A 57,671-nucleotide genomic window follows, 5' to 3' on the forward strand; every position below is an offset into this window, starting at 1 on the left:
CACGCACCGGCCATGGCTTGGCGAAGAAGCGCTTGTACACCTCGTTGAATGCGGCGCGGTCGGCCATGTCGGTGAGGTAGATGGTCAGGTGCAGCACGCGGTCCATGGAGCTGCCAGCGCGCTCCAGAGACTCTTTGAGCAACTGCAGGGTGCGCTCGCTCTGGGTTTCGATATCGCCCAGCTCCAGCTCGCCATCGGTGCGCAGCGGAATCTGCGTGGTGACCAGCAGGCCGTTGTATTCGGCCACATCCGAGGAAATGGAGTCGGCGTCCGGGTCGGGGGTGAAGTGGATGTCTGCGTGAGCCATGGAAAATGCTGCCTTGCTACGGAAGGAAAGGCGCAAGCCTACGCGAGCCGTCAGCAGGGGTCGAGCTACGCGCCTGTCAGCCGCGCATTGAAATGCCCGGGCCAGGCGGTCAGAATCGCCGCCGTTTCTCATGCAAGGGGTTGGCGTTGAACGAACAGACACTGTCGATGCGCCTGGAGCGGGTGGCGGCGCATATTGCGCCGGGCGCGCGCCTGGCCGACATCGGCTCGGACCACGGCTACCTGCCCGTGGCGCTGATGCTGCGCGGTGTGCTCGAGGCCGCAGTGGCCGGGGAGGCGGCGCAGACGCCGTTCGAGTCGGCGCGGCGCAAGGTGCGAAAAAACGGCCTGGAGCAACGCATCACTGTACGCCTGGCCAACGGCCTGGCGGCCATCGAGCCCGGCGACCGGGTCACCGTCATCAGCCTGTGTGGCATGGGCGGGGAAACCATTCGCGACATTCTCGAGCAAGGCAAGCAACGCCTGGCCGGCAGCGAGCGCCTGGTGCTGCAACCCAACGGTGGCGAGCGTGAGTTACGCCAATGGCTGATGGAGAACGGCTACCGCATCGTGCATGAGGAAGTGCTGCGGGAAAACCGCTTCGACTACGAAATCATTGTCGCCGAGCCGGGGCAAGCGGTGGCCTACAGCGCCGAGCAGCTGTACTTCGGCCCCTTGCTGATGCAGGAGAAAAGCCCGGCGTTCCTGGTCAAGTGGCGGCGCATGCTGCGTCAGAAACAGCAGACCCTGGCGCATTTCGAACGGGCACGGGAGGTGCCGCAGGACAAGGCAGAGGCCTTCGCCATCCAGGTGGCGTGGATCCACCAGATACTGGCCTGAAGCTTTACAGCGAGCAGTCGCCCATTTGCTCATAGGCGATCTCGTGGGTCTGGCCCTGGTGGTCGACATACACCATGTGCGCGGTACCCACTTCGCACCGGTCGGCATTGCTGGCTGGCGTGAGGGAAATCACTTCGGCGATGTCCAGCGGCGTGCCGTAGGCATATTTCTGCACGTTGGCAGGTTGCTCGGCGGCGAAGGCGCTGAAGGAGGCGAGGGCGCCGCAGAGGGCGAGCAGGGGTAGGGAAGTGTTCATGGCAGTCTCCAAGTGAGGATGTATCTAATGATGTATTCATCAGGCATCCACAATAAATGTGGTAAAGCGTGATAGATTCCTGCCTCTAGCGTACGAATAGAAGGTGGATCGACATGGACATACTGCATGCCATGCGTACCTTCACCCGCGTGGTGGAGTGCGGCAGCTTCGCCGCGGCGGCCAACGCCCTCGATATTTCCGCCGCACAGGTGTCGCGGATCATCGCCGAGCTGGAAAACCAGCTGCAAACCCGTCTGTTGCACCGCACGACTCGCCGCCTGCGCATGAGCGAGGCGGGCGAGCGCTTTCTGGAGCGGTCCCGGCAGATCCTGTTGATGACCGACGAAGCCATGGACGAAGCCCGCGGCGCCCACCTCACGCCCCGGGGGCACCTGCGTTTCCACTGTCCTTATGGCCTGGGCCTGCTATTGATGCCGCTGGTGGCACGCTACAACGCCAGCTGCCCGGAAGTGGTGATGGAACTGACCCTGTCGCAGCGCAACCCCGACCCGCTGGCCGAAGGGCACGACGTGGTGATCACCGTTGGCCAGGGCCTGCCGGATTCGCAGCTGATCGCCATTCCCCTGGGCAGTATCTATAGCGTTTTCTGCGCCTCGCCCCAGTATCTGGAGCGCCAGGGCGTGCCGTCATGCCCCGAAGACCTGCAACAGCACACCTGCCTGCGACTGGCCGACCCGATGTTCGAGGAGCACTGGTCGTTCGGTGATGGGCCGGAGGCGTTCAGCATGGTGCCCAAGGACACCTTCCTCACCAATGTCGCCGACGCCATGTTGCGTGCCACGGAGCTTGGCATGGGGGTTGGCCTGGTGCCGTTCTACTCGGCCAGCCAGGCCCTTGCCGAAGGGCGACTGTGCCGCGTGCTGGGCGAGCACCGCCTGCGCGAGCGTGCGGTTTATGCGGTGTACCCGTCGCGGCATTACCTGGATGCCAAGGTGCGTACCTGGCTGGACCTGATCCGCGAACAGCTGTCGCTGCTGTTCGCGGTGCACGAGCAGGTCGTGGGCGACCGCCGCTACTGGCGCTGAATCAGCGGGCGTCCTGGTCTTCGGCCTTGCCGCCGCTGGCACCCGCACCGCTGCCGGTGGCCTCGCCGGTGCTGTTGGAGCCACCCGCTGCACCATCGGCGGCATCGGAGTTGGTACCGGTGTCGCTGGCGTCGTTATCCTTGGTGCCGCCAGGGGTGTTGACGCTACTGCCTTCGCCAGCGGTCTTGCCTTTGGTGGGCGCGTCGCTGGTGGAGTGCCCAGCGTGGGGCTGGGTGTCGTTCATGTTGGTGGCGGCGAAGGCCGCGCCACAGGTGAGGCTCAGGGCAAGGGCGAGGGGAAGTGGACGAATGCGCATCATGTGAAATCTCCTGGGGAGGTGATGGTCATTCGTTGGGCCACAGGCCATCGCCCAGGGTGCCCGATAACCGACGGACGGTTAGGTTCAGGCCGCCTCGGTGCGCGCTACCGGTTGCTCGCCCGTCAGTGCATCGACAATCGGCGGGTGCTCCTGCGCCGCCTGCATCAAGGCCTCGGTCACCCGTAGCTCGGCACCGGTAGGGGAGAACGTCGCGCTGGCTTCGAATGGCGCCGGATGCTGCGCCGCCGGGCGCTTGCCACGGCGCCACAGGAAGCAGCCGACCATCGCCAGGTTGACCACGGCGAATGCCCAGAACAGCCCGGCCTCGCCATAGGAAGTCATCACCGGCGAGATCGCCAGCGGGCTGAGCGCCGAGCCCAGGGAGTTGATCAGCAGCAGGCCCTGGATCATCGGCACCAGGGCATCGGCCGGGGCGCGGTCGGCGGCATGGCTGACCGCCACCGGATACACCGCGAACACGCCACCGCCCAGCAGGAACAGCACCAACGGCAACCAGCCCGAGGTCGGTGGCAGCATCAGGATCACCAGCGACAGCAGCACGCACAGCGCACCCAAGGTGATCAGCACGTCCTGGCGGTCCTTGCGGTCCGACCAGCGCCCCACCGGGTATTGCAGCAGCATCGCGCCCAGGATCACCCACGCCATCATGCTACCGACTTCCCCGACATCCAGGCCGATACGTTGCAGGTACAGCGGCAGCAGCGCATACACTGCGGCGATCGCCACCCCGGAGCCGAAGCAGCCAACCAGGCCGCTGGGGGTCACGCCCAGCAACTGCCGGGGCTTGAGCGGCTCGACCTGCTCGAGCAGTGGCGACACCTGCGGCAGGATCACGATCGGCAGCACCGACAGCGCCGCGAGCATGCCGGCGACCATGAACGGCGCGGTATCGCCCATGCCCACCAGGCTGCCGAGCATCGCCTGGCCCAGTACGCCCGCGCCGTACAGGGCGATCATGTACAACGCCAGCAGGCGCCCGCGCACCTTGGCGTCACCGGCCAACAGCAACCAGCTCTCGATGACCAGAAACACGCCGACCGTGGCCCAGCCGTTGATCAGCCGCAGGACGAACCAGCCCCAGGTATCGACGAACAGCCCTTGCAGCAGGATGGTCGCGGCAATCAACGAGGCGAAGCTGCTGTAGGCGCGAATATGGCCGATACGCAGGATCAGCCGGTCGTTGAACAGCGCGCCCAGGGTCAGGCCGATGAAGAAGGCCGCCGAGACCACGCCGATCATCGTCGCCGATTCGCCGGCAGCGCCCAGGCGCAAGGTGGTCAGGGAGTACAGTAGGCCGTTGCCCAGGGCAACGATGAACAACCCGAGCAATGGCGCCAGCGCCATGCCCAGCAAACGCGAAGACATACGAACCTCAAGAGATGGAGTAGAACGCAGATGCCTTTCGCGGGTGCACGCCAAACCTGGCCGCAAGGGGCCGGTGCTGCACGAAAATGCGGGGGATGGGGCGAAAGGGCGCGGCATTCTACGCCCTGGCGCGACGTTGCCAAAGCGAATTCTGGTGCGACCACTGACCGCAGGTCGCAATAAGCTGGGGTAGCTGTGTACGCCACGGTCACATTCAGACCATTCCTACACAGTGCGCGTATTTCTCGCATAATGTCCCCCCAAACCGCCCCAAGGAACGCACATGCTGTCTTCACTGTTCGCTGTCCTGGCCCCGGTGTTCATCGTCGCGGGTATCGGTTATGCCTGGGCACGCAACGGCATGGACTACCCGACCGAATTCATCGCGCGCCTGGTGATGACCGTCGGTACCCCTTCGCTGGTGCTGTCTACCCTCAGCCGCACCAGCCTGGAGCCGACGGCCTTCGCCAGCATGGCGCTGGCCTGCATGCTGTGCCTGGTCGGCATGGCCCTTTGCGGGTGGCTGGTGTGCTTGGCCTCGGGGCAACACTGGCGGGTATTGATGCCCGCATTCATGTTCCCCAACACCGGCAACATGGGCCTGCCGATCAGCCTGTATGCCTTTGGCGAACACGGCCTGGCCTTGGCCGTGGCGTTCTTTCTTACCCTGGCGATCTTCCAGTTCACCCTGGGCCTGGCCATGTCCGGCAGCAGCGCCTCGTTCAAGGCGCTGCTGCGCAACCCCATCGTCATCAGCCTGTGCGCCGCGTTGCCGCTGATCTTCTTCGACCTCACGCTGCCCGCCTGGTTGGCCAACACCGTCAACCTGCTGGGCGGCATGACCATTCCGCTGATGCTGCTGACCTTGGGCGTGTCCCTGGCCAGCATCCGCCCCCAGCACGTCGGCAGCGGCATACTGCTCGGCGGCCTGCGGATCGTGCTGGGTGGCGCCGTGGGCTGGGCCGTCGGCGCGCTGCTGGGGCTCGACCCGCTGGCCCATGCGGTGCTGGTGACCCAATCGTCGATGCCGGTGGCCGTGTTCAATTACCTGATGGCCGTGCGCGCCAAACGCGCCCCCGAGCAGGTGGCCAACCTGGTGATGTGCTCCACAGTGCTGTCGCTGGCCTGGTTGCCGGTCGTGCTGGCGCTGTGGCTGTAGCGGCTCGTCATTCTTTTGTAATGACGGCGTCATGCCGCCGTTTCTCCCGGCTTTCTACAGTGGCAGCCAGCCCTTCAGCCAAGCCGGGAGAACCCCATGAAACTTAGCTCGATCGTCCTCGCCCTGTCCCTTGCCGCCGGTGCCCTCGGTACCTCGTCGACCTGGGCCGCCAGCCCCGCCAACGCCCCCCAGGAGGTGAAGAACATCGTGCTGGTGCACGGCCTGTTCGCCGATGCCTCCAGCTGGGCCAAGGTGATTCCCCTGCTGCAAGCCAAAGGCCTGCACGTGACTGCCGTGCAGAACCCCACCACCTCGCTGGATGACGATGTCGCTGCGGTAAAGCGCGCACTGGCCCACCAGGATGGCCCGGTGATCCTGGTCGGCCACTCCTATGGCGGCATGGTGATAAGCCAGGCCGGTACGGCGCCCGAGGTCAAAGGCCTGGTGTACATCGCCGCGCGCGCTCCCGAGGCGGGCGAAGACTACCCGGCGTTGACCAAGCGCTTCCCGGCGGCACCGGCGTCGGCTGGTTTGCAGTGGTCGGCCGACGGCTATGGGCAGCTGAGCGAATCGGCGTTCGTCAACGACTTTGCCGGTGACCTGCCCAAGGCCGAGGCGCAGCTGTACTACGCCGTGCAGCAGCCGATCGGCGAAGGCATCAAGACCGCCAAGACCAGCGTTGCCGCGTGGAAGGACAAACCGAGCTGGTACGCCGTCTCGACCCAGGACCGCACCATCGATACCCAATTGCAGCGTTTCATGGCCAAGCGCATGAATGCCCACACCGTGGAATTGCAGGCCAGCCATGTGTCGCTGCTGTCCCAGCCGGAAGCGGTGGCCAAGCTGATCCTGCAAGCGGCCCATGTGCCCGGCCAGTAAAGGCACAAGGCTATACTGCGGCGTGAATCACACAAGGCGTAGGACGCTGTGAAGATCCTTATCATCGAAGACGAAGCCAAGACCGCCGACTACCTGGCCAACGGCCTGGTAGAGGCGGGCTACAGCGTCGACTGCGCAAGCAACGGCGTGGACGGCCTGCACATGGCCCGCGAAAGCGCCTACGACCTGATCCTGCTGGATGTGATGCTGCCGGAAATGGATGGTTGGACCGTGATGCAGCGCCTGCGCAGCCACAGCCGCACGCCGGTCTTGTTCCTCAGCGCCCGCGGCACCCTGGAAGACCGCCTGCGCGGCTTGGGGCTGGGCGCGGACGAATACCTGGTCAAGCCGTTTTCGTTCGCCGAGCTGCTGGCCCGCATCCGCATCATCCTGCGCCGCGAGCAGCCCCAGGCCAATGCCCAACTGCTGTGCCTGGACGACTTGCAGGTGGATGTCGACAAGCACCGCTGCGAGCGCGGCGGGGTTCGCATTGCCTTGACCAACCAGGAATTCAGGCTGCTGGTGTGCTTCCTGCAACACACCGAGCAGGTGCTGTCGCGCACCTTCCTGGCGTCGCGGGTGTGGGACATGAACTTCGACAGCGATACCAATGTGGTCGACGTCGCGGTGCGCAGGTTGCGCCAGAAGATCGACGACCCGTTCCCGGTACGCTTGATCCACACCGTGCATGGCGTGGGTTACCGCTGCGAGCGGGAGGCATGAGGCGCCTGTCGCTGACCGCTCGCCTGGCACTGCTGCTGGCGACGTTTTCCTTCGTCGCCCTGGCGCTGCTCGGTGGCGCGCTGTACGTGGCGCTGGCGCGGCAGTTGGCGCTGCGCGACGACGGCGCGCTGCTGGCGCGGGTAGAGCAGATTCGCACCTTGCTGCGCGACCTGGATGCCCGCCAGTTGATCGACGAAAAGCCACAGTTGTTCGGCAACATGCTGGGCAATACCGAGTCGCTGCTGGTCATTCGCTACCGCGGCGCGCCGCCCTTGCTGGAAGTGAACCCCGGGCAGCGGGAGATTCCCCGAATCGAACCGTTGCCCGACGGGCAGCCGCTGGCCCTGGCGGACGTACAACGCAGCGTCATGGCCGACGGCACCTCGTTCATCTACACCGCCGTCATCAGCCAAGGCCGTGATGGCCAGCCCCCCTTGGAGATCCTCTCGGGCCGCCTGCTCAGCGAACGCACGCGCATTCTGGCCGAGTACCGCGACAACATCGTGCTGTTCGCCTCGCTGATGGCGCTGCTGGCGGCGGCGCTGGCGTACGTGCTGGCCCGGCGCGGCATGTCGCCGCTGCGGCGCCTGGCCCAGCAGACCGCCTCGATCGGGGTCGGCACGCTGTCCACCCGCTTGCACGGCGAGCAGGCCCCGACCGAGCTGGCGGCGCTGGTCGAGCAGTTCAACGCCATGCTCGAGCGCCTGGAGCGCGGCTTCGAGCAGCTCAAGCAGGTGAGTGCCGACATGGCCCACGACCTGCGTACACCGATCAACAACTTGCTCGGGCAGACCGAAGTCGGCCTGGGGCAACCGCGCGACACGGCCTACTACCAGCGATTGCTGGGCTCGAACTTCGAAGAGCTGCAGCGCCTGTCACGCATGATCGACAACATGTTGTTCCTGGCCCGTGCCGAGCATGCCGATGCGCTGATTCAACGCACCGGGCTGGAGGTGGCCCAGGAGCTGGAGCGGCTGTGCGAGTACTTCGAGGGCCTTGCCGGCGAGCGTGGCGTGCACCTGGCCTGGGTGGGCGAGGGCGCGCTCTGGGCCGATGCCGCGTTGTTGCGCCGGGCGTTGGCCAACCTGTTGGCCAATGCCGTGCGCTTCGCCGACCCGGGCAGCACGGTAACGGTGAGGGCGCAGGCCGAGGCGGGCGGGGTGACGCTCGAGGTCCTCAACCATGGCCCGGCCATCGCCCAGCGCGACCTGGAGCGGGTATTCGAGCGGTTCTATCGCGTGGATGCCGCGCGCCAGGGCTCGGCACTCTCCAGTGGGCTGGGCTTGTCGATCGTGCGTTCGATCATGCAGCTGCACCAGGGGCGCTGCTGGGCGCGCAGCGAGCAAGGCCAGACCTGCTTCGGGCTGTGGTTTCCCGGCCAGCCAGGCTAGGTGTGTGGTGCTTCAGCGGCGGCGCAGCGCCCGGGCCAGGGCCACGGTCAGCACCACCGCCAGGGCAACGGCCAGGGTGAAGGTCGCCGCGATACCCAGCTGCGCCAGCAGATGGGCAAGCGCCAGGTAGAAGGCGATCACCCCGACAGCACCGATGGCGTTACCGCGGATCATCGCCGCCATGCTCGGGCGCCCGCCTTGCAGGTGCGAGAACACCACCAGCGGCCAGGCGATCACCGGGATCGGTGCGAGCATGCCGCTGGCCGCCGGGCCCAGCCAGCTGGCACAGCCGGTGATGACCATCAGCAGGGTGGTAGCGGCCACCATGCGCAGCGGGATCTCCCAGATGCGATGGCGCAACCTGGCCGGTGCTCCTGTGCCTTGTTCACGCGCCGTCGCGCGCACCAACAGCACCACGATGGCCAGGGCGGCGACGATCGACACCACCAGGTTGCCCCAGTGGGTGAAGGCATAGGCCACCGGTGCGTAGAACAGCAGCGACAGCAGCACGCTCGCAGCCACCCCCAGCTTGCGCGACACCAGCAGGTAGCAGGTGTAGGTGGCCTGTACCGCCGCCAGCCCACCCAGTGCACCCGGCACCGCATTCAGGGCGAACGCCGGGCCTTGCTCCAGGCAGAGGAACAGCATCACCAGCGCCGAGGTGATCGGCAGGCCCGAAAGCAAGCCCCCCAGCAGCCCGCCCCAGCGCCGCGAGGCCAGGGACACGGCCCACATCAGCAGCGGGGTGACGAGCAGTTTCAGGTACAAGAGCGTCATGGAAGGCGCAGGCTCCGGGCTTTGGGACGATGAACAGCCGAGCATTCTCGCGCAAAGGGCGACATTTTCAAGCGCATGGCGAATCTGTTATCGCGCGGCGGCGCTGTTTGGCCCGGTCGCGCGCGGCAACACTACGGCAAATTCACTGGAGCCGTGACCATGTCAAACCCTGCAACCCCTTTGGTATCGATCGCTGTGCTCAAGGCCCGCCTGGGTCGCGAGCAAGACCTCAAGAAAGCTTTGCTGGCGTTGATCGAGCCAACCCGCGCCGAGCCCGGCAACCTGGACTACGTGCTATTCGAAGGCCGTGATGAGCGGGGGACATTCTATATGCGCGAAGCCTTCGTCGACCAGGCAGCGCTCGATGACCACTGCGCCACCTCACACTTCCAGGCTTTCGTTGCGATCAGTGGGGCACTGCTGGCCGAGCCGCTGCGGCTGATTTTTCTTGACCCTGTGGCTTAGAAATCAAGGAAATGACGCTAAATGGCCATTATCCAGAGCGTCATTTTGATTAATGGCCATTTGATAAAAACTATATTTATTAGGGTATTACGATAACTATCTAACAAGTTTATAAAGGTTTTACCTGTATAGACTTGTCTGTCGGCCATTTCCTACAAAACACGTTACTTTTTGTTGCCTAGGCCTTGGCCTTCGTGCTTATCATCCGACCGCGCCGGGCCAAGAACCCGGCGCCAATGGATTGCCATTGACCCACAGGTCAGCGGCCCCATAGCCGAAGGGACCACCCAGGCTCAACGCTCGTGGTCCGCTTGCGCCCCCATAAGGATGGTGAGGTTTCAATTGGTCACGCAGTTTGAAATCGCTGAAGTCACGGGCCATGTACCCGTAGTCACCACGACTCCCCGCGCGCGCTCCCTCGCCGCGCCTTCCTCCTCGCCGCCTTCCTGAACCACCGGCCCGGTCTGAGCCGGGCCTCGAAGGCAGGGCGACCGACGCCCTGCGTATACAAGAATAAGCAGACATGGACGGTAGCCCTGATGTTCGACCACACCCGCTCTTCGCGCGGCATGGCCTGCGCGCAGCCCGATGTTTTCGCAAAAAACTGGCACCATGCCACTCCCTTTGACGCCACCCAGTGCGTGCACGAGCTGTTCGAAGCCCAGGTACGCCTGGCGCCGCACGCCATCGCAGCGCGTTTTGGCCAGCAGCAACTGAGCTATGGCGAACTCAACACCCAGGCCAATCGCCTGGCCCACCACCTGCGAAGTCTGGGTGTCGGGCCGGACGTGCGGGTTGGTCTGTGCCTGGCGCGTTCGCTGGATATGCTGGTAGGCGTGCTCGCCGTGCTCAAGGCCGGCGGCGCCTACGTGCCGCTGGACCCGACCTACCCAACCGTGCGCCTGGCCCACATGCTCAGCGACAGCGCCCCGGCGGTGTTGCTGGCCAACGCAGCGGCCCTGGCAGCACTGGACACGGCGCTCAGCGGCATGGCCAACGCTCCGCGCGTGCTCGAGCTGGATGCCCCCAGCGCCTGGGCGGCGCAGCCCAGCCACGACCCGGAGCGCAACGGGCTCACGCCCCATCACCTGGCCTACGTGATCTACACCTCCGGTTCCACCGGCACGCCCAAGGGCGTGATGGTCGAGCACCGCGGGCTGCTCGCGGTCAGCGCAGCCTGGGCGCAGCTGTACCCGTTGCAAGCACCGCTCAACCACCTGCAAATGGCCGGTTTCTCGTTCGACGTGTTCAGCGCCGACCTGATCCGCGCGCTGGGCTTTGGCGGCACGCTGGTGCTGTGCCCGCGTGACACCCTGATGGACCCGCCTGCGCTGTACCGCCTGATGCGCGATGCCCAGGTAGGCTTCGGCGATTTCGTGCCGGCCGTGCTCAACCCGCTGCTGGCCTGGGTCGAGGCCAACGGCCACGACCTGTCGTTCCTGCGCACCGTGGTGTGTGGCTCGGATGTCTGGACCGCCCACAGCGCCCGCCAGCTGCGCCGGCTGTGCGGCGAGCAGGTGCAGGTCGTGCAGGCCTATGGGGTGACAGAGGCGAGCATCGACAGCACCTGCTTCGAGGTGCCAGCCCACGGCGTGGAAGACGGCGTGCTGCCCATTGGCAAGCCCCTGGCCAACTGCCGCGCCTACCTGCTCGACAGCCAGTGCCAACCGGTACCACTGGGCGAGGAGGGTGAGCTGTACCTGGGTGGCGTAGGCGTAGCCCGTGGCTACCTGAACCTGCCGCAACTGACTGCCGAGCGCTTCCTCGACAGCCCCTTCGAAGCCGGTGAGCGGCTGTACCGCACAGGCGACTTGGCGCGCCAGCGCGGCGACGGCCAGTTGCTGTTCCTCGGCCGTAACGACCAGCAGGCCAAGCTGCGCGGCCTGCGCCTGGAACTGGGTGAAATCGAGGCGCGCCTGGCCGAAATCGCCGGGGTGCGCGAAAGCCTGGTGCAACTGCGCGAGGACACGCCAGGCGAGCCGCGCCTGGTGGCCTACTACGCGCAACACCCAAGTGCTGCGCTGAATGCCGCCGACCTGCGCGAACAACTGCGCACCCACCTGCCGGACTACATGGTGCCAAGCGCCTTCGTGCAACTGTCGGCCTTGCCGCTGACCGCCAACGGCAAGTTCGACCGCAACGGCCTGCCCGCGCCACAGCCACACAACCTCGAGCAGCGCGCCTACGCGCCGCCACAAGGGCCAACGGAAACTGCCTTGGCGGCGATCTGGGCCGAGGTGCTGGGCGTCGCGCGCGTCGGGCGCTTCGATCACTTCTTCGCCCTCGGCGGCCATTCGCTGCTGGTGATGCGCGTGCTGGCCCAGGTGCGCCAGGCGGCAATGGGCGATGTGCCGCCGGCTGCCTTGTTCGAACATCCCACCCTCGAAGCCTTCGCCCAGCGCCTGCACGCCAGCCAGGGCCAGGTACGTAGCGTGATCGAGGTCATCGAACGGGGCGAGACGCAAACGTTGTCGTCTGCCCAGCAGCGGCTGTGGTTCCTGGCGCAATTGGAGGGCGGTAATGCGGCCTACCACATGCCGCTGAATCTGCGCCTGCGCGGCGAGCTGGACGTGACGGCCTTGGCCTCGAGCCTCGACCGCCTGGTCGCGCGCCACGAAGCCCTGCGCACTACGTTCGTCAGCAGCGAGGGCGAGGGCCGCGCGCGTGTCGCCGAGCCAGGGGAGGGTATAGCCCTGACCCAGGTGGACCTGCACGGCCAGCCCGACGCCCAGGCTCGTTTGCAGGCGCTGGCCGACGCCCAGGGCACGCAACCGTTCGACCTGGCCCAGGGCCCGCTGATTCGTGCCTGCCTGGTACGCCTGGCCCGCGACGAGCACGTACTGCTGCTGACCCAGCACCACATCATCTCCGACGGTTGGTCGGTGGGGGTGCTCACCCGCGATCTGCAAGCGCTCTACGCTGCCGCGCTGCAAGGCCACGAGGCGCTGCTGCCGGCGCTGCCGGTGCAGTACGTGGATTACGCTGCCTGGCAGCACCAGTGGCTGGCCGGCGAGGTGCTCGAGCGCCAACGCCGTTACTGGCGCCAGGCCCTGGAAGGCGCACCGGTGCTGCTGACGCTGGCCACCGACCACAAGCGCCCGGCGGTGCAGGACTTCCGGGGCGGCTTCGTACCGCTGACACTGGACCACGCACTCACCACCCGCCTCAAGGCCTTGTGCGCCGCCCAAGGCTGCACGCTGTTCATGGCCTTGCTGGCGGCCTGGTCGCAGGTGTTGATGCGCCTGGCCAACCAGGACGACGTGGTCATCGGCGTACCCTCGGCGAACCGCCCGGACCCGGCCCTGGACGGGCTGCTGGGCTTTTTCGTCAACACCTTGGCGTTGCGCATGACTCGCCAGGGCACGCCGTCGCTCAAGCAATGGCTGCACCAGGCCCGTGAAGTGGCGTTGCAGGCCCAGGCCCACCAGGACTTGCCATTCGAGCAGGTGGTGGAGCTGCTCAACCCACCGCGCAGCCTGTCCCACAGCCCGCTGTTCCAGGTGCTGTTCGCCTGGGAGCAGGACCAAGGCGCGACGCTGGCCTTGCCAGGTGTCGAGGTGAGCGCTGTACCTGCCAGCCAGCACGTGGCCAAGTTCGACCTGCAACTGGCCCTGAGCGAGCGCGATGGGCAGATCGTCGGTGGGCTGGAATATGCCTCGGGGCTGTTCGAGCCCGACACCGTGGCCCGCATCGGCGAGTATCTGCGCCGCGCCTTGCAGGGCATGGTCGGCGATATCTCGCAATCGTTTGCGCAGCTGGAATTGATGGATGCCGGCACGCGCCGGCAGATGCTGCACAGCTGGAACGATACGGCTCGCGAAATCGATGGGCAGCTCGGCTCGCGCCTGCAAGCCATTGTCCAACGCATCCCAGATGCCGTCGCATTGATTGCCGAGGGACGCACCTTCAGCTACGCCGAGTTGGACCGCGAAGCCAACCGCCTGGCCCATTACCTGATCGACCTCGGCGTAGGCCCCGAGCAGCGTGTGGGGCTGTGCCTGGAGCGCTCGGCGCAGATGGTCGTCGGCCTGCTGGCGACCCTCAAGGCGGGGGCGGCCTATGTGCCGTTCGACCCGGCCTACCCAGCCGAGCGCCTGGCCTTCATGCTCGAAGACGCCGCGCCCGCGCTGCTGCTGACCCAGGCCTCGCTGCGTGCAGGTTTGCCACCAGCGGCCAACACCCTGGCACTGTGCTGCCTGGACAGCGAAGCCGAACGCTGGGCCAGCTACCCCGACACCACGCCGCAAGTTGCCGTAAGCCCAGAAAACCTTGGCTACGTGCTCTACACCTCCGGCTCCACCGGCCGCCCCAAGGGTGTCGCCCACAGCCGCCGCGCGCTGGACAACCTGATCGCCTGGCAGCTCGAGCAAACGCCTGAGCCACAGCGGGTATTGCAGTTCGCCTCGCTGAACTTCGACGTGTCGTTCCAGGAAATCTGCAGCACCCTGTGCCAGGGCGGCAGCCTGCTGCTGCTCAGCGAAGCCGAGCGCAAGGACCTCACCCAACTGCGTCCGACCCTGGTGGCCCAGGGCGTGCAGCGCGCGTTCCTGCCGTTCGCTGTGTTGCAGCAGCTCACCACGCTGTGCGAAGCCGATGCGTCGATGCCCTCAGGCGGCTGCCAGGTCATCACCGCAGGCGAGGCCTTGCAGGTCAACGATGCGCTGCGCCACTTCGTCCAGGGCCTGGGCGGCGAGTACCTGTACAACCAGTACGGCCCGACCGAGACCCACGTGGTCAGCCAGTACCGCTTGGCGTGCGACGAGGCCGAGTCTTGGCCAGAATCGCCCCCGATCGGCAAACCGATTGCCAACGCCCGGCTGTACGTACTCGACGGCGACCTGAACCCAGTGCCGGTGGGCGTCACCGGCGAGTTGTATATCGCCGGTGCGTGCCTCGCCCGTGGCTACCTCAACCGCGCGCCACTGAGCGCCGAGCGCTTCCTGCCCGACCCGTTCAGTCTCGAGGCCGGCGCCCGTATGTACCGCAGCGGAGACCTGGCCCGCTGGCAGGCCGACGGCAACGTGCAATATCTGGGGCGCGCCGACCAGCAGGTGAAGCTGCGAGGTTTCCGTGTGGAGTTGGGTGAAATCGACAGCCTGCTACGCCAGCAGCCAGGCGTGCAGGACGCCGCCGTGCTACTGCGCGACGACCTGCTGGTGGCCTATGTGGTCGGCAGTGCCAGCCCTGAAGCACTGCGCACGGCCCTACAACGGCAGTTGCCCGAGCACATGCTGCCCAGCGCCTGGATGAGCCTCGAGCAACTGCCGCTGACCCGTAACGGCAAGCTCGACCGCCAGGCGCTGCCCGCGCCACAGCGTGGCGGCGCCGCGCGCTACGAGGCACCGCGCAACACCACCGAGCGGCTGCTGGCCGAAGTCTGGGCCGAGCTGCTCAAGTGCGAGCGAGTAGGTATTCACGACAACTTCTTCGACCTGGGCGGCCATTCGCTGTTGGCCACGCGCATGGTCTACGCGATCAACCAGCGCCTGGGCGCACAGCTGTCGTTGAGTGGCCTGTTCCAATCGCCCGTGCTGCTGGACCTGGCCATTCTGGTACAGGCCAGCGCGGGGGAGCCAACTGAAGCAGCACCTGCGCTCGAAGTCGACCCCGCCGCGCGTCATGCGCCGTTCCCGCTGACCGATATCCAGCAAGCCTACTGGTTCGGCCGCGAAGCCAGCGTCAGCCTGGGTGGGGTCAGCGCCCATGGCTATGAGGAACTGCGCGTGCCTGGCCTGGACGTGGCGCGCCTGGAAACCGCGTTGAACCGCATGATCCAGCGCCACGACATGCTGCGCGTGGTGTTCCTCGATGACGGCACCCAACAGGTGCTGGCCCAGGTGCCCAACTACACGGTCGCTTGCAGCGACCTGCGCGGCCTGGCCGCCGAGGACGCCCAGCGCACCCTGGCCGCCACTCGCGAACGCCAGTCGCACCAGGTGCTGGATGCCAGCCAGTGGCCGTTGTTCGACTTCCAGGTATCGTTGCTCGATGACGGCATCAGCCACCTGCACATCAGCCTCGATGCCTTGGTGGTGGATGCCGCCAGCACGCAGATCCTCGCCCGTGAGCTGATGGCCTTCTACCAAGACCCCGCGTTGCAACTGCCCGACCCCGGCGTGACCTTCCGCGACTACGTGCTCGCCGAGCGCCGCCTGCGTGACGGTGCACGCTACGCGCGCGCCCTGGATTACTGGCGCGAGCGCGTGGAAACCCTGGCGCCGGCACCAGACCTGCCCAGGGTGTGCCAGCCGGAAAGCATCGCCAACCCGCACTTCACCCGGCGTGACCGCGACCTGCCGGCTTCGCAGTGGAGCCAGCTCAAGGCCATGGCCCGACAGTTCGGCGTGACGCCCTCGGTCATGCTGCTGACCGCGTTCAGCGAAGTGCTGGCCTTGTGGAGCCGCCAGCCACGTTTCACCCTGAGCCTGCCGCTGTTCAACCGCATGCCGCTGCACCCGCAGGTCGACGGCATCATCGGCGACTTCACTTCCTTGGTGCTACTGGAGGTGGCCATCGATGGCACCGCCAGCTTCGCCGACAAGGCCCGCGCCGTGCAGGCCCGTCTCTGGCAGGACATCGACCACTCGGTGGTCAGCGGCGTGCGTGTGCTGCGGGAGCTGTCCCAGGCCCGTGGCGTGCAACAGACCGCGATGCCGATCGTGTTCAACAGCACGCTGTCCGAGGCCGCGCCAGAGCTTGCCGAGTTCAATCTGGCCGATGCCCTGGGGGCGACCATCGAGCACAGCATCACCCAGACCCCGCACGTGTGGCTGGACCACACTTTGCTGGAGCTCGAAGGCCGCTTGCTGTTCAACTGGGACAGCATCGACGCGCTGTTCCCCGAGGGCATGATCGAGCGCATGTTCGCCGCCTACAACAGCGTGCTCGACCGCCTGATGTCGGCCGATGCCTGGGCCGCCAGCACCCCGCAACTGCTGCCGTTGGCACGCTTGCCCCAGGCGCCGCCCGCGCCCCGCGAGCTGCCGCTGATGCACGCGTTGTTCGAACGCCAGGCCCTGGCCACGCCCGAGGCCTGCGCGGTGCTCGGCGCCCGCGAACTGAGCTATGGCCAATTGCGCCACGAGGCCCGCCAGCTGGCCACGCACCTGCAAGCCCAGGGCGTGCAGCCCAACCGCCTGGTAGCGGTGGTGATGGAGCGCGGCTGGGAGCAGGTGGTGGCGACCTTGGCCATTCTCTACGCCGGTGGCGCCTACCTGCCGATCGACCCGAGCCTGCCCGCCGCGCGCCTGCGGCACATCCTCGAACGGGCCGAGGCCAGCGTGGCGCTGACCCAGCCTTGCCTGCTGGAGCGCCTGGCGTGGCCTGCGCAGGTTGCGGTGCTGCCCGTCAGCGAACAGCTCCAGCCTGGCCCCGAGCCGCTGCGCGAGGTGCAGCTATCGCCCAGCGACCTGGCCTACGTGATCTACACCTCCGGCTCCACCGGCACGCCCAAGGGCGTGGTGATCGACCACCAGGGCGCGGTGAATACCTTGCTCGATATCAACCGGCGCTTCGCCGTCGGCCCTGACGACCGGGTGCTGGCGATTTCCTCGCTGAGCTTCGACCTGTCGGTGTACGACTTCTTCGGCACCCTGGCGGTGGGCGCGGCGGTGGTCATGCTCGAGCCACAACAGAGCCTGGACCCGGCCCACTGGGCCGAGCGCATCGAGCGCCACGGCGTCAGCCTGTGGAACTCGGTGCCCGCGCTGCTGGGCATGTTCGTGGAATACCTGGAGGGCGAGGGCAGGCCGCTGCCCGCCAGCCTGCGCCTGGCGATGCTGTCCGGCGACTGGATTCCCCTGAACCTGCCAACCCGCGCCTGGGCGTTGAACCCGGCGTTGCAACTGATGAGCCTGGGCGGCGCCACCGAGGCCTCGATCTGGTCGATCGGCTACCCGATCACCCGGCTCGACCCGGCCTGGCGCAGCATTCCCTACGGCAAGGCCCTGGACCACCAGCGTTTCCATGTGCTCGACGAGGCCTTGCAGGTGCGCCCGACCTGGGTCACCGGGCAGCTGTACATTGGCGGCATTGGCCTGGCCAAAGGGTATTGGCGCGACGAGGCATTGAGCGCGCGCAGCTTCTTCGACCACCCGCTGACCGGCGAGCGCCTGTACCGCACCGGCGACCTGGGGCGCCTGCTGCCCGATGGCAATATCGAGTTCCTGGGGCGCGACGACAGCCAGGTCAAGGTGCAGGGCTACCGCATCGAGTTGGGCGAGATCGAAGCGGTGCTCAACCGCCACCCCGGCGTGCACAGCGCCGTGGCCCGCATCCTTGGGCAGGCCCAGGAGCACAAGCGCCTGGCGGCCTATGTGCTCAAGGCCGACGAACAGCTGCAGGGTGCGGACCTGGCCCGCTACCTGGCCGACAAGCTGCCAGCCTACATGGTGCCGTCGTCGTTCACCTTCATCGACAGCTGGCCGCTGTCGGCCAATGGCAAGGTCGACAAGAGCCGCTTGCCCGAGCCCGAGCAGACGCAGGCAAGTGGGGCGGCGCTGGAGCTCGAAAGCCCCGAGGAGCAACGCCTGGTGGCCATCGTCCAGCAGGTACTGGGCCAGCCGTCCATTGCCGCCGACGCCAACCTGCTGAGCCTCGGCGCAACGTCCATCGACATCGTGCGCATCAGCAACGCGCTCTCCAGCGAGCTGCGCTTCCGCCCCCACGTGGCGCAACTGCTGGGCCAGCCGACCTTGCTCAACCTGCTGGACATGTACCGCCAGCGCCCGCAGGTCGCGGACCCAACCCCCGTCACTGACGAGGTACTGGAAGACAGCACGCAACGCGAGCGCTTCAAGGCCGAGCAACGTGCTCGTCGAGCCTTCGCAGACGACGCCGCGCAGGTGGCCCTGGCACTGCCGAGCGCCCCAGCCTTCGCCAAGCGCTACCGCGACTACCGCTCGGTACGCCAATACCTCGAACGGCCGGTCGAGGCGCAGGCGTTCGCCGAACTGCTGGCGGTGCTTGCCCAGGGCCAGCTCGATGGCCAGGGCAAGTACCTGTTCCCCTCGGCAGGTGGGGCCTACCCGATGCAGACCTACCTCTACATCAAGCCCGGCAGGGTGCAGGGCGTGCCAGGCGGGGCCTACTACCACGACCCGGTGCAGCACCGCCTGGTGGCCACAGGTAGCGAAGCGCTCGACCCGGACAGTTACGACTATTTCGTCAATCGCCCGGTGTACGAGCAGGCGGCCTTCGCGCTGTTCTTCATCGCCGACCTGGCGGCGATCCGCCCGCTATATGGCGAGCACAGCCTGGGCTTCTGCCAGATCGAGGCCGGCGCCATGGCGCAACTGCTGACCATGGCCGCTGCCGACCTGGAGCTGGGCGTGTGCGGCGTCGGCTCGTTGGAGGCGGGGCAGCTGGCACGGCTGTTCGCCCTGGGGAGCAGCCACCAGCTGGTGTATTCGATGGTCGGTGGCCTGCGTGCGGCCCGAGAGGTGCGCAACGCGCAGGTAGAGGCCTTTACCGGCATGGACAATGACATGGAGGAGATCGAAGTATGAACGCCCCTGAACTGCTGGCGTTGTTCGACCGCCATGGCGTGGCGCTCGAAGTGGATGGCGACAAACTGCGCTGCAAGGCGCCCAAGGGCTGGCTCGACGACGCCAAGCTGCAGGCGCTGAAAACCCACAAGCAGGCGCTGATCGCCTTGCTCGCCCAGCGCGACGATACCGCGCCCATCCCTGTGCGTGGGGGCGAGCAGGCAAGCTGCCCGCTGTCGTTCTCGCAGCAGCAACTGTGGTTCCTCGACCAGCTCGAACCCGGCAACCCGTTCTATAACGTGCCCACGGCGGTGAACCTCAAGGGGCAGCTGCACGTGGAGGTGCTGGAGCAGGCGCTGAATGCCTTGGTGCAGCGCCACGCCATGCTGCGCACCACCTTCGAAAGCAACGATGGCGAACCGCGCCAGGTCGTGCACCCGGCCATGCCGCTGCGCGTGGCGCTGTTGGACCTGAGCACGCTGCCCGACGCTGAGCGCAAGATTCGCCTGGACGAGGCCCTGCACGCCGATGCCCGGGCGCCCTTCGACCTGGCCCATGGCCCCTTGCTGCGGGCCTCACTGGTGCGCCTGGCGGCCGATGAGCATGTGTGGCTGTACAGCGTGCACCATATCGTCGCCGATGGCTGGTCGATGGGGGTGATCCTGCACGAGGTGGCCAGCCTGTATGGCGACCTGCTGTACGGCCAACCCTCGCGCCTGGCACCGCTGCCGGTGCAATACGCCGACTACGCCTGCTGGCAACGCCAGCGCCTGGGCGGTGAGGTCTTGCAGGGCCAGCTCGACTACTGGCGGCACAGCTTGGCTGACGCACCCGTCTTGCTCAGCCTGCCCAGCGACCGGCCGCGCCCACGGGTGCAGCGTTTCGTCGGTGCCACCTACAGCGCGACGGTCGAGGGCGACACCCTGGCCGCGCTACAAGCCCTGGCACGAGATACCCAAGGCACCCTGTTCAACGTACTGCTCGCCGCCCTCGACGTTTTGCTGTGGCGCTACAGCGGCCAGCGCGACCTGTGCGTCGGCACGCCGTTCGCCAACCGGGGCCGCGAAGAGCTCGAGCCGCTGATCGGCCACTTCGTCAACACCCTGGTGGTGCGCCAGCAACTGGACCCGGCCCGAACCTTCGCTGAACTGCTGCGTGAGGTCCGGGCCCGGATGCTGGAAGTGCATGCCCACCACGATGTGCCGTTCGACCGGGTAGTAGAGGCCGTCAACCCGCCACGAGATACCGGCCACTCGCCGCTGTTCCAGGTGATGATGGTGCTACAGAACACCCCGGGGGCCGAGGTGCGCATGCCGCACCTGGTGCTGTCGCCCCATGGCACCAGCAGCGCTACCGCCAAGTTCGACCTGGCGTTCGAATGGGTAGAACGCGATGGCGGGCTGCACCTGCTGATCGAGTACAACACCGACCTGTTCGACCGCTCCACCGTCGAGCGCCTGAGCCGTCACTACCGCCATCTGCTGGCCCAGGTGGCCGCCGACGCCAAGCAGCCGTTGCACGCACTTTCTCTGCTCGATGCCAGCGAACGCGAACAGGTGCTCTACACCTGGAACTACACTGCGCCATTGCCGACCCCGGCGGGCTACGTGCACCACCTGGTGCAGGCCCAGGCCGCGCGCAACCCGCAGGCTCACGCCGTGGCGTTCGAAGGCCAGGCGCTGAGCTATGCCGAACTCGATGCCCAGGCCAACCGCCTGGCCCGCTACCTGCGCAGCCTGGGCGTCGGCCCGGATGTGCGGGTGGCGGTATGCGTGGAACGCTCGCTGGCCTTGCCGGTGGCGCTGCTGGCCGTGCTCAAGGCCGGCGGCGCCTACGTGCCGCTGGACCCGGACTACCCGGTCGGGCGCCTGGGCCACATGCTCGGCGACAGCGCCCCGGTGGTCGCGCTGACCCTGGGCAAGGCCCAGGCGAGCTTGCGCCAGGCCATGCAAGCGTGTGGCTGGCAGGCCCCGGTGCTCGACCTGGAAGCCGACGCGTCGCGCTGGGCTGAGCTCAGCGCCGCCGAACTGCCCGCCGATGAGGTTGGCGTCACCCCCGACCACCTGGCCTATGTCATCTATACCTCCGGCACCACTGGGCTGCCCAAAGGCGTGATGGTCGCGCACCGGGGCCTGGTCAACCTGCTGCTGTGGTGCCTGGAAGTGTGCGGCGAAGCGGGGGCGATGCTGCACAAGATCCCCTTCGGTTTCGATGCCTCGGCCTGGGAAACCTTTTGGCCGCTGGCGACCGGCGGTACGCTAGTCATCGCCCGCCCCGGCGGGCACTTCGAGCCGGGTTACCTGGCCCGTGTGGTGCGCGAACAGCAGGTCACGGCGATGGTCTTCGTGCCTGCCATGCTGCAACTGTTCCTGGAGGTGGAAGAGATCGGTCAGTGCCACAGCCTGAGCGACGTGTTCTGCGGCGGCGGCGAGCTGCCTCCAGCGTTGGCCCGGCTGTTCCAGGTACGCCTGCCGCACGCCAGGCTACACAACGTCTATGGCCCCACCGAGACCACGGTGATCAACAGCCTCTGGACCCTGGCACCGGGCGATGAGGTGCCCGCGCTGCAATTGCCGATCGGCCGCCCCATCGCCAACAACCGTTTCCACGTGCTCGACGACTGGGATGCCCCGGTGCCTGCGGGTGTCGCCGGCCACTTGCATATCGGTGGCGTGGGTGTAGCGCGGGGCTACCTGGGGTTGCCCCAACTGAGCGCCGAACGCTTCATCGACAGCCCGTTCGTGGCCGGTGATCGCCTGTACCGCAGCGGCGACCTGGCGCGCTACCGCGCCGACGGCCAGCTGGAGTTCCTTGGGCGCAACGACTTCCAGGTCAAGCTGCGCGGTGTTCGCCTGGAACTGGGCGAGATCGAGGCCCGCCTGCAAGCCTTCCCCGGCATTCGTGCCAGTGTGGTGCTGATGCTTGGCGACGATGCCCAGCACCAACGCCTGGTGGCCTGCTGCACGGTGGCCCAAGCGCTGGACGAACAGGCCGTTCGCGAGCACCTGGCCCAGACCCTGCCCAGCGCCGTGCTGCCCAACGCCTATTTGTGGCTGGACGCGATGCCACTGACCGCCAACGGCAAGGTCGACCGCGAAGCATTGGCGGAGCGCGCCGACCAGGACCTGGCCCAGCGCCAGGTCAACCTGAGCAGCCCGCGCGACCCTATCGAACTGACCCTCTACCAAATCTGGAAAAACCTGCTGCTGACCCCGCAGATCGGCATCCGCGACAACTTCTTCGCGGTCGGCGGCACCTCCATCGCGGCGATCAAGATGGCCTACCAGATCAGCCAGGCCTTCGACGTCGAGGTACCTGCGCGGGTGGTGCTGGGCCACCCGACCATCGAGGCCTTGGGTGGCTGGCTGCGCGCCGGGGCCAGCCCCCAGGCGGCCAATGGCAACCTGATCGAGTTTCGCGCTGGCGACGGCCAGCGCAACGTGGTGTGCATCCACCCGGCCGGGGGTACTGCGTTCTGCTACCTGTCGCTGGCCAAGGTGCTGCCCGAAGCGGTGGGCGTGCATGGCTTGCAGTCGCCAGGGCTCAACCCGGGGGAGGCGACCGAGCCTACGGTCGAGGCCATGGCCGAAGCCTACCTGCGCCAGATCGCGCCGCTGTTGGACAAGCCCCTGGTGCTGACCGGGCTGTCGTTCGGCGGCCTGGTGGCCTATGAAATGGCCAGACGCCTGGGCAACCGCCAGGTCAGCGTGGTGCTGCTCGACACCCAGGGCTCGGACGACCCGGCCTTCCGCGAGCAGATCGGCACCGTCGAGATGGCCGAGTTCCGCGACAAGCTGGTGCGCTTCAATGGCATGTACCCCGGCATCGAGGATGCACAGGTCGAACGCTACTTCCAGCTGTACAACCACAACCGACTGGCCATGGCCGCCTACCCATGCCCGCCACAGGCCGCGCGAGTGGTGCTGGTGCAGGCCAAGGAAGGTTTCGCGCGCCCGGCGTTACGAGGGCTGCGCGCCTTCTGGCGGCGTCGTGCTGCAAGTTACCAGGCCACGCTGGTACACGGTGGGCACTGGGACATGCTCGAAAGCGCCGAGGTACACCGGGTTTCCCGCACCCTCATGCGTGAGCTGCAACGCTTCGACCGCCAGGAGGGCAAATGATGAGCATGCACACCGAACCGAACACCGTGCTCGCCAGGTTCGCCACCCAGGTGCAGCACAACCCCGATGCCCTGGCGGTGATCGACCAGCAGGTGCGCTTGAGCTACGCGCAACTGGCCAGCGCCAGTGAACGTATCGCCCATGGCCTGCAAGCCCGTGGCGTACAGCCGGGCCAGGCCCTGGCGCTGTGCCTGCCGCGCAGTTGGCAATGGCTGGCGGGCCTGTTGGGTGCCCTGAAGGCCGGCGCTCTGGTGGTGCCACTGGACAGCAGCAGCCCCGCCGAGCGCCGCGCCGCCATGCTGGCCGACGCCGGGTGCGTGGGCATCCTGACCCTGGACGATACGCCCCTGGGTTTGGCGGGGCCGTGGCAGGCGCAGGTCGAGGCCTTGCTGGACAACCCCGATAGCCCCACGCAGGCGTTGCCCGAAACCTTCGCCGAGGTGATGTTCCTGTTCTACACCTCCGGCACCACCGGCGTACCCAAGGGCGTGGAGGTCGGTGAGCGTGGTTTGCTGCGCCTGGCCCAACCGGGTGGCTACATCGACATCCAGCCGGGGCAGCGCTTCGCCTGTATCTCCAACACCGCCTTCGATGCGTGCAGCTTCGAGCTGTGGGCGCCCTTGCTCAACGGCGGTTGCTGCGTGATCGTCGCCGACCACGACCTGTTCGAGGCCCGGCGCCTGGCCCACGTGCTGGAGACGCAGCAGGTCGACAGCCTGTTCATCACGGTGTCGCTGTTCAACACCCTGAGCGCCGAGCACCCAGCCTGTTTCGCCAGCCTGCGCCAGGTGCTGATCGGCGGCGAGCAACTCAGCGCCCAGGCGATACGCGCCTGGTACCAGGCCAACCCGCACAGCCGCTGCCAGCTGTACAACGCCTACGGCCCCACCGAATGCACCACCTTCGCCCTGAGCCATCCCATCGCCCGGGACTTTGCCGGCGACAACGTGCCGATCGGCCTGCCACTGCCGGACACCGGCGTGCAAGTGCTCGATGCCCAGCAACGGCCGGTGGCGGCGGGGCAAGTCGGTGAGCTTTACCTCAGCGGCAGCGGCGTGGCCCGTGGCTACCGCAACCGACCCGAGGAAACCGCACGGAGCTTCGTGCGCCTGGAGGATCGATTGCACTACCGCACCGGCGACCTGGTGCGGGTAAACGAGCAGGGTCTGGTCGAGTGCTTGGGGCGGGTGGACCGGCAGGTGAAGGTGCGTGGCTTTCGGATCGAGCCAGGCGAGATCGAGCAGCGCCTACTGGCGCATCCCCAGGTTGCCCAAGCCTATGTCTGCAGCCGCCGGCAAGCCGCCGAGGACCATCAACTGCTGGCGTTTCTGGTGCTGCGCGAAACCATCGAGTACCGCGCGTTCGATGCGTTCCTGCGCGCCAACCTGGCCCCCTGGATGCGCCCCCACGCGTTGTTCCTGCTACCGCGCCTGCCCCTGACCGCCAATGGCAAGGTCGACCAGCAGCAACTGTTGGCCCAGGCCAACACGCCTTGGCGGGCAGCGGCACAAGCCGAGGAGGGTACGCAGTCTGCCGCCCTGGCCTGGCTGCTGGAGCAAGCCTGCGCGCTGCTTTCGCAACCGGCGCTCGATGCCCAGGATGACTGGCTCGGCAGCGGCGGCGACTCGCTCAAGGCGTTGCGTCTGCGCTCGGCTATTCGCAGCCACTGGCAACAGGAAATGCCCATCTCCGCGCTGCTCGGCGAGTCGTTCGCCGCCTTGGCCCTGCGCCTGCAAAGCGGGCAGGGCGGGGCGCTGGGCTACCCGCCAGCGCCCGCGCAGGTCAACGCCCGCCGCGTACCGGCCAGCAGCGAGCAGCGGCGCCTGTGGCTCGAACAACTGCGCGCGCCGACCTCCACGGCCTACAACGTGCCCCTGGTGCTGCACCTGCAACCGGGTGCCAACCCTGAGGCCCTGGCCGACGCGGTGACACGCCTGGTCGAGCGCCATGTGGCGCTGCGTACTGCTTTCGTGCCCGATGCCGATGGGCCGGAGCAGTTCGTCAGCCAGCAGGCGGCCCAGTGCCGCATCCTGCCCCCTGGCAGCCTGAGCGAAGACACTTGGCGCGCCTTCGCCACGCTGGTGTTCGACACCCCGTTCGACCTGGCCAGCCCTTCATTGCTGAGGGCCTGGGTGGTGCCGTTCGCCGATGGCAGCTGCCGCTTGCTGCTGAACCTGCACCATATCGTCACTGATGGCTGGTCGCTGAACCTGCTGTTCGAGGACTTGGGCCGTCTGTATCAGGATGCCTTGCAAGGGCGCGATACCCCCGCACTGGCCGCGACGCTCGACACCCTGGCGTTCGCCCAGTGGCAGCGCCAATGGAGCGTCACCCCGCACTACCGCGAGCAACGCCGCGCCCTGGCCGCCTTGCATGCAGAGCATGGCGAGGCCTCGCCCGCGTTGATGGCGGTGCGCCCGGCCAGTGCCCAGGCACGTCTGTATCGTCAGCCCCTGGGTGCTACACGCAGCGCAGCACTGGAGCGGTTTTGCAGTGAGCAGCGCCTGACCCGCTTCGATGTCCTGCTCAGCGTGTTCACCTGGAGCCTGCATGCCCTGGTCGGTTGCGAGCGCCCGCGTATCGCCAGCCCGGTGGCCAACCGCCCCCTGGCCGAGTTCGAGGGCAGCCTGGGGATGTTCGCCAATACCGTGCTGATTCCCACCCAGGTGCAGGGCTCGTTGAGCTTGCGCGAGCAATTGCAGCAACAGACCGCCCGGGTACGCCAGGTGCTGGCCCTGCAAGACGTGGCCCTGGCCGATGTGGTCGAAGACTTGCGCCTGTCGTCCTCCCGGCAGCTGTTCGACTACCTGTTCGTGCTGGAGAACACCGACTACGCCGCACTCGCCGAGTCGCCACTGCGTGCGACCCTGGAGGTGCACGAAACGCCCCAGGCCAAGTGCCCGCTGACGCTACTGGTGGTCGGCGGTGACGGGCCGTTGCACTGCTGGTGGGAATACCAGTGCAGCCATTTCGACGAGCAGCAGGTGGCGGCGCTGGACAACCTGATGCGACTGGGCCTGGACCTGTTGCTGGCGAACCCCGATACGACCCTGGACGCCTTCGTCAGCCCCTACCGGCAGCGCCTGCCTGCCACCAGCGAAGGCGCCGCCCGCGCGGTGCCATTCGTCACGGTGGCCGACTGGTTCGAGCATCAAACCCACGCCACGCCCGAGGCGATCGCGCTGGTGGCCGGGCAGCGGCGCGTCAGTTATGGCGAGCTGGATGCGCTGGCCGACACCCTGGCCGCGACCTTGTCCAGCCAACAAGGACTCACGGCGCCAACTGACCTGCCACTGCACGTGGTGGTGCTGCTCGAAGCCTCGCTCGAGCATGTGGTCGCCTTGCTGGCACTGGCCAAGCTCAATGTCACGGCCGTTCCGGTGGACCCGAACTACCCACCGGCAGTGCAACGCCAGGTGCTGGCCCAGGCCAAGCCGCGTTGCGTGCTCTACAGCAGCGCCACCGAGGCCGCCCTCGACGCGCTGGACAGCGACTGCCCCCGTCACCGTGTGGCACTGGACGCGCTCCCGCTGCCTTTCCAGCGCCCCCGGCATCGCGGCGAACGCCCGCTGTACACCTTGTTCACCTCCGGCTCCACCGGCACCCCGAAAGGCGTGCAAGTGGCCGACGTCACCCTGTGCAACCTGCTGCACTGGCAGCGCAACGCAGGCGGCCTGCCGGCCCGTTCGGTGACCTTGCAGTTCTCCATGCTGTCGTTCGATGTGTCGTTCCAGGAGCTGTTCGGCACCTTGTGCGGCGGCGGTTGCTACCACCTGATCGACCCTCGCTGGCGCCAGGACGCCCCGGCGCTGCTGGGCTACCTGGTGCGCGCGCGCATCGAGCGGTTGTTCCTGCCATACGTGGCGCTGCAACACCTGGCGCAGGTCGCCGTAGCGCAGGGCATCTACCCCGCAAGCTTGCGCGAAGTGATCACGGCGGGCGAGCAGCTGCTGTGCACCGACGCGCTGCGCAGCTGGTTCGAGGCGCTGCCCCAGGCGCGCCTGTTCAACCACTATGGCCCCACCGAAACCCATGTGGTCAGCGCCTACCCCTTGCCGGCGAAGGTGCGCGACTGGCCGTTGCGCGCGCCGATCGGCCAGGCGGTGGACAACGCCCGGCTGCGCCTGGTGGATGCCCAGGACCGCCCGGTGCCCAGTGGCACCCAGGGGTATTTGCTGGTGGCAGGGACCATGGTCGCCCGCTGCTACCTGGGCGACACCCGGCTCAACGCCGAGCGCTTCGTCGAATTGCCCCAGGCCGATGGCAGCCGCTGCCTGTATTACCGCACGGGCGACCTGGCCTGGGCCGATGTCCAGGGCTGCCTGCACTATGTGGGGCGCGACGACCAGCAGGTCAAACTCAGCGGCCAGCGGCTGGAACTAGGCCAGATCGAGGCCGCGCTGATGGCCCTGGACGAGGTCGCGAGTGCGGTGGTGACAGTGCAGACCGACCCGCCACGGCTAACCGCCTACCTGCAACTGAGCGCCACGCCGCCCACCCTCGAGATGCTCGACCAGCAGGTTGCCCGGCAGTTGCCGGCGCACGTGCGCATCGACCAGTACCGGCGTATCGACGCCTGGCCGCGCACCCCCAGCGGCAAGATCGACCGCAAGGCCCTGGACGGCCAAGGCCAGGCGCTGGAGCGTCGCCGCGTGGCTGCGCCGCCCGAGCGCCTGAGCCCGCTGCAAGCGCAGCTGTGCGCGTTGTTCCGCGAAGTGATCGGCCACGACATCGGCTTGCGCCAGACCTTCTTCGAAGCCGGCGCCACCAGCCTGGGCCTGATGCGCCTGCATGCGCGTTTCACCCAGGCCTTGCCCTACAGCCTGGGCATGGCCGAGCTGTTCGAGCATGTGACGGTGCAACGCCTGGCCGCGCACCTGGAGCGCGCCCAGCCGCTGCCGGCCAGCCGCGAGCGCCCGGCTGCGGGCGGCGAGCAACCGCTGGCGATCATCGGTATGGCGGTGAACGTGGCCGGGGCGCGCAACCTGGGTGAGTTCTGGGCGATGGTGCAGGGCAACGCCCTGGGTATCGAGCATTTCGAGGCCGAGGCCGGCCTGGTAGGTGCGCGCAGCCAGCTGCAAGGGCTGTACGACTTCGACCCCGAGTACTTCGGCATCAGCCGCCAGGAAGCGCGCCTGATGGACCCACAACAGCGCCACCTGCTGATGGCCTGCGTGCAGGCCCTGCAACACGCGGGCATCGTCCCTTCGGCGGACGGCCCGCGTATCGGCCTGGTGGCCAGCTGCGGCGAAACCACCTACTTCCAGCAGTTGCTGCGCGAGAGCGCCGAAGGCGACCTGCCGGATGGCTTCCAGCTGGCACTGCACCACGACAAGGACTTCCTCGCCACCAAGGCCGCCTACCACCTCGACCTTACCGGCCCCGCCCTGAGCGTGCAGGCCGCCTGCGGCAGCTCGCTGATTGGCGTACACCTGGCCTGCAACCTGCTGCGCCAAGGCGACAGCGATGTGATGCTGGCCGCCGGGGTGCTGGTCGACCCGACCCTGACCGACGGCTACCGCCACCGTTCGCAGCACATCTTCTCCCGCGATGGGTTGTGTCGGCCGTTCAGCGAGGACGCCAGCGGCACCCTCGGTGCCAGCGGCTACGGGGTGGTGGTGCTCAAGCCCCTGGCCCGCGCCCGGGCCGATGGCGACCGCATCTATGGCCTGATCGAGGGCTCGGCGCTGAACAACGATGGCCACGCGAAAATGAGCTACACCGCGCCGTCGGTGGCCGGGCAGGGCGCAGTGATTGGCCAGGCTCTGCGTAAAGCGCGGGTAAGCGGGGCCGATATCGGCTACGTCGAGGCCCACGGCACGGGCACCCTGTTGGGCGATCCGATTGAAGTGGCGGCACTGACCCAGGCGTTCGGCGATACTCCGGCGCAAGGTTGTGCGCTGGCCTCGGTGAAAAGCCAGATTGGCCACTTGGGCGCAGCGGCGGGGGTGGTCGGGCTGATCCGCGCGACCCTGGCGGTGTTCCATGGGGTGATCCCGCCGAACCTGGGGTTCTCCAAGGCCAACCCGCAGATCGACCTGGCCCGCTCGCCGTTCTACATCCCCACCCAGGCCCAGCCGTGGCCCGAGGGTCGCCGGCGTTTGGCGGGGATCAGCAGTTTCGGCATCGGTGGCACCAACGCCCATGTGATCGTCGGGGCCGCGCAGGCCGAGCCTGTAGAGCACAACGATGTATTGCCGCTGCTGATGCTCTCGGCCCACAGCCGTGCAGCGTTGGAGCGTGACGTGGAGGCAGTCGGCGCCTGGTTGCAGGCGTTCCCCGAACAGACCGACGCGCTGCTGCGCCACTTGCAGGCCGGACGCAAGCAGGCGCGCTGGCGTTTCGCCGTGCTCTACCAGGCCGGTGCGGCACTGACGTTGTCGGCGATTCGCGAAGTGCCACCTTCGCAGGAGCACCTGGAGGCTGCGGCGCATTCCCCGCAGGCACTGCTGGACGCGTGGTACGAGGGGGCGCACATCGAGTGGCCGGGGCGCTCGGCACCGCCGCCCTGGCAACTGCCCGCGTCGTCGTTCGACCTGCAGGACTATCGCTTCCAGAGCCGCTCCACGCCCGAGGTGCAGCCTGATCGTCGGCCGTTGGAGCAGTGGTTCCACCAGCGGCAGTGGCAGCGTGTGCGGCGTCTTGCCCTCGCCAATACGACCGGGCGTCGGCAAACCCTGGTGATATGTGGCGTCGAAGCCGCTGACAAGGCGCTGCTCGACACCCTCGGGCGCAGTCACCAGCGGGTAGTGCATGTACGAGCGGGCAACGGCTTTCGTGAACTCGCGCCGGACCGTCTCGAGCTCGACCCACTGAATGCGCAGGCCTTGGCGCAGTTGTTGGACACCTTGGAGGGACCAGGTGAACTGGACTGGCTGCACGCCTTGCCGCTGTCGGTGCAGGGCGCAGTCGATGAGCAGAGCCTGGCCCGCGCCCAGTGGGCCTGCCTGGATACTTCCAGCGCGCTGTTGCAGGCCTGGGGCCAGGCAACGCGTGGCGCGACGCTACGCCTTTGGCTGCTGTCGTGGCAGGCGTGCCCGGTGCAGGGCGAGGTAACGCGCCCTGAGCTGGCGGCGTTGGTCGGGGCAACCGAAGTGGTGCCGCAGGAGTACCCCGTACGTTGCCACTTGCTGGATTGCGACAGCCCCACGTTGGCCGAGCAGGCTAGCGCGGTCGCCAGCCTGCTGGCCGAGCCACAGGCGTTGCCCCGGCGCCTGGCGCTGCGCGACGGTTACCTCTGGCAGCCACGGCTGGTGCCCAGCCCGCTGCCCGCCAAGCCCGCACCCTGTCTGCCGGACGAGGGCAGTTTCCTGATTCTTGGCGGTAGCGGAGGTATTGGCCGCACCCTGTGCCAGCACTTGCTGCGCGCGCCGGGTCGGCGCGTGGTGCTGGTGTCGCGTTCGGGGCGCTGGCCAGAAGGGCTGGCGGTGGATCACGAGCGCGTCGAAGTGCTACAGGCCGATATCGCCGACCTGGCGCGCTGGCCGCAGGTGCTCGAAGGCCTGGCTGCGCGTTATGGCCGCTTCGACGGGGTGATCCATGCCGCAGGCGTCGGGGCTGGCAGCCTGATCCGCCAGCGCGATGCCGGGCAGATGGCCGCCGCCATGGCCGCCAAGACGCGCGGCATGCTCGCCGTCGAGGCCTTGATCGAACGCCTGGCGCCGGGCTGGGTGCTGTATTGCTCGTCCATGTCGGTGCTGTTCGGTGGCGCAGGGCACTTGGACTACGCCGCTGCCAGTGCCGTGCTCGATGGTTTCTGCCATTACCGAGGCACTGGCGATAAAGGCTGTGTGCGGTTGGGCATCAACTGGGACATCTGGCGCGAGGTCGGCATGGCCACCCAGACCAACGGCAACGACGCCGCGCACCAACGCCACCTGGCGGTGGGGCTGTCGGCGCTGGAGGGCTGCGAGGTGTTCGACCGGGCCTTGGCCGCTCAACTGCCGCAGTTGCTGGTGTCCACCACGGGCCTCGAGCACGCCCGGCAGTTCTACCCGTCGCGCCACGCGCCCCAGGCTGAAGTGGCCGCACTTAGCACGGACGACGACCTGCCTGGTCGCCTGCGTGAAAACCTGTGCCAATGGCTGGGGCTGGACGCCCTTGAAGACGATGCCTCGCTGTACGACCTGGGCGCGGACTCGCTGACCTTGCTTGACCTGATCGATGAGCTGCACAGCGCCACCGGCGTGACCGTGCAACTGTCGCAGTTCGGCCCCAACGTCAGCCTGGGCGATGTATTGACGCTGGTGACAGCGTCGAGCACACCGAGCCAGGCAAATAACGACGCGGACCCTTGGCGCGAAGCCGTGCGTATCGACCCTTGGCAGGCAGGTGACGGCCAGCACTGGCTGTACCTGATCCACCCGGTGGGTGGCGACGTGCAGGCCTACCGCGAGTTGGCCACCGCCTTGCACCCAAGCCTGGGCGTGCGGGTGATCGCCGACCCGGTACTGCGTCAGCCGACATTGACCAACATCGACCTGCAAGCGCGGGCAGCCCTGTACCTGGAGGCGATTCACGCCGAGCTGCCGGAAGGCGCGAGTTGGTGCCTGGCCGGTTGGTCGTTCGGCGCCTGGGTCGCCCAGGCAATGTGCGCTTTGGCCACGCAGACAGGCAGGGTGCAGCCGACGTTGTATCTGATCGACCCGCCCGCACCGGATGCCGGCACCCAGTTGGCACAGATAGACGAACGAAAGATCCAGCAGGTATTCCAGCGCGAGTTCGCGTCGCGTCGGAGCGCGGCCCTGGGTGCAGTACTGGGCGCAGGGGTGCGTGAAGCGGACGGCGCGGACTACCTGGAGCGTCTGGTGGCCTGCTGTCGCAACAACCTGGACAGCATGCTCGGACATTGCCCGCAGCCGCTGCCGAACACGTCGGTGCGCTTGTTCCTCGCCACCGAGCCCAACCCCTACGGCATTGGCAACGGCTGGCGAGCCCAGGACCTGTACCACGCTTGGCAATCGCTGCTGCCGCGGCTGAGCAGCTGGACCCTGCTCGACACTGACCACTACGGCATCGTCAACGGCCCATGGGCGCGACAGATCGCCAAGGCGATCAATGCCGACCTGCAACGTCAGGAGGAGGGCCGCGATGGCCGTTGAAACGCCAACACCTTGGCTGGCCCCGTTGCTACAGGTGCTGCACGAGACACAGGCCCGCGCTTCATGTTCGCGGCTGGAGCACGCTCTGCAGCGGCTCGACCCCGGCGCACGCTGGCGATTGCTGCACCGCTGGCATGCCGAGACGGTGCTGCCGGTATTGGCAGCAGCACTGCCAAGGCAGGGGCAGGCCGCGGCCACGTTGCAGCGCCTGCACCAGCGTGCGGCCCTGGGCCTGGCCGGGCGTAGCGGGGAATGGCGCATGGCGCTGCAACCTGTGCTGCTCGCCACTTATCGCCAGGCCTATGCCTTCGAAGCGGTCTATGCCCAGGCATACGACAGCGCCGTGAGCTACGGCCAGGCCCCGGCGAACCTAGCGATGATCGCCGAACAGTTCGGCGATGCCGAGGCATTCGGTCGTCACTACGCGCAATTGAGCAGCGAAGCCAACGCCACGACATTCGCCACGGCCCATGCGGCTTGCGCCACGACGATCGCCGCGCGGGCCTACGCCAATACCGACGAACAGGCCTACGCCAGCATCATCAGGCCGTTGGTTCGGGTGTACCGCTTGGCAGGCAAGAGCCCCAACGAACAACTGCTGGCAGGCTTGCATCAAGCCCTGGCACGACAATAAAGGTAGGGAACCATGGACCAACTGGCACTGAAGGCCATCGAACGCATCGCTGGCCCACAGCGTGCGCCGTACCACAGCATCACGGTCGACCGGCTGACCCCGGTGATCGGTGCAGAAATCAGCGGGGTAGATCTGTCGCGGCCCTTGCAAACGCAGCAACTTACGGAAATCCGGCGGGCGTTTCTGGAGAACCACGTATTGGTGTTCCGCGACCAGCACCTGAGCGTCGAGCAGCACAAGGCTTTCGGCCGGATGTTCGGCGAGTTGCGTGCACTGGCGCTGGAGGACATCGACGGCGACGACCCCGAACTGGTGGTGATCCGCGCCAACGCCCAGTCGCGCTTCGTTGCCGGGGAAACCTGGCACACCGACGGCACTGCCGACCTTGCGCCGTCCCTGGGCTCGATGCTGTACGTGAAGGAAACCCCGGCGATCGGCTGCGGGGGCGACACCTTGTTCGCCAACATGCACCTGGCGCTGGACATGCTTTCACCGGCGATGCAGGCGTTCCTCGGCAGCTTGACCGCCATCCACGACGGCGAAATTCCCTGGAAGGGCTACACCCCGCCGCCCGGCCTGCCCAAGAGCGAACACCCGGTGGTGGTGCGCCACCCGGAAACCGGCCGGCCCACGCTGTTCGTCAATTCCGGCTTCACCTCGCATATCGTGCAGCTGTCGGCAGGCGAGAGCCAGGCGCTGCTGAACCTGCTGTTCGACCTGGTGGCGCGTGAGCCGGTGCTTAGCTGCCGGGTGCGTTGGGCGCCCAACACCCTGGTGTTCTGGGATAACCGCTGTACCCAGCACCATGCGGTGTGGGACTACTTCCCGCATTCGCGCTATGGCGAGCGGGTGACCATTCTCGGCACCCGGCCCATGGCCTAGGCCAGCTGACGTAACAGGCGTTCGAGCAGCAGTTCGCCGAACGCCAGGTTGCCGTGCAGCGGGTCGTCGATCTCGCAATATTCGGGGCGTTGCAGGCCTTGCTCATCGTTGGCCGCATCGCGCACATCGAGCAGCCGCACACCCAGGCCTTGAAGGCGCGCGACCAGCAGCGCCTGGGCAGCCATGAACACCCGGGCATCGGACAGTGCCGGCACTCGCTGCGGGGGCAGGACGGCGTACACCTTAAGGCCCAGGGCGAGCGCGTGTTTGTAGAAGGCGAGCGCAGGGCGCGACAGGGTATCGATGATCGAAGCGAACAGTGGCCCATCGAGAAAGCCGGGGTCGAAGGTGCCATCAGGGTCTTGGTAGCACACCCAGTTCTGTGCGGTGGCCAGGTAATGAACGCTCAGGCCGATGCTGCTGACCAGCGGGCCGGGAATGCGCGCAAGGTCGGGGGCATCGAGCTGGGCCAGGGCCTGGCGGTACAGGCGCTGCAACTCGGGGGCTGTGAACGTCACGTCAGTGCTGGCCAGGTCGAAGAAGTCCACGCCGAAATCGCGCCCGGCCCCCAGCGGCCCGCCACCGAAGCGCAGTTGCCGCGCCTGGGCGGCCTTGCCAAGCACACCGACGTGAGAGTCCCCCAGCAGCAGGAAGCTAGGCGTAGTAGTCGAGCTTGGCGTCTTCACACACAAGGTCCTCGGTGGCCAGGGAAGGTGTGCTGTTGGCTAAGGGCGCTGCGGTCTGGCCGTCGAGCCCGGCGAAGAAATGGCGCATCACGAAGGCCACGCCCTCGGGTGTGATTTCACGCTGGTTAGGCTGGTAGAAGGCGCCTGCGAAGGTGGGTGCGGTGATGATCTCGTAGGAGGGGAAGTAGTCCACTTCCGGCAGGTCTTGGCACAGCTGCCCTGCGACCGCGCGCAGCACCGACTTGGAATAGGTAGTGGCGCTGAGCACGTGTTCGCCAGTGGCGGTGGCGGTCAAGGGCACCGGCGAGACGGTGAGCAGCACGCGCAGGCCGGGGTTGAGCGTGCGCATCAAGTTGATGGCGGCAGTCATGGCCTGGCAGGTGTCGTTGAAGCCGAGGTTGCGAAAAGCATGCAGGTTCGGGTCGAACTCGCCGCGCACGGTGCCTGGGCATACCGGGTAGAACACACCGGTTTCGCGGTGCTGCCACGCCTCGGTCAGGCCCAGGGTGAAAACCAACACCTTGGCGCGGCGCACTGCCAGGCGAATGGCCGCCAGGGTTTGCTCGCGCGAAGCGAACAGCGCCTGTTCGCTGGCAAACCCTCTGGTGTCGACGGCGGGACGGAACGGGTCGAAGAAACGCCCATCGTGCTGCCAGGTTTCACGCGACTGCGAGCATTGGCCCAACGCCCATTGCAGCCACTGCAACAGCATTGCCGGGGTATAGAGGTTGCCGGTGCGAAACGAGAACACGCCATATTGACCGGCTTTACGCGCCTCGTCGTTCAGCTCGGCAGGGGCCGGCTCGGCATCGAGCCAGTTCATGCCCCGCGCCACCAGGGCCCGGCCAATGTGCTGGGCGAAGCAGGAGCCGGCGGTGACGATGGCATCCTTGCGGTCGATCTCGAACGCCGGGGCCCACAGGCCATCGAGCGTTTCGCTGCTCCGCTCGGCCACTGCCGTACGCCAGAAGGCGTGCGTTGGCAGGCATTGATACGGGCTCATCGGGTGGGCTCCAGAGACTGTGGATGCGCAGGCAAGGTTGATGCGTGGCCGGCACGCAACGCGTGGTAGCCGAGCAAGCCGATGGGCAGGCAGGCAAAGGCCAGTGCGGTGAACAGCGTTGCGCCGCCGTAATGGCTGATGACCAGCGCCCCCAGCCAGGGCGCCAGTGCCGCCCCCAGGCCTGCGAGCATGGAAAGGCCAATGAAGCTGCCGCGCATGCCAGCGGGGGCAAGGCGGTCGATCAAGGTGGCGAACAACGGCATGACGATGATTTCGGCCAAGGTGGCGAACACCACGGCGATCAACCAGCCGCCCCACCAGGCGCCGACATTGAGGGCGATCAGCGCGTGAGCGACCATCAGGCAGCCCAGTGCCAGCAGGTAGGCACGGCGCTCGGCCAGGGCGATCAGCCAGCGCATCAGGAACAGGTGCACACCGACCACCACGCAGGCATTGGTGAAGCTGATCGAGGCGATCACCTGCTTGATTTCCGGCAATTGCAATTGCAGCAGGTAGAACGTCAGCGGCTCGTCGAGCTGGGCGTACACCAGCACCAGGAAGAAGTTGGCCAGCAAAATGACCAGGAACAGACGGTTACCGAGTACGGCCCGCAGCACTTGGGCCATGGGCAACGACGCAACATTGGTTCGCGGGCACTGGCGCAAGCGGGCGCGCCAAGCCTTGAGCAGGGTCAGGGTGAGCACCGCATAGGCGCCCACCGCCACGGCGAACGCCGCATCACCTTGGCCCTCGACCAGCCCCAGGCCGATCATCGGGCCGAGGGCAGCGGCGCAATTGACCACGTAGTAGCGGATATGGAACAGGAAGGTGCGCTGGGCATCGTCCACCGCCAGGTCGCTAAGCAGCACCCGCAGCAGCGGCTCGAGAATGCTTTGCGCCACGGCCAGGCCGATGATCGCCAGGAAATAGCTCGATTGCCCCGGCAAAAGCCCCATCAGTGTGTAGCAGGCGGCGCACAGTGCGCAGCCCAGCAGCATCAGGTTGCGTGCATTGAAACGGTCGCCCAGCCAGCCACTCACAGGCGCCAGGGCGATGGCCAGTACTGCACTCAGCGCCAGCTGTGCACCGATGTCGGTGATCGGCGTGCCGAAGCGTTGGTTCATGGTGACGGCAATGAACGGCCAGATCATGAACGCGGCGAGGCGCGTCAGGCCCATGCCCAGCAGCAGCCAGCGGGCGGCGTGGGGCAGGGCGAGCAGTGAAGGCCAGGTGCCGCTGGCCGGGGTCATGGCGTCAGCCTGAGGCCGTAGACCAGGTCGTCGTACCAGATGCCACGCAACTGGTAAGCCTGCGGCACGCGGCGCTCAAAGGTGAAACCGCACTTTTCCAGCACTCGGCACGAGGCGATGTTGCCATCGGTGACCGTTGACTCGAGGGAGGTGAGGCCAATGGCGGTGGCGTAGTCGATGATGGCGCGGCGCGACTCGGTACCGAAGCCTTTGCCATGAAACGCCGGAAGCAGCAGGCAGCCCACTTCGGCGTGACCAGGGTGCAGGATACGAAAACCGCTGACCCCGAGGTCTTGGCCGCTGGCCTGATCGACCACGACCAGGCACAGCCAGTGTTCCGAGGCGGGCGTCCAGGCCGGCAGCCGATGTTCGAAGCCGCGTCGCACTTCATGTTCTGGCAGCTCATCGAAGGTATAGCGCAGGGTTTCCGGCTCGCGGTGCAGCCTGAGGAACAGTGGCCAGTCGCTTTCGACCAGGGTGCGCAGGTACAGCCGATCGGTGTACAGCTCCAACATCCAGTGCTCCTTGCGGGGTGGGGAGGGCAGGGTGTTCTTGTACGCCGAGTGAACCCTATATTCAATGGCTGGCCCGCTGCCATCGCCAGGGGTTCAGGCCTCCGTGCGCAGGGCCTTGAGGTACTTGTATACCGTCGCCCGGCCCATGTTCAGCACGTTGGCCACGTAGTCCGCGCCGCTGCGTCCTTCGAACGCACCCTCGGCGTAGAGCGCTTCGACCAGTTCACGCTTGTGCTTGATGTTCAGGGTGCTGAGCGACAGCTGACGCTCACCCAGCCAGCTGTGCAGGAACGTGTTGATGCGCTCCTGCCAGTCGTCCTTGAACAGGGCATCGGGCTGGGGCATCAGGCGGCTCACCTGGAACAAGGCGTCCAGGGCATCGCGGGCCTGCTCCAGCACCGAGAAGTTCATGTTCACGCACATCATGAACTCGGCCTCGCCCCGGGCATTGCGCAGCACGCTGGAGATCGAGCGCAGCTTTTGCCCGTTCCAGTTGAGTTTCTCGTAGGGGCCTAGGTTGGACAGGCTGGCGATATCCTGGGGCAGGTCGTCGAGCGCCGAGTCGTCGCCCAGCTTGCGCTTGGAGAAGTTGTTGGCGATGTGCACCACCGTCTGGCTGCTCAGCTCGTGGATGATCACCTCCACGTGGGGAAACAGCAGGGTGGCGAGGGCGTCGGCGATCGCCTTGTAGTTGTCGAGGGTGTTCATCGGGCGTCGGGCATCCTGGAGCGCGCGCTGGGGGCGCTTAGTCTACTGCTTATCGGCGATGGGGACGAAGGGCTGGGTACGCGGCGGTTGACTATCGCCCTACTAGAAGGTAGGTTTTCGCCCCATGGCCAATCATTCCAACACCTACTTCGAAATTCTCCAGTATGCCCGCACGCTGATCATTGCCGGTGGGTACAGTGCGTTCAGCTATGCGGACATCGCCGAATACGTGGGCGTGCGCAAGGCGAGCATTCACCATCACTTTCCCACCAAGGTGGACCTGGTGCAGACCCTGGTCAGGCTCTACCGTGAGGAAACCGAGGCTGCCATTGGCGCGCTGGAGCAGCATTTTCCCGAGCCGGGCGACCGCTTGCAGGCCTATATCGGTTACTGGCTGGGCTGCGTTGGCGATGTAACCAAGAGCTATTGCGTATGCGCCTTGCTCGCCACGCAGATCCCGTCACTGCCCCAGGAAGTGGTGCTGGAGGTGCGCGCGCATTTTCGCACGCTGTCCGCCTGGCTCACCTCGGTGTTCGAACGCGGCGCCCAGCAGGGCAGCCTTCGCCTGGCAGGCGAGGCGAGGGCCGAGGCCGAACAGTTCATGGCCACCGTGCATGGGGCGATGCTGTCCGCCCGGGCCTACGGGGACCCTCAGGTATTTGGCAGCATTACCCAGCCTTTGCTGGACCGACTGGCCGTGCGCCCATGAAGCGCTTGCAGCAGCAGTTGCGCTTTTTGCGCGAAATCGACCGGCTGAAAAGCGTGGTGCGCCAGTCGCCGCTGCTCGACCGCAGCCGCCGGGAGAACTCCGCCGAGCACTCCTGGCACCTGGCGATGTACGCCCAGGTACTGGCCGAGTACGCCAGCGGGCCGGTGGATACCGCGCGAGTGATGCAGATGCTGCTGTTGCACGACATCGTCGAGGTGGACGTGGGCGACCTGCCGATCCATGGAGGCACCTCCAGCGAGGTGCAGGCACAGCTGGAAGACCAGGCTGCGCAGCGCTTGTTCGGGCTGTTGCCAGCCCAGCAAGGAGATGCCTTCCTGGCGCTGTGGCGTGAGTTCGAACAGGCGCAAACGGCCGATGCGCAGTTCGCCAAGGCCCTGGACCGGTTTCAGCCGCTGTTGGTGAACGTGTTCACCGAGGGCGGTACCTGGGTGCAGAACGATGTTTCCCAGCAACAGGTGATCGAGCGTTACGGGCCGGTGATCGAACGCGGCGCGCCGCAGTTGTGGGCGGTGTGCCAGGCGTGGGTGACCCGGCACTTCTCTGGGCAGCCACCCGATACCGAAGACTGATCGATGCCGTAACCGGGGCCGCAAAGCGTCCCCTTTTTTTGAAATGAAAACCTACCTACTAGTAGATAGCAAAAACTTATCCAGGAGCTCCTCCTCATGCCTCATCCCATTTCCTCCCTAGGCGCAGTGCATACGCTGATCAGCCTCGCCACTTTCGCCCTTGGGCTCTACAGCCTTGCGCGGCATCACCAAGTCCTGCCCAAGCGCCCTAGCGGCAAGCTCTACCTGGCGGGCATGCTGGCCTCGGTGCTGACCGCGTTCGGTTTGTCCAGCACCGGTGGTTTCAACGCCGGCCATGCGCTGGGCATCCTGACGCTGCTGGCCATTGGCGGGGCGCTGCTGATCCCCCAACTGCGCCTATTGGGCCGTGCCAGGCCCTATTTGGCCCAACTCGGTTTCTCGTTCAGTTTCTTCCTGCTGTTAGTACCGGGCATCAACGAAACCCTGACCCGGTTGCCGGCGGCCCACCCCTTGGCGACCGGCCCAGAATCGCCGCTGGTGCGCGGCGCGTTGCTGGGGTGGTTGGCGGTCTTCGTACTGGGTGCCGTGTTGCAGGGCTGGTGGCTGCGCGGCCAGCACCGCAAGGCGAGGCTGGCCTGATACCCGACACGAATGCCCCGCACCGGTGCGCGACGCCCCAATACGGCACATGCAAGGTCGCGTATTTGTGCGTGGCGAGGGTGAGGGAGGGTGCAAAACCCTTCTGGCACAGGCGCGAGCACAGCGCAGACAGTTCTGGCATGCCTCTGGCATAGGCTTTGGCGTGCGGGAGTAGCGCGAGCTATTGCACCAAAACTTGCAAATGGTTGGCTAGGGTTCCGACTTGCTTCGGCAGGTGCCTGGACCGAGAGCCAACGACCTCCAGTTGAGGTTACACGGCGGGATAAAAGCCCGGGAGACGACAGACCACCCACCGCAATGGGTGTCGCGCTGCTCCTTCGCCCGTCTACCGCCAACTGGAGTCATCCCATGCGAAAGCCCCTGCTGACCGCTTTCCTGACAGGCCTCGTCCTGCTGACCAGCTTCGCCGCCAAGGCCGCCCCCAAGACCGACTTCAACGTGTGCTGGACCATCTACGCCGGCTGGATGCCCTGGGAATATGCCGCCGCCCAAAGCATCGTCGACAAATGGGCCGACAAGTACGGCATCCGCATCAAGGTCACCCAGATCAACGACTACGTCGAATCGATCAACCAGTACACTGCCGGCCAGTTCGACGGCTGCACCATGACCAACATGGACGCCCTGACCATTCCCGCCGCCGGTGGCGTGGACAGCACGGCGCTGATCGTCGGCGACTTCTCCAACGGTAACGACGGCGTGGTGCTCAAGGGCAGCGGCAAGAAACTCGACGACCTCAAGGGCATGGACGTCAACCTGGTGGAGCTGTCCGTCTCCCACTACCTGCTGGCCCGCGCACTGGACAGCGTTGGCCTGAAGGAGCGCGACCTGAAGGTGGTCAACACCTCCGACGCCGACATCGCCGCCGCCTTCGACACCCCCCAGGTGCAGGCGGTGACCACCTGGAACCCGATGCTCGAGCAAATCAATACCCGCCCGGACGTGACCCAGGTGTTCGACTCCAGCGACATCCCCGGCGAGATCCTCGACCTGATGGTGGTGAACACCCAGACCCTGCGCGACAACCCGGCCCTGGGCAAGGCCCTGACTGGCGCCTGGTATGAAGTGATGGCCTTGATGACTGGGCAAACCCCAGCGACAGAGGCTGCCCTGACCCATATGGCCAAGGCTTCGGGTACTGACCTTGAAGGCTACAAGTCGCAGCTGTCGACCACTTACCTGTTCGCCACCCCGCAGGCGACCCTGGCCTTCGTCAACGGCAATGCGCTGCCCAAGACCATGGAGAAAGTCGCCAAGTTCTCCTTCGACCACGGCCTGCTCGGCACAGCTGCCCAGGACAGCAACGCCGTCGGCATGAGCTTCGCCAAGGGCGTGACCGTGGGCGACCAGGCCAACCTCAAGCTGCGCTTTGACCCGGAGTACGTGCAACTGGCCGCCGACGGCAAGCTTTGACCGGGGAGCGAAGCGATGCGTTTTCTCAACCGTCACCCGGACCGGCCAACGCGCCTGCTGCTGGTGATCCTGCCGTTCGCCTTGCTGCTGTGCGCCTACCTGTTCGGTTCGGCCCAGCGCCTGGCGGAAAACCCGCGGGACAAGCTGCTGCCCAGCGTCGTGCAGATGAGCGACGCAGTGAAGCAGGCGGCCTTTACCGAGGACAAGCGCAGCGGCAGCTACCTGCTCTGGCAAGACAGCGCGGCCAGCCTCAAGCGCCTGCTGGCAGGCCTGGCCATCAGTGCCGTGGCGGGGTTGTGCCTGGGTGTCGCCCTGGGCGCGCTGCCCTTGGTGGGTGCTTCGCTGTCACCCTTGATGGTGGTGCTGTCGATGGTGCCACCGCTGGCGATACTGCCAGTGCTGTTCATCGTGTTCGGCCTGGGCGAGTTGTCGAAGGTGATGCTGATCGTCATCGGCATCACGCCGATCCTGGCCCGTGACCTGGAGCAGCGCGCCCGCGAAATCCCTGCCGAGTTGCGCATCAAGGCCCTGACCCTGGGCGCCTCGACCTGGACCTACATCCTGCGCGTGGTGCTGCCGCAGTTGGCCCCGCGGCTGCTGATTTCCCTGCGCCTGGTGCTGGGTTCGGCGTGGCTGTTCCTGATCGCCGCCGAAGCCATCGCTGCCGAGGATGGCCTGGGCTACCGGATCTTCCTGGTGCGCCGCTACCTGGCCATGGACATGATCCTGCCCTACGTGGCCTGGATCACTTTGCTGGCCTGGCTGATGGATGCCGCGCTCAAGCGCATGACGCAGCGCCTGTTCCCCTGGTACGAGGGGGCACGCCCATGAGCTATATCCAAGTGCGCAACGTGTGGCAGCAATACGACGAGCACGTGGTGCTCGAAGGCCTCAACCTGGACATCGCCGAGGGCGAGTTCTGCACCATGGTCGGGGCGTCGGGCTGCGGCAAGTCCACGTTCCTGCGCCTGCTGCTGGGCCAGGAGCGCCCCAGCCGCGGGCAGATCCTGCTGAATGGCCAGCCCCTGGCCGCCGAGCCCGACCCTAGCCGGGGCGTGGTGTTCCAGCGTTATTCGGTGTTCCCGCACCTGAGCGTGCTGGACAACGTCGCCATCGGCCTGGAGCTGTCCAAGGCGCCGCTGCTCGGCCGCCTGCTGGGCTTGCGCAAGCGTGAGGCTCGGGAGCAGGCGGCAAGCCTGCTGACCCAGGTAGGGCTCGGCCATGCGCTGAACCAATACCCCGCGCAGCTCTCCGGCGGCATGCAGCAACGTCTGGCCATCGCCCAGGCGCTGATCATGAAGCCCAAGGTGCTGCTGCTCGACGAACCCTTCGGCGCGCTGGACCCCGGTATCCGCAAGGACATGCACGCCTTGCTGGTAGAGCTGTGGCAACAGACCGGGCTGACCGTGTTCATGGTCACCCACGACCTCAGCGAAGGCTTCAGCCTGGGTACTCGCCTGCTGGTGTTCGACAAGACCCGCATCGACCCACACGCCCCGCAAGCCTATGGCTCGCGGGTCACCTACGACCTGCCACTGAACGCCCGACGCCAGAGCGCGTCGACGGCGTCTTTGCAACTGCAAACGGGACACTGACCATGACCGATAACCCGATCTTCGCCGAAGAGCACCTGCCGGGCGGCGGGCACCTTTCATTCGTGCTAAAGCGCGGCCAGCAGGTGCGCTTCACCGACTTGGAAGGCGGCGCCAACCTCAGCCTGATGCTGTTCAACGCCGCAGAGAAAAGCGAGCGCCTGAACCTGCCCGACACCCTCAAGTGCCAACACACCGCCAAGCTCACCCGTGGCCACTGCCTGTACTCCGACATGGGCCGGGTGCTGGCCGCCATTACCGAAGACACCTGCGGCTGGAGCGACAGCATCGGCGGCGTGCTCAATGCCGAGGAAGTGCAGGAAAAGTATGGGCAGGGCCGCTACCAGGAACTGCGCAACGGCTTCTTCCGCAACGGTACCGACAACCTGCTGGTTGAGATGGGCAAGTGGGATCTGGGGCTGGCCGACCTGACCATGGCACTGAACCTGTTCAGCCGGGTCGACGTCGGCACCGATGGCGCGCTGCGCTTCGACCCGGACAATGCCAAGGCGGGCGACTTCATCGAACTGTACGCGCCCATGGACACGCTGTTCGTGGTCACTGCCCTGCAACACCCGATGGACCCCACGCCGCACTACGCACCCAAGCCGCTGCAACTGACCTTCAGCCGCGCCGATGCCAGTGTCGCCGAGCACTGCCGCACCTCGCGGCCGGAAAACGTGCGCGGCTTCATCAATACCCAACGCCTGTTCGCCTGAGGAGCCGCACCATGGAGCATTCCCTGCAACCCGAGCACGCCCTGTGGCGTACCACCATCCCAGCAGGCGAGCCGTGGCTGGGCGAAGTCAAGGCCGGGCAGACCGTGCGCATTCTCGACCTGGAAGGCAACCAGGCCATCGACACGCTGTTCTACAGCACCGCCAACCCCCGCGAGCGCTACGACGTGCAACGCACCCTGCGGCGCCAGGGCAACGTCTACCTGGGCGTGGGCAGCGTGCTGTATTCCAACCTGGGCCGGCCGCTGCTGACCATCATCGATGACAACTGTGGCCGCCACGACACCCTGGGCGGTGCCTGCGCGCAAGAGAGCAACACCGTGCGCTACGCCCTGGAAACCCGGCATATGCACAGCTGCCGCGACAACTACCTGCGTGCCTGCTGCCACGACGGCCGCCTGGGCAAGCGCGATATCAGCCCGAACATCAACTTCTTCATGAACGTGCCGGTCACCCCCGAAGGTGGCCTGACCTTCGAGGACGGTATTTCCGGCCCCGGCAAGTACGTCGAGCTGCGCGCGGAAATGGACGTGATGGTGCTGATCTCCAACTGCCCGCAGCTGAACAACCCCTGCAACGGCTACAACCCGACCCCCGCGCAGGTGCTGGTATGGAACTGATCAAAGGCTTGGCGCGCCTGCGCCGTGCGTTGTTCGCCGCCTGCCTGTTCCGTGCAGGGCTCGCCCCAGGCGGCCCCGTGGGCAAGCGCTGCAACTGATTTTCTACCTTGGGGACGACCCCAGGGCCTTATTGAACTGCGGGACGGCCCGCAACCCAGCCGAGGCGCCTTTGCGCCTCTGGGGGACGTTGTCATGTTCGAAACCTTGCTGATCGCCAACCGTGGCGCGATCGCCTGCCGCATCCTGCGCACCCTGCGCGCGCTCCAGGTCAAGGGCGTTGCCGTGTATTCCGAAGCCGATATCGCCAGCCTGCACGTGCTCGAGGCCGACCAGGCCCTGAGCCTGGGGGAGGGCGCGGCGGCCAGCACCTACCTGGTGGTGGAGAAGATCCTGCAGGCGGCCAGGGCCAGTGGTGCCCAGGCCATTCACCCAGGCTACGGCTTCTTGTCCGAAAACGCTGCGTTCGCCGAGGCCTGCGAGGCCGCCGGCATCGCCTTCGTAGGGCCCACGCCCGAGCAGCTGCGGGTGTTCGGCCTCAAGCACACCGCCCGCGCCCTGGCCCGCCAGCACGGCGTGCCGTTGCTCGAAGGCACCGAGCTGCTCGACAGCCTCGCTGACGCCCTGGCCGCAGCCGAGCAGGTCGGCTACCCGGTGATGCTCAAGAGCACCGCCGGTGGTGGCGGCATCGGCATGCGGGTGTGCCACGACGCCCGCGAGCTGAACGATGCGTTCGATGCCGTGAAGCGCCTGGGGCAGAACAATTTCAGCGATGCCGGGGTGTTCATCGAGAAGTACATCCAGCGCGCGCGGCACCTGGAAGTGCAGGTGTTCGGCGATGGCAAGGGCGGGGTACTGACCTTGGGTGTGCGCGACTGCTCGGTGCAGCGGCGCAACCAGAAGGTGCTGGAGGAAACCCCGGCACCCAACCTGCCCGAAGGCATGGCCGAGGCGCTGTGCGAGGCGGCCCTGAAATTGGCCAAGGCCGTGAACTACCGCAGCGCGGGCACCGTGGAGTTCGTCTTCGACAGCGACGCGCAGCGCTTCTACTTCCTCGAGGTCAACACCCGCTTGCAGGTGGAGCACGGGGTGACCGAGCAGGTCTGGGGTGTCGACCTAGTGGCCTGGATGATCCAGCTGGCCGCAGGCGACCTGCCACCGCTCGATACCCTGGGCGCGCAACTCAAACCACGCGGCCATGCCGTACAGGCGCGGCTCTACGCCGAAGACCCCGGCAAGGACTTCCAGCCAAGCCCTGGGCTGCTGACCTGCGTCGAATTTCCCAAGGCCGACGGCCAGGCTTTGCGTATCGACACCTGGGTTGAGGCTGGCTGCGAGGTGCCGCCGTACTTCGACCCGATGATCGCCAAGCTGATTGGCTGGGGTGAAGACCGCGAGCAGGCCTGCCAGCGCCTCGACCAGGCCCTGGCCGACACCACGCTGTACGGCGTGCAGAGCAACCGCCAATACCTGCGCCAGATCATCGAAGACGCCCCGTTCGCCAGCGGCCAGCCCTGGACCCGCTGCCTGGAAGGCCTGGCCTACCGCGCCGCGACCTTCGAGGTACTCAGCGGCGGCACCCAGACCAGCGTGCAGGACTACCCCGGTCGCCTCGGCTACTGGGCCGTCGGCGTGCCACCGTCAGGCCCCATGGACAGCCGTGCCTTGCGTCTAGGCAACACCTTGCTGGGCAACCCCGAAGGCGCCGCCGGCCTGGAAGTCACCATGAGCGGCCCGACCCTGCGTTTCAACACCGACGCCGTGGTGGCGGTGGTGGGCGCCGAGCTGCCCGTGGCCCTCGACGGCCAAGCGGTGGCGATGAATACCGCGCTGTTGGTCCCCGCCGGCTCACGCCTGGCCCTGGGCACCATCGGCGGTGCCGGGGCACGCAGCTACCTGTGCCTGCGTGGCGGTATCCAGGTGCCGGACTACCTGGGCAGCAAGAGCACCTTCACCCTCGGCCAGTTCGGCGGCCACGCCGGGCGTGCACTGCGCACTGGCGACATCCTGGAGCTTGCGCCGCTGCTTGACCGCAGCGCAGGTGCAGTGCTGGGCGCACAACTGCCACTGGCGCCCACTCGCACGATCCGGGTGATCTACGGCCCGCATGGCTCGCCGGAATACTTCACCGAGGACTACATCGACACCTTCTTCGCCACCGACTGGGAAGTGCACTTCAACTCCAGCCGCACCGGCGTGCGGCTGATCGGCCCCAAGCCCGAATGGGCCCGTGCCGACGGCGGCGAGGCGGGGCTGCACCCATCGAATATCCACGACAACCCCTATGCCATCGGTGCAGTGGACTTCACCGGCGACATGCCGGTGATCCTCGGCCCCGACGGCCCGAGCCTGGGCGGCTTTGTCTGCCCGGTCACGGTGATCGAGGCCGACCTGTGGCAACTGGGCCAACTCAAGGCCGGCGACAAGGTGCGCTTCGTGCCGACTACCCTGGCGCATGCACGCCAGCTGGCCTTGCTGCCGCTGACCGAGCAGGCGCCATCCGCCACCGCAAACGAAGCGCGACGATCGCCGATCGTGCTGGATATCGGCCAGGACGACACCCGCCTGGTAGCGCGCCTGGCTGGTGATACCCACCTGCTGCTGGAGATCGGCGCCGCCGAGCTGGACCTGGTGCTGCGTTTCCGCGGCCACGCGCTGATGCAGGCCCTTGAGGCCAAGGCACTGCCCGGCATGGTCGACCTGACCCCCGGCATTCGCTCGCTGCAACTGCACTACCAACCCGAAACCCTGCCGTTGACGGCGTTGCTGGCGGTGGTGGAAGCGCTGTGGGCCGAGGTGTGCATGGCCCAGGACCTGCAAGTGCCGTCGCGTATCGTGCACCTGCCGCTGTCGTGGGACGACCCGGCCTGCCAGTTGGCGATCGAGAAGTACATGACCACCGTGCGCAAGGACGCCCCCTGGTGCCCCAGCAACCTGGAGTTCATCCGCCGCATCAACGACCTGCCAGGCCTGGACGATGTGCAACGCACCGTGTTCGACGCCAGCTACCTGGTGATGGGCCTGGGCGATGTGTACCTCGGCGCGCCGGTAGCCACCCCGCTGGACCCACGCCACCGTCTGGTGACTACCAAATACAACCCGGCGCGCACCTGGACCGCCGAGAACTCGGTGGGCATCGGCGGCGCCTACCTGTGCGTGTACGGCATGGAAGGCCCAGGCGGCTACCAGTTCGTCGGCCGTACCTTGCAGATGTGGAACCGCTACCGCGAAGTGCCTGCGTTCGATGGCAAACCCTGGCTGCTGCGCTTCTTCGACCAGTTGCGCTTCTACCCGGTCAGTGCCGAAGAACTCCTGCGCATTCGCCGCGACTTCCCGCTGGGGCGCTACCCGCTGCACATCGAGCAAAGCCAGCTGCGCCTGGCCGACTACCAGGCGTTCCTGGCCGAGCAGGCCGAGGGCATCGCGGCGTTCCGCAGCCAGCAACAGGCCGCCTTCGAGGCCGAGCGTCAGCGCTGGATCGCCAGTGGCCAGGCGCATTTCGAAAGCACCGAGGCGGTGACGGCGGAGGTTGGCGAGGCGGCGCTGGCGCCCGGCCAGGTCGGCGCACAAAGCCCGGTGGCCGGTAATCTGTGGCAGGTGCTGGTGAGCGTCGGCGAAACGGTGCAGGCGGGCGATACCCTGGTGGTGCTGGAGTCGATGAAGATGGAGATTCCCGTGCTTGCCAGCGCCGCTGGCCAGGTGCGCGAGGTGCGGGTGGCGCCCGGCAGTGCGGTGCGTGCCGGGCAGGTTGTGGTGGTGCTGGAGGCGCAGGCCTAAGCGGGGTTTGCCGCTGTTTGCCGGGTCGCGCTGAGCAGGCGCAACAGCGCGACCAGTGGCAAGGCCATGCCCACCGCCATGACGCCGGCCCAGCCGAAGTGCTCGAACAGGCTGCTGGCAATCGCCGAGCCGAGTGCGCCGCCAGTGAACAGGCTGGTCATGTACAGCGCGTTCAGTCGGCTGCGGCTGTTGGCGTCGAGGCTATAGATCGCGCGCTGGCCCAGCACCATGTTCATCTGTACGCAAAAATCCAGCGCCACGCCCGTCACGGCAAGGCCAATGACGCTGTAAAGCGGGTGCACCAGCGCCGGCAGGAAGCTCAGCGCGGCGAACAACATGGCCAGAAGCGATGCCCTGTAGGTGTGCCCGGCATCGGCCAGGCGCCCGGCAATGGGGGCTGCCACCGCACCAATGGCGCCGACCAGGGCGAAAATCGCCACTTCGCTCTGGCTCAGGCCATGGTTGCGTATCAGCTCAAGCGGCGCGGCCGTCCAGAACAGGCTGAAGGTGGCGAACAGGCAACCTTGGTAGAAGGCGCGTTGGCGCAACACCGGCTGGCGCAGCAGCGCACCCAGCGAGCGCAGCAATTGCCCATAACTGGCCGTATGTTGCGGCTGGTACTTGGGCACCGCCCGCAGCACCAGCAGGCTTATGGCGAGCATGAGTGCCGCCGCGATCATGAACATGGCACGCCAGCCGAAATGGTCAGCCACCAGGCTGGACACCGGTCGCGCCAGCAGAATGCCCAGTAGCAGGCCGCTCATGATGTTGCCGACCACCCGCCCACGCAGCTCGGCAGGGGTGAGGGCGGCGGCCAATGGAACCAGGATCTGCACCGACACCGAGCTGAAGCCGATCAGCAGCGAGACCACCAGGAACAGGTTCGGTTGCTCGGCCAGTGCCGCGCCCAAGAGACTGGCGATGGCCACCAGGTTGGTGGCGATCATCAACCGGCGGTTTTCCAGCAGATCACCCAGCGGCACCAGGAAGAACAGGCCCAGGGCGTAGCCGACCTGGGTCAGCGAGACGATCAGGCTGGCCAGGGCAGGGGACAGCCCCACGTCAGGGGCGATCAGCCCGATGATTGGCTGTGTGTAGTAGAGGTTGGCGGCGATGGCGCCGCAGCAGAAGGCGAACAGCAGGACCATGCCCGCAGACATGCGCGTGGGGGTATGCGTGGGTGTCATGATGTGGCTCGAGCAGGCGAGAAAGCGCCGGGGTTGAAGGGCGCAAGCATACTCGGAGGGCGGCTACTGCTTGATGAATTTCATGTCATGCAGCGTTGCCGGAGGTGATCCGGCAACCTGCCATCGGGTACTTCAGGAGGAGGCGAGCGCCGTGTCCTTTTTTCCCGCCGTACGAATATGCGTGCCGTACAAGGTCAGCCCGGTGAACGCCAGGCCGCCGACCAGGTTGCCCAGCACCGTGGGAATCTCGTTCCAGACCATGTAGTCCATGATCGAGAAACCGCCGCCCATGATCATCGCCGAGGGGAACAGGAACATGTTCACCACCGAGTGCTCGAAGCCCATGAAGAAGAACAGCATGATCGGCATCCACATGGCGATGACCTTGCCACTGACCGAGGTCGAGATCATCGCGCCGACCACACCCATCGACACCATCCAGTTGCACAGCACCCCACGCAGGAAGATGGTCAGCCAGCCGGCAGCGCCGTATTGCTCGTAGCCCAGGGTGCGTGACTCGCCGATGTGGGCGATCTTTTCCCCGACGGCGCCGGGGGAGGCGTTGAAGCCATAGGTGAAGACGAACGCCATCATGAAGGCCACGGTCAGGGCGCCCGCGAAGTTGCCAACGAACACTAGGCCCCAGTTGCGCAACATGCCGCGTACCGTCACGCCAGGGCGTTTGTCCAGCAGTGCCAGCGGGGTGAGCATGAACACCCCGGTGAGCAGGTCGAAGCCCATCAGGTAGAGCATCGAGAAGCCGACCGGGAACAGCACCGCACCCAGCAGCGCGGAGCCGGTCTGTACCGCGATGGTCACGGCGAACACGGCGGCCAGCGCCAGGATGGCTCCGGCCATGTAGCCGCGGATCAAGGTGTCGCGGGTGGACATATGGACCTTCGATGCGCCGGCATCGACCATCTTGGTCACGAATTCGGTGGGGAGCAGGTAGGACATGGGGTTTTCCCTCGGCACTCAGCGGTGGACGGCACCCGACAGCGGATGCCGCAGGTCAGGTTCGCTTACCAGGAGCGGTAGGGCAGGAACTTGCCATTGAGGGTGAGCTTGACGCGGTCGCCCTTGGGGTCTTCGACCTTCTCGACGTGCATGGAGAAATCGATGGCGCTCATGATGCCGTCGCCGAATTTTTCCTGGATCACGTCCTTCAGGGTTGGGCCGTAGACCCCGACCACTTCGTACAGGCGGTAGATCAGCGGGTCCTGGGGGACGGTCTTGTCCCAACCCTTGACCGGGAAGTCGACCAGCGCCTGGACCACTTCAGCGTCCAGTTCCAGCACTTCGCACAGGTGGCTGGCGACTTCCCGTGGCGCGCTGTTCATGCCGTAGCAGACCGAGGCCAGCCACACCGGCGCCTTGCCCACCGCCGCGCTGAGGTCGTCCCAGCTCAAGCCCTTGCGTGCCTTGGCAGCCATGATCAGGTGGTGCATTTCGACTTTGTTCATGTTGTGCGTCTCTCGAAAGTTGGTGTGTAAGCCCACACCGGTAATAGCGAGAGACGTGCCAACTTTGTTTTTCGATTTATCTTATTGATTTTATTGAATTATTTAAAATTCAATGCGCATTCGGCATTGACGATATTTCGTAAATAACGAAATATCGCGAGTGCTTTGACGATTTTTCGTAAATTTAAGCTTCGGGATTTCCCATGCCGCCAGACATCACCGCCGCCGCGCCCATCGCCACGTTGCTGGTGGACCCTCTCGAAGACCGCATCGTCCAGGCCAACGCCAGTGCACTGGCGTTGCTGGGCTGCCCCTCGGAAAACCCAGGCGAACTCAGGTTCAGCCACTTCCTGCGCGAAACCATCGCGCCTTGGGTGAGCTTCAGCGACGAAGTGTTGACCCAGGGCGAAGGCTGGTCGGACGACCTGATCCTGGTCGACCTGCAACACCGTCATCACGCCGTGGAGGTCATCGCCCGCGCCGTGGAGGGCCAGCGCATCCTGCTGATGGCCCAGCGCCGCGACCTGTTGGAGCAACGCCGCAACCGCGCCGAGGCGCGCCGCCAGCACCGGCTTGGGCACGTGGGTTGGGAGCGCATCGGCCAGGTCTTCGAGCGTATCCAGCAGCAGAACCGCTTGATCCTGGGGGCGGTGGGCGAGGGCATCTATGGCCTCGACACCCGTGGCCAGACCACCTTCATCAACCCCGCCGCCGAACGCATCCTGGGCTGGAGCGCCGCCGACATGATCGGCCAGGACGCGCACAAGCTGTTCCATCACAGCCACCGCGACGGACGTGCCTTCGAAGTCAACCAGTGCCCGATCCATGCCTCGTTCACCGATGGCCAGGTGCACCGCGTCGACCATGAAGTGTTCTGGCACAAGAATGGCGAACCGATTGCCGTGGAGTACACCAGCACGCCGATTTTCGAAATGGGCCGGCTGGTGGGCGCTGTGGTGCTGTTTCGTGACATTCGCCAGCGCCAGCGCACCGAAGCGCGCCTGCGCGAGGCGCTGAGCGAAGTGGAGCAGTTGCAGCGGCGCCTGGAGCTGGAAAACCAATACCTGCAAGAAGAAATCAACGCCCAGGCCAACCACCACGAGATCGTCGGCCAGAGCCCGGCAGTGAAGCACCTGATCCAGCAGATCGAGCTGGTGGCACCCACCGATGCCAACGTGTTGGTGAGCGGCGAGTCCGGCACCGGCAAAGAACTGATCGCCCGCGCCATCCACGCCAGCAGCCGGCGTGCCGACCGCCCGCTGATTCGGGTGAACTGCGCCGCCGTGCCGCGCGAGCTGTTCGAGAGTGAGTTCTTCGGGCACCTCAAGGGCGCCTTCACTGGCGCTGTCAGCAACCGCGTGGGCCGTTTCGAGCTGGCCGACGGCGGCACCTTGTTCCTCGACGAGGTCGGGGAAATTCCCTTGGAGCTGCAAAGCAAGCTGCTGCGCGTGTTGCAGGACCAGCAGTTCGAGCCGGTCGGCGACAACCGCACCCGCGCGGTGGACGTGCGGGTGATCGCGGCGACCAACCGCGACCTGCGCGACATGGTTGCCCAAGGCACCTTCCGCGAAGACCTGTATTTTCGCCTGAATGTGTTCCCCATTCGCTCGGTTCCGCTGCGCGAGCGCCTGGAAGACATACCGCTGCTGGCCAGCCACTTCCTCAAGCGCGCAAGCCAGGCTTTCAACAAGCCTGGGGTTCGCATGCCGTTGGCACAGGTGCAACTGCTCGAGCAGTACAGCTGGCCGGGCAATATCCGCGAATTGCAGAACGTGATCGAGCGCCAGACCATCGTTGCGCGCGAGGGCCGGATCAGTTTCGAGGAAGTACTGGCCGTAACGCCCGCCTTACGTCACGCAGAAGCAGCCCAGGCGTCGCCCGACACGACGCCAACGGCCGATGAAGACTGGCAGCGGCAGATGAAGCTCAACGCCATCAACGTGCTCAAACGCACTTCGGGCAAGGTCTCAGGGGAGGGCGGGGCGGCTCAACTGCTGGGCGTCAAGCCTACGACACTGGCGTCGCGCCTGAAGAAGTGGGGCATTGACCCACGCACTTACAAAGGCGACTGATCTCGACCGACGGCCCCTCAGACCTGCGCCCAGGTGAACCTGGCCAGCATCGCGTGTTGCAGGTCTGGCGGCGAGTCGCCGGCGTTGACTTTCTGCGCCCTTAGCAGCGCCGTGGCGCTGGCGATTTCTGAACGTGATTCGATGCTTCTGGCCACACCGCCGACCGAACTGTCCCCGTGTCCCATCAACGAGCAGCCGTTGTTGATGAGCACGAAAAAGGCAATCACCCAAAACTTTGCGCAGGTCATGACAGCAGCCCCTGAACATTGATCGCGGTGAGCGACAGGATGAACACGATGTAGGCAAGGATCGCAGCGTAGGCGCCTTGTTTGAATGAAGTGAGAAGGGCGGTGGCCATGGTAGTGACTCCAGATGTTGCTGTTGCTTACTGGAGCCAAGCATGACGATGGGCCGCATTATTGAGAAACGATGCTTAGCGATTCGAGTTATCGATGGGCTTGATTATTGAGGCAACTAATCGCGCTGATAGAGCACGGCTAAATAAGTTAGAGCAGTTTCTTGGTCATATGATTCGGCGTCTCAATGAAATGCTTCATCTGCACCGTAAGTATTGGTGCGCGCCACGCTTACGTCGCGGATGGAAAGCCACGAAACACTCATATTAGAGCGGTTAAGTCAGGTATCGAATTGGGTGATGTTTACCATTAACCACATGAACTTCTGTATTGGCTCCGACAGCGTAACATTGGCTCCGTACCCACTTTCTAGCTTCCTAAGGAGCGCCGAATCATGAAAACCCAACTGCTGCTGAGTCTGACCCTGTCGATCCTCGCTGCCAATGTTCACGCTAATGTCGTGGATAATCAGCCTCGCTCTACCGACTTCAATCCATCCGTATCTTCCGCTCAACAAGTTATCGTCGAAGGTGGCTCCGATCGCCTGATCGAACGCAACAACCGCGTTGCCGAAGGCGGCTCCGACCGCCTGATCGAACGTAACAACCGCGTTGCCGAAGGCGGCTCCGATCGCTTGATCGAACGCAACAACCGTGTCGCCTAACGTGCTTCTGAGGGTGCTGCTGCCGGTACGACACAGCAGCCCCTCAGAGCGCTCGCGCAGTTGAGAAGGTCCTTGGTTTTTCAGGAAACGCTGGTCTGCGATGCCGAAGTCACCGAGGGTTGATCCGCAGATGTCTCGCCAGGGCTTGCAGGCAGTACCTCAGGCTTGGTGAAAGTCCCATCGTTTTCCCCACGGAAAAAGTTTCTGCCGTAGATCAACAGGCACAGCACCACGCCCACGGCAAACGCCCAGCTTGCGCCCTTGATCGCCAATACCGCCCCGATCACCCCAGCGATCCCCAGGTCACGCTGGCTCCGGGCCTCGAGAATACCCAGACGCACACTGACATAGCCTTGAATCAGCAAGGTCAATGCCAGTGCCACGCCGAGAATGGGCTGGACCAAGGTCACTACCGGCAGCAGCAACAGCCCGGTATTAGTGCCCCAGCGGAACGAGCCCATGCCGCCGATGATCGACTGCATCGCCCGAGGGCCACCCTTGAACCGCTCGATCACCACCACCAGCATCGCCGCCCATTTCGGGCCGCACATGGCCACGTCCGGGCCGAAGATACTCATCAGTGCATTGCGCCCGCCGAAAATCAGGTGCGCGCGATCAGGGTCGTAGTCGATAGGTTGGTCCTTGCGAATGTGCTCGGCCTCGTCGAGCAATGCCTTGGCACTCAACACATCGCCGAAGACGATGATGTACACCGCCAGCACGGTGGGAATCGAGGAAATGAACATCTCGAACGGCGGCATGCCCAGGCCGAATACCGTGTAGTCGTTCCACAGGCCGGCGAAGTCTGGCGTGCTGATGCCCCATTGAATGGTCGGCCAAGGCGCTTCGCCGAACAAGGGCGCGATCACCACGGCCAGCAACACGATGGGCAAGATTCCCAGCTTGGCGAAGTTCCAGCACAGCCAGTTCCTCTGCTTCAGGGCGTGGAAGTGTTGGGAAAAGATCAGGTAGAACGCAAGGCCCACTGCGATGGAGATGGTCCAGGGAAAGGCGTCGAACTTGCCATTGACCTGGAACACCGCGATCACCGCACTGAAACCGGCGCCGACGATGATCCCGGATTTCATTGCCGCCGGCACGTAGAGGAACACCTTGCGTGCCATGCCCGTGGCGCCCAGGGCGATGGAAAGCAGGCCGAGCATCAGCTGGAAGGCAATCAATGCATGCACACGCTCGGGGCCTTCCGGGAACGTCGCGCAATAGGCCATCAGCAGCGGCACCGCCGGCGTGATCCAGCCCGGCACGGTAGGGTCGCCGAGCAGGTGGTGCGCCAGGTACAGCAGGCCGTTGAGCATCACCACGGCCAGCGCCACTTCGAACGGCATGCCCAGCAACTCGGTCATCAATGGAATGGCCGCCAGGTCGACGGCACACATCAGCAGCCCTTGAAAGTAATCCGGCCACTCGATCTTGTAGTGAACGAACGGCAGCCTGACTTTGAACGGGCCAAGCGGAATATGCCGGGTTTCTTCCGGCAACACGGGGGGCGTGGACATATCTTCACCTGTCTTGTTTTATTTTTGGAAGGGCTTGGAGGGCGCGCGGGCCAGCGGCTCAATAGGCGCTGCGGTAGATCTTCTCGATATCCGCGACGCTGAGCTTGCGTGGGTTGTTGCGCATCAGGCGGTCGATCTTGCTGGCCTCTTCGGCCATCACCGGGATGGCCTCCTGCGGGATATCAAAGGCGCGCAGCCCTTGGGGGATATCCACGGCGCGGCACAGCTCGGCCATGGCCTGGACCGTAGCCTCGGCAGACTGTGCGTCGCTCAGTTGGGACAGGCGCAAGCCCATCGCTTCGCCGATATCGCGCATGCGCTCGGCGCAGGCGATCTTGTTCCAGTGCATGACATGCGCCAGCAGCAGCGCATTGCTCACGCCATGGGCAATATTGAAACGCCCGCCCAGCGGGTAGGCCAATGCGTGCACCGCGCCAACCCCGGCATTGCCAAAGGCCATGCCGCCCATCAGGCTGCCGGTGGCCATGTCTTCCCGGGCTTGCAGGTCGTCAGGGTTGGCGAATGCTTTGGGCAAGGCGCGGCTGATCAGCTTGATCGCGCCCAGTGCAATGGCGTCGGTAATGGCGGAGCGATTGACTGACAGGTACGCTTCGATGGCGTGGACCAATGCATCGATGCCACTGGCCGCAGTGACTGAACGAGGGCAGGTCAAGGTCATCAGCGGGCTGACCAGCGCGACATCGGGGAGCAGGAAGTCGCTGACGATGCCCTTTTTCAACTGCGCTTGCTTGTCGGAAAAAATCGCCACGTTGGTCACTTCCGAACCTGTGCCGGCCGTGCTGGGAATGGCGATGAGCGGCGGGCCTTTTTTCTTGACCTGGTCGACCCCGAACAACTCGCCAAGCGGCCCGTCGTGCCCGGCGAATGCCGCCACGCCCTTGGCGATATCGATAGCGCTCCCGCCACCGAGCCCGATAAGCCCGTCATGCTCGCCTTCTCGAAACACCTGGGTGCACGACTCGACAATGGCGATTTCCGGTTCAGGTTGGACTTGATCGAACACCCCGTACTTGCGCTGGCCCAGGTGCGCCAGCGCTTTGTCCACCGCGCCGGACTTGACCAGGATGGCGTCCGTGACAATGAGCGGGTTGTTGATGTTCAAGCGCGAAAGCTCAGCGGACAGCTGCTCGATGGCAGCTTCTCCGGTGATCAGTTTATTGGCGACTTTGAAAGCATGAGTGGTCATCGGCTAGTCCTGTGTAATTGTTGTTTACGCTAGAGCGACGCAACAGGACATAGCGAAGGCTGTGCCAGCTTCGGCAAAGGCCCGCGCTAAAGCGGGCAGGCGCAAGGGCCAGGTTCTACGCGGTGGTTTTCTTGATTAGTTTTATGATCGCTCAGCCTTGAGCGATTGAAGTTTCAATCAGAGCGCTCCCACCGTTTCATCTTCTGCACGATGGTCGCCTGGCTGACCCCCAGGGCCTTCGCTGCCAGGCGGGTCGTCTTGTACTGGCGCAAAGCGGCGCGGATCGCGGCGCGCTCGGCCTGCTCGACCACCTTGCGCAGGGGCTGTTGGTGAGGGTTCGCTGGCTGTTGGTCGAGACTGAAGATTTCTTCGGGAAGGTCCAGCGCGTTGATGACATCGCCCTGGCAGGTCACCACCATGCGTTCCACTACATTGATCAGCTCGCGAATATTGCCCGGCCACGGGTAGTCGCACAGCAGGTCCAACGCATCCAGGCTCCACTGCACCTCTCGCTGGTAACGGCGGTTGAATGAGCCCAGGTAGAAATGCAAAAGCCCCGGGATTTCGTTTTGCCGCGCGCGCAACGCGGGAATCTTGATTGGCACGGTATTGAGGCGGTAGTAAAGGTCTTCGCGGAACAGGCCTTCGGCAACCCGGCGCTTGAGGTCGTGGTGGGTGGCGCTGATGATCCGTACGTCCACCACCTTCAAGTCGAGCCCGCCTACCGGGATGAACTGGTTTTCCTCGATCACCTTCAGCAGCTTGACCTGCACCGACAGCGGCAGGTCACCAATTTCATCGAGGAACAGCGTGCCTTTGTGTGCCAGCTCCAGAAGGCCGCGTTTGCCCTTTGGACCCGCACCGGTGAACGCCCCCGGCGCATAGCCGAACAGCTCGGCCTCGATCAGGTTTTCCGGCAGGGCACCACAGTTCAGCGCGAGGAAGGGTTCCTTGCCGCGCTCGCTGGCATTGTGGATGTACTTGGCGACCAGCGTCTTGCCGACCCCGGTCTCGCCCTGGAGCAGTACCTTCACGTCGCTGCGCGCCACTTGGCGGGCTTGGGCGAAGACTTGCCCCGGAAGGTGCTCGTCAGCGTCGGCCAAGGCACTGAGCAGGTCGTCACGCACGCCGGCATGCAGCCTGGCAGTGCTGTGACGCAGCAGCTTGAGCTGGTGAAGCTCGTCGCGCTCGTGCTTGATACGCAGCAGTTCGGTCAT

Annotated in this window: 39 protein-coding genes, 1 pseudogene and 1 riboswitch (1 of these 41 running past the window's edge); of the genes and pseudogenes, 23 read left to right on the top strand and 17 right to left on the bottom strand. The window is 65.9% G+C overall.

The features are described 5' to 3' along the window. A partial coding sequence (locus ACQKPE_RS10020) for a RidA family protein (RefSeq protein WP_427665385.1) occupies positions 1-307 on the bottom strand: 307 nt, incomplete at its 3' end. A gap of 146 nt (positions 308-453) precedes the next feature. Here ACQKPE_RS10020 and ACQKPE_RS10025 point away from each other — a divergent pair. After that, positions 454-1,146 (top strand): tRNA (adenine(22)-N(1))-methyltransferase, encoded by a 693-nt coding sequence (locus ACQKPE_RS10025; protein WP_427665387.1) that lies wholly within the window; start codon positions 454-456, stop codon positions 1,144-1,146. 4 nt (positions 1,147-1,150) lie between these two features. Here the strand turns inward: ACQKPE_RS10025 and ACQKPE_RS10030 are convergent, their stop codons facing one another. After that, positions 1,151-1,402 (bottom strand): DUF2790 domain-containing protein, encoded by a 252-nt coding sequence (locus ACQKPE_RS10030; protein ID WP_427665388.1) that lies wholly within the window; start codon positions 1,400-1,402, stop codon positions 1,151-1,153. Positions 1,403-1,515: 113 nt separating this feature from the next. On the opposite strand from ACQKPE_RS10030, the gene ACQKPE_RS10035 reads away from it, so the two are divergent. Beyond that, entirely contained in the window at positions 1,516-2,448 is a 933-nt protein-coding gene (locus ACQKPE_RS10035) for a LysR family transcriptional regulator (protein WP_427665390.1), read from the top strand. Position 2,449: 1 nt separating this feature from the next. Here ACQKPE_RS10035 and ACQKPE_RS10040 read toward each other — a convergent pair whose 3' ends face one another. Then, complete coding sequence (locus ACQKPE_RS10040; RefSeq protein ID WP_427665392.1) at positions 2,450-2,767, bottom strand: hypothetical protein; 318 nt, start codon at positions 2,765-2,767, stop codon at positions 2,450-2,452. 84 nt (positions 2,768-2,851) lie between these two features. Continuing rightward, a complete protein-coding gene (locus ACQKPE_RS10045; RefSeq protein WP_427665394.1) occupies positions 2,852-4,153 on the bottom strand; it encodes an MFS transporter in 1,302 nt (433 codons plus the stop codon). A gap of 283 nt (positions 4,154-4,436) precedes the next feature. On the opposite strand from ACQKPE_RS10045, the gene ACQKPE_RS10050 reads away from it, so the two are divergent. The 4 genes from ACQKPE_RS10050 to ACQKPE_RS10065 all read left to right on the top strand — a co-directional run bounded on the left by ACQKPE_RS10050 (position 4,437) and on the right by ACQKPE_RS10065 (position 8,305). Continuing rightward, positions 4,437-5,312 (top strand): AEC family transporter, encoded by an 876-nt coding sequence (locus ACQKPE_RS10050; protein WP_427665396.1) that lies wholly within the window; start codon positions 4,437-4,439, stop codon positions 5,310-5,312. Positions 5,313-5,507: 195 nt separating this feature from the next. Next, on the top strand, positions 5,508-6,191 hold the full coding sequence (locus ACQKPE_RS10055) for an alpha/beta fold hydrolase (RefSeq protein WP_427665453.1): 684 nt from the start codon (positions 5,508-5,510) through the stop codon (positions 6,189-6,191). Positions 6,192-6,239: 48 nt separating this feature from the next. After that, complete coding sequence (locus ACQKPE_RS10060; RefSeq protein WP_427665397.1) at positions 6,240-6,914, top strand: heavy metal response regulator transcription factor; 675 nt, start codon at positions 6,240-6,242, stop codon at positions 6,912-6,914. Then, entirely contained in the window at positions 6,911-8,305 is a 1,395-nt protein-coding gene (locus tag ACQKPE_RS10065; RefSeq protein WP_427665399.1) for a heavy metal sensor histidine kinase, read from the top strand. The genes ACQKPE_RS10060 and ACQKPE_RS10065 overlap by 4 nt, the downstream gene beginning before the upstream one ends. A 12-nt stretch (positions 8,306-8,317) precedes the next feature. Here the strand turns inward: ACQKPE_RS10065 and ACQKPE_RS10070 are convergent, their stop codons facing one another. Continuing rightward, the gene (locus ACQKPE_RS10070; protein ID WP_427665401.1) at positions 8,318-9,082 is read right to left on the bottom strand and encodes a hypothetical protein; all 765 of its coding nucleotides are present in this window, start codon (positions 9,080-9,082) and stop codon (positions 8,318-8,320) included. Between the two features lie 159 nt (positions 9,083-9,241). On the opposite strand from ACQKPE_RS10070, the gene ACQKPE_RS10075 reads away from it, so the two are divergent. The 6 genes from ACQKPE_RS10075 to ACQKPE_RS10100 all read left to right on the top strand — a co-directional run bounded on the left by ACQKPE_RS10075 (position 9,242) and on the right by ACQKPE_RS10100 (position 33,770). After that, entirely contained in the window at positions 9,242-9,547 is a 306-nt protein-coding gene (locus tag ACQKPE_RS10075; protein ID WP_427665402.1) for a putative quinol monooxygenase, read from the top strand. 539 nt (positions 9,548-10,086) lie between these two features. Further along, entirely contained in the window at positions 10,087-19,053 is an 8,967-nt protein-coding gene (locus ACQKPE_RS10080) for an amino acid adenylation domain-containing protein (RefSeq protein ID WP_427665403.1), read from the top strand. Further along, positions 19,050-23,153 (top strand): amino acid adenylation domain-containing protein, encoded by a 4,104-nt coding sequence (locus ACQKPE_RS10085; RefSeq protein ID WP_427665404.1) that lies wholly within the window; start codon positions 19,050-19,052, stop codon positions 23,151-23,153. Before ACQKPE_RS10080 ends, ACQKPE_RS10085 begins: the two co-directional genes overlap by 4 nt. Then, positions 23,153-32,254, top strand: a complete 9,102-nt coding sequence (locus tag ACQKPE_RS10090) for an amino acid adenylation domain-containing protein (RefSeq protein WP_427665454.1) — start codon at positions 23,153-23,155, stop codon at positions 32,252-32,254. The genes ACQKPE_RS10085 and ACQKPE_RS10090 overlap by 1 nt, the downstream gene beginning before the upstream one ends. Next, on the top strand, positions 32,244-32,888 hold the full coding sequence (locus tag ACQKPE_RS10095; protein WP_427665406.1) for a hypothetical protein: 645 nt from the start codon (positions 32,244-32,246) through the stop codon (positions 32,886-32,888). The genes ACQKPE_RS10090 and ACQKPE_RS10095 overlap by 11 nt, the downstream gene beginning before the upstream one ends. A 12-nt stretch (positions 32,889-32,900) precedes the next feature. Then, a complete protein-coding gene (locus ACQKPE_RS10100) occupies positions 32,901-33,770 on the top strand; it encodes a TauD/TfdA dioxygenase family protein (protein ID WP_427665408.1) in 870 nt (289 codons plus the stop codon). Here ACQKPE_RS10100 and ACQKPE_RS10105 read toward each other — a convergent pair. The 5 genes from ACQKPE_RS10105 to ACQKPE_RS10125 all read right to left on the bottom strand — a co-directional run bounded on the left by ACQKPE_RS10105 (position 33,767) and on the right by ACQKPE_RS10125 (position 37,932). Next, entirely contained in the window at positions 33,767-34,456 is a 690-nt protein-coding gene (locus ACQKPE_RS10105; protein WP_427665409.1) for a hypothetical protein, read from the bottom strand. The genes ACQKPE_RS10100 and ACQKPE_RS10105 overlap by 4 nt on opposite strands. Continuing rightward, positions 34,425-35,459 (bottom strand): GSCFA domain-containing protein, encoded by a 1,035-nt coding sequence (locus ACQKPE_RS10110; RefSeq protein ID WP_427665411.1) that lies wholly within the window; start codon positions 35,457-35,459, stop codon positions 34,425-34,427. The genes ACQKPE_RS10105 and ACQKPE_RS10110 overlap by 32 nt, the downstream gene beginning before the upstream one ends. Then, positions 35,456-36,709 (bottom strand): MFS transporter, encoded by a 1,254-nt coding sequence (locus tag ACQKPE_RS10115; protein WP_427665413.1) that lies wholly within the window; start codon positions 36,707-36,709, stop codon positions 35,456-35,458. Before ACQKPE_RS10115 ends, ACQKPE_RS10110 begins: the two co-directional genes overlap by 4 nt. After that, the gene (locus ACQKPE_RS10120; RefSeq protein WP_427665414.1) at positions 36,706-37,224 is read right to left on the bottom strand and encodes a GNAT family N-acetyltransferase; all 519 of its coding nucleotides are present in this window, start codon (positions 37,222-37,224) and stop codon (positions 36,706-36,708) included. The genes ACQKPE_RS10115 and ACQKPE_RS10120 overlap by 4 nt, the downstream gene beginning before the upstream one ends. A 93-nt stretch (positions 37,225-37,317) precedes the next feature. Then, positions 37,318-37,932, bottom strand: coding sequence for a helix-turn-helix transcriptional regulator (locus tag ACQKPE_RS10125; RefSeq protein ID WP_427665416.1), 615 nt, complete (start codon positions 37,930-37,932; stop codon positions 37,318-37,320). A gap of 124 nt (positions 37,933-38,056) precedes the next feature. On the opposite strand from ACQKPE_RS10125, the gene ACQKPE_RS10130 reads away from it, so the two are divergent. The 9 genes from ACQKPE_RS10130 to uca all read left to right on the top strand — a co-directional run bounded on the left by ACQKPE_RS10130 (position 38,057) and on the right by uca (position 47,988). Further along, positions 38,057-38,641 (top strand): TetR/AcrR family transcriptional regulator, encoded by a 585-nt coding sequence (locus ACQKPE_RS10130; RefSeq protein WP_427665418.1) that lies wholly within the window; start codon positions 38,057-38,059, stop codon positions 38,639-38,641. Beyond that, the gene (locus tag ACQKPE_RS10135; RefSeq protein ID WP_427665420.1) at positions 38,638-39,231 is read left to right on the top strand and encodes an HD domain-containing protein; all 594 of its coding nucleotides are present in this window, start codon (positions 38,638-38,640) and stop codon (positions 39,229-39,231) included. Before ACQKPE_RS10130 ends, ACQKPE_RS10135 begins: the two co-directional genes overlap by 4 nt. Before the next feature lie 96 nt (positions 39,232-39,327). Further along, the gene (locus ACQKPE_RS10140; RefSeq protein WP_427665421.1) at positions 39,328-39,831 is read left to right on the top strand and encodes a hypothetical protein; all 504 of its coding nucleotides are present in this window, start codon (positions 39,328-39,330) and stop codon (positions 39,829-39,831) included. Positions 39,832-40,030: 199 nt separating this feature from the next. Next, a riboswitch (guanidine-I (ykkC/yxkD leader) is annotated at positions 40,031-40,131 on the top strand. Between the two features lie 69 nt (positions 40,132-40,200). Beyond that, positions 40,201-41,265, top strand: a complete 1,065-nt coding sequence (locus tag ACQKPE_RS10145; RefSeq protein ID WP_427665423.1) for a putative urea ABC transporter substrate-binding protein — start codon at positions 40,201-40,203, stop codon at positions 41,263-41,265. A 15-nt stretch (positions 41,266-41,280) separates the two neighbouring features. Continuing rightward, positions 41,281-42,096: an ABC transporter permease gene (locus tag ACQKPE_RS10150; RefSeq protein WP_427665425.1), complete on the top strand. Its 816-nt coding sequence runs from the start codon at positions 41,281-41,283 to the stop codon at positions 42,094-42,096. Beyond that, positions 42,093-42,860: an ABC transporter ATP-binding protein gene (locus ACQKPE_RS10155; protein WP_427665426.1), complete on the top strand. Its 768-nt coding sequence runs from the start codon at positions 42,093-42,095 to the stop codon at positions 42,858-42,860. Before ACQKPE_RS10150 ends, ACQKPE_RS10155 begins: the two co-directional genes overlap by 4 nt. Before the next feature lie 2 nt (positions 42,861-42,862). Then, positions 42,863-43,576, top strand: a complete 714-nt coding sequence (locus ACQKPE_RS10160; RefSeq protein ID WP_427665428.1) for an urea amidolyase associated protein UAAP1 — start codon at positions 42,863-42,865, stop codon at positions 43,574-43,576. A gap of 11 nt (positions 43,577-43,587) precedes the next feature. Then, positions 43,588-44,214, top strand: a complete 627-nt coding sequence (locus ACQKPE_RS10165; RefSeq protein ID WP_427665430.1) for an urea amidolyase associated protein UAAP2 — start codon at positions 43,588-43,590, stop codon at positions 44,212-44,214. Between the two features lie 192 nt (positions 44,215-44,406). Further along, positions 44,407-47,988 (top strand): urea carboxylase, encoded by a 3,582-nt coding sequence (gene uca / locus ACQKPE_RS10170; protein WP_427665432.1) that lies wholly within the window; start codon positions 44,407-44,409, stop codon positions 47,986-47,988. Here uca and ACQKPE_RS10175 read toward each other — a convergent pair. The 3 genes from ACQKPE_RS10175 to cynS all read right to left on the bottom strand — a co-directional run bounded on the left by ACQKPE_RS10175 (position 47,985) and on the right by cynS (position 50,638). Further along, entirely contained in the window at positions 47,985-49,136 is a 1,152-nt protein-coding gene (locus tag ACQKPE_RS10175; protein ID WP_427665456.1) for an MFS transporter, read from the bottom strand. The genes uca and ACQKPE_RS10175 overlap by 4 nt on opposite strands. Positions 49,137-49,307: 171 nt before the next feature. Then, positions 49,308-50,132 carry a formate/nitrite transporter family protein gene (locus ACQKPE_RS10180; RefSeq protein WP_427665434.1) on the bottom strand — a complete coding sequence of 275 codons (825 nt, stop codon included), beginning with the start codon at positions 50,130-50,132 and terminating at the stop codon, positions 49,308-49,310. 65 nt (positions 50,133-50,197) lie between these two features. After that, positions 50,198-50,638 carry a cyanase gene (gene cynS, locus ACQKPE_RS10185; protein ID WP_427665436.1) on the bottom strand — a complete coding sequence of 147 codons (441 nt, stop codon included), beginning with the start codon at positions 50,636-50,638 and terminating at the stop codon, positions 50,198-50,200. Positions 50,639-50,841: 203 nt separating this feature from the next. Between cynS and ACQKPE_RS10190 the strand changes: the two genes are divergently transcribed. After that, complete coding sequence (locus ACQKPE_RS10190) at positions 50,842-52,710, top strand: sigma 54-interacting transcriptional regulator (RefSeq protein ID WP_427665438.1); 1,869 nt, start codon at positions 50,842-50,844, stop codon at positions 52,708-52,710. Between the two features lie 17 nt (positions 52,711-52,727). On the opposite strand, the gene ACQKPE_RS10195 is transcribed toward ACQKPE_RS10190, so the two are convergent. After that, on the bottom strand, positions 52,728-52,958 hold the full coding sequence (locus ACQKPE_RS10195; protein WP_427665440.1) for a hypothetical protein: 231 nt from the start codon (positions 52,956-52,958) through the stop codon (positions 52,728-52,730). Positions 52,959-53,589: 631 nt separating this feature from the next. Between ACQKPE_RS10195 and ACQKPE_RS10200 the strand changes: the two are divergent. Then, positions 53,590-53,727, top strand: a pseudogene (locus ACQKPE_RS10200) (phage infection protein); the annotation flags it as partial. Positions 53,728-53,810: 83 nt separating this feature from the next. Here the strand turns inward: ACQKPE_RS10200 and ACQKPE_RS10205 are convergent. From ACQKPE_RS10205 to ACQKPE_RS10215, 3 genes are all read right to left on the bottom strand, one after another. Beyond that, entirely contained in the window at positions 53,811-55,247 is a 1,437-nt protein-coding gene (locus ACQKPE_RS10205; protein ID WP_427665442.1) for a hypothetical protein, read from the bottom strand. 58 nt (positions 55,248-55,305) lie between these two features. Continuing rightward, positions 55,306-56,454 carry an iron-containing alcohol dehydrogenase gene (locus tag ACQKPE_RS10210; protein ID WP_427665444.1) on the bottom strand — a complete coding sequence of 383 codons (1,149 nt, stop codon included), beginning with the start codon at positions 56,452-56,454 and terminating at the stop codon, positions 55,306-55,308. Positions 56,455-56,627: 173 nt separating this feature from the next. Further along, a protein-coding gene (locus ACQKPE_RS10215) for a sigma-54 interaction domain-containing protein (protein ID WP_427665445.1) crosses the window boundary here: on the bottom strand, positions 56,628-57,671 show its 3' portion. 330 nt of this gene lie beyond the right edge of the window; 1,044 of the gene's 1,374 nt are visible here — the last part of the coding sequence; its start codon lies off the right edge, out of view; the stop codon is at positions 56,628-56,630.

This window comes from Pseudomonas sp. NPDC089554, from assembly GCF_050280645.1.
Classification (GTDB): domain Bacteria; phylum Pseudomonadota; class Gammaproteobacteria; order Pseudomonadales; family Pseudomonadaceae; genus Aquipseudomonas.

Bases quoted from the DNA above. Each gene is read 5' to 3' on its own strand.
- ACQKPE_RS10155 (WP_427665426.1), top strand. From the start codon at position 42,093: ATGAGCTATATCCAAGTGCGCAACGTGTGGCAGCAATACGACGAGCAC.
- ACQKPE_RS10075 (WP_427665402.1), top strand. From the start codon at position 9,242: ATGTCAAACCCTGCAACCCCTTTGGTATCGATCGCTGTGCTCAAGGCC.
- ACQKPE_RS10120 (WP_427665414.1), bottom strand. From the start codon at position 37,224: ATGTTGGAGCTGTACACCGATCGGCTGTACCTGCGCACCCTGGTCGAA.
- ACQKPE_RS10040 (WP_427665392.1), bottom strand. From the start codon at position 2,767: ATGATGCGCATTCGTCCACTTCCCCTCGCCCTTGCCCTGAGCCTCACC.
- ACQKPE_RS10145 (WP_427665423.1), top strand. From the start codon at position 40,201: ATGCGAAAGCCCCTGCTGACCGCTTTCCTGACAGGCCTCGTCCTGCTG.
- ACQKPE_RS10135 (WP_427665420.1), top strand. From the start codon at position 38,638: ATGAAGCGCTTGCAGCAGCAGTTGCGCTTTTTGCGCGAAATCGACCGG.
- ACQKPE_RS10175 (WP_427665456.1), bottom strand. From the start codon at position 49,136: ATGGTCCTGCTGTTCGCCTTCTGCTGCGGCGCCATCGCCGCCAACCTC.
- ACQKPE_RS10150 (WP_427665425.1), top strand. From the start codon at position 41,281: ATGCGTTTTCTCAACCGTCACCCGGACCGGCCAACGCGCCTGCTGCTG.
- ACQKPE_RS10045 (WP_427665394.1), bottom strand. From the start codon at position 4,153: ATGTCTTCGCGTTTGCTGGGCATGGCGCTGGCGCCATTGCTCGGGTTG.
- ACQKPE_RS10210 (WP_427665444.1), bottom strand. From the start codon at position 56,454: ATGACCACTCATGCTTTCAAAGTCGCCAATAAACTGATCACCGGAGAA.
- ACQKPE_RS10130 (WP_427665418.1), top strand. From the start codon at position 38,057: ATGGCCAATCATTCCAACACCTACTTCGAAATTCTCCAGTATGCCCGC.
- ACQKPE_RS10065 (WP_427665399.1), top strand. From the start codon at position 6,911: ATGAGGCGCCTGTCGCTGACCGCTCGCCTGGCACTGCTGCTGGCGACG.
- ACQKPE_RS10030 (WP_427665388.1), bottom strand. From the start codon at position 1,402: ATGAACACTTCCCTACCCCTGCTCGCCCTCTGCGGCGCCCTCGCCTCC.
- ACQKPE_RS10100 (WP_427665408.1), top strand. From the start codon at position 32,901: ATGGACCAACTGGCACTGAAGGCCATCGAACGCATCGCTGGCCCACAG.
- ACQKPE_RS10160 (WP_427665428.1), top strand. From the start codon at position 42,863: ATGACCGATAACCCGATCTTCGCCGAAGAGCACCTGCCGGGCGGCGGG.
- cynS (WP_427665436.1), bottom strand. From the start codon at position 50,638: ATGAACAAAGTCGAAATGCACCACCTGATCATGGCTGCCAAGGCACGC.
- ACQKPE_RS10095 (WP_427665406.1), top strand. From the start codon at position 32,244: ATGGCCGTTGAAACGCCAACACCTTGGCTGGCCCCGTTGCTACAGGTG.
- ACQKPE_RS10070 (WP_427665401.1), bottom strand. From the start codon at position 9,082: ATGACGCTCTTGTACCTGAAACTGCTCGTCACCCCGCTGCTGATGTGG.
- ACQKPE_RS10125 (WP_427665416.1), bottom strand. From the start codon at position 37,932: ATGAACACCCTCGACAACTACAAGGCGATCGCCGACGCCCTCGCCACC.
- ACQKPE_RS10140 (WP_427665421.1), top strand. From the start codon at position 39,328: ATGCCTCATCCCATTTCCTCCCTAGGCGCAGTGCATACGCTGATCAGC.
- uca (WP_427665432.1), top strand. From the start codon at position 44,407: ATGTTCGAAACCTTGCTGATCGCCAACCGTGGCGCGATCGCCTGCCGC.
- ACQKPE_RS10115 (WP_427665413.1), bottom strand. From the start codon at position 36,709: ATGACCCCGGCCAGCGGCACCTGGCCTTCACTGCTCGCCCTGCCCCAC.
- ACQKPE_RS10050 (WP_427665396.1), top strand. From the start codon at position 4,437: ATGCTGTCTTCACTGTTCGCTGTCCTGGCCCCGGTGTTCATCGTCGCG.
- ACQKPE_RS10080 (WP_427665403.1), top strand. From the start codon at position 10,087: ATGTTCGACCACACCCGCTCTTCGCGCGGCATGGCCTGCGCGCAGCCC.
- ACQKPE_RS10090 (WP_427665454.1), top strand. From the start codon at position 23,153: ATGAGCATGCACACCGAACCGAACACCGTGCTCGCCAGGTTCGCCACC.
- ACQKPE_RS10035 (WP_427665390.1), top strand. From the start codon at position 1,516: ATGGACATACTGCATGCCATGCGTACCTTCACCCGCGTGGTGGAGTGC.
- ACQKPE_RS10110 (WP_427665411.1), bottom strand. From the start codon at position 35,459: ATGAGCCCGTATCAATGCCTGCCAACGCACGCCTTCTGGCGTACGGCA.
- ACQKPE_RS10165 (WP_427665430.1), top strand. From the start codon at position 43,588: ATGGAGCATTCCCTGCAACCCGAGCACGCCCTGTGGCGTACCACCATC.
- ACQKPE_RS10190 (WP_427665438.1), top strand. From the start codon at position 50,842: ATGCCGCCAGACATCACCGCCGCCGCGCCCATCGCCACGTTGCTGGTG.
- ACQKPE_RS10205 (WP_427665442.1), bottom strand. From the start codon at position 55,247: ATGTCCACGCCCCCCGTGTTGCCGGAAGAAACCCGGCATATTCCGCTT.
- ACQKPE_RS10195 (WP_427665440.1), bottom strand. From the start codon at position 52,958: ATGACCTGCGCAAAGTTTTGGGTGATTGCCTTTTTCGTGCTCATCAAC.
- ACQKPE_RS10085 (WP_427665404.1), top strand. From the start codon at position 19,050: ATGAACGCCCCTGAACTGCTGGCGTTGTTCGACCGCCATGGCGTGGCG.
- ACQKPE_RS10180 (WP_427665434.1), bottom strand. From the start codon at position 50,132: ATGTCCTACCTGCTCCCCACCGAATTCGTGACCAAGATGGTCGATGCC.